The 48,518-nt window shown below is 69.3% G+C and carries 46 protein-coding genes, 1 tRNA gene and 1 riboswitch (1 of these 48 running past the window's edge); of the genes, 30 read left to right on the top strand and 17 right to left on the bottom strand.

The window, feature by feature from the left end; translation table 11 throughout:
* Window positions 1-92: 92 nt before the first annotated feature.
* Window positions 93-980 carry a PD-(D/E)XK nuclease family protein gene (locus tag AB0L64_RS32720; protein WP_363716452.1) on the bottom strand — a complete coding sequence of 296 codons (888 nt, stop codon included), beginning with the start codon at window positions 978-980 and terminating at the stop codon, window positions 93-95.
* Window positions 981-1,109: 129 nt separating this feature from the next.
* Between AB0L64_RS32720 and AB0L64_RS32715 the strand changes: the two genes are divergently transcribed.
* The 5 genes from AB0L64_RS32715 (at window position 1,110) to AB0L64_RS32695 (ending at window position 6,634) form a co-directional block, all read left to right on the top strand.
* Window positions 1,110-1,979 (top strand): intradiol ring-cleavage dioxygenase, encoded by an 870-nt coding sequence (locus AB0L64_RS32715; RefSeq protein ID WP_363716450.1) that lies wholly within the window; start codon window positions 1,110-1,112, stop codon window positions 1,977-1,979.
* Window positions 1,980-2,014: 35 nt separating this feature from the next.
* Complete coding sequence (locus AB0L64_RS32710) at window positions 2,015-3,169, top strand: M50 family metallopeptidase (protein WP_363716448.1); 1,155 nt, start codon at window positions 2,015-2,017, stop codon at window positions 3,167-3,169.
* 63 nt (window positions 3,170-3,232) lie between these two features.
* Window positions 3,233-4,171, top strand: a complete 939-nt coding sequence (locus AB0L64_RS32705; protein ID WP_363716446.1) for a tRNA (adenine-N1)-methyltransferase — start codon at window positions 3,233-3,235, stop codon at window positions 4,169-4,171.
* A 99-nt stretch (window positions 4,172-4,270) separates the two neighbouring features.
* Window positions 4,271-6,016 (top strand): proteasome ATPase, encoded by a 1,746-nt coding sequence (gene arc / locus AB0L64_RS32700; RefSeq protein WP_363716444.1) that lies wholly within the window; start codon window positions 4,271-4,273, stop codon window positions 6,014-6,016.
* 255 nt (window positions 6,017-6,271) lie between these two features.
* Window positions 6,272-6,634, top strand: a complete 363-nt coding sequence (locus AB0L64_RS32695; RefSeq protein WP_363716442.1) for a hypothetical protein — start codon at window positions 6,272-6,274, stop codon at window positions 6,632-6,634.
* Here AB0L64_RS32695 and AB0L64_RS32690 read toward each other — a convergent pair.
* The 4 genes from AB0L64_RS32690 to AB0L64_RS32675 all read right to left on the bottom strand — a co-directional run bounded on the left by AB0L64_RS32690 (window position 6,631) and on the right by AB0L64_RS32675 (window position 9,409).
* Window positions 6,631-7,506, bottom strand: a complete 876-nt coding sequence (locus AB0L64_RS32690; RefSeq protein ID WP_363716439.1) for a hypothetical protein — start codon at window positions 7,504-7,506, stop codon at window positions 6,631-6,633. The genes AB0L64_RS32695 and AB0L64_RS32690 overlap by 4 nt on opposite strands.
* The gene (locus AB0L64_RS32685; RefSeq protein ID WP_363716437.1) at window positions 7,503-8,105 is read right to left on the bottom strand and encodes an RNA polymerase sigma factor; all 603 of its coding nucleotides are present in this window, start codon (window positions 8,103-8,105) and stop codon (window positions 7,503-7,505) included. The genes AB0L64_RS32690 and AB0L64_RS32685 overlap by 4 nt, the downstream gene beginning before the upstream one ends.
* 72 nt (window positions 8,106-8,177) lie before the next feature.
* Window positions 8,178-8,918, bottom strand: a complete 741-nt coding sequence (locus tag AB0L64_RS32680) for a phosphotransferase (protein ID WP_363716435.1) — start codon at window positions 8,916-8,918, stop codon at window positions 8,178-8,180.
* Window positions 8,915-9,409, bottom strand: coding sequence for an NUDIX domain-containing protein (locus tag AB0L64_RS32675; protein ID WP_363716433.1), 495 nt, complete (start codon window positions 9,407-9,409; stop codon window positions 8,915-8,917). Before AB0L64_RS32675 ends, AB0L64_RS32680 begins: the two co-directional genes overlap by 4 nt.
* Window positions 9,410-9,482: 73 nt before the next feature.
* Here AB0L64_RS32675 and dop point away from each other — a divergent pair, with 73 nt between their 5' ends.
* From dop to AB0L64_RS32640, 7 genes are all read left to right on the top strand, one after another.
* Window positions 9,483-11,003: a depupylase/deamidase Dop gene (gene dop / locus AB0L64_RS32670; RefSeq protein ID WP_355692465.1), complete on the top strand. Its 1,521-nt coding sequence runs from the start codon at window positions 9,483-9,485 to the stop codon at window positions 11,001-11,003.
* Between the two features lie 55 nt (window positions 11,004-11,058).
* Entirely contained in the window at window positions 11,059-11,268 is a 210-nt protein-coding gene (locus tag AB0L64_RS32665; RefSeq protein WP_130448384.1) for a ubiquitin-like protein Pup, read from the top strand.
* 8 nt (window positions 11,269-11,276) lie between these two features.
* A complete protein-coding gene (gene prcB, locus AB0L64_RS32660; protein WP_359924981.1) occupies window positions 11,277-12,119 on the top strand; it encodes a proteasome subunit beta in 843 nt (280 codons plus the stop codon).
* A gap of 37 nt (window positions 12,120-12,156) precedes the next feature.
* Complete coding sequence (prcA, locus tag AB0L64_RS32655) at window positions 12,157-12,999, top strand: proteasome subunit alpha (RefSeq protein WP_363716430.1); 843 nt, start codon at window positions 12,157-12,159, stop codon at window positions 12,997-12,999.
* Between the two features lie 35 nt (window positions 13,000-13,034).
* Complete coding sequence (locus tag AB0L64_RS32650) at window positions 13,035-13,631, top strand: NUDIX hydrolase (RefSeq protein ID WP_363716428.1); 597 nt, start codon at window positions 13,035-13,037, stop codon at window positions 13,629-13,631.
* A gap of 19 nt (window positions 13,632-13,650) precedes the next feature.
* On the top strand, window positions 13,651-14,070 hold the full coding sequence (locus AB0L64_RS32645; protein WP_363716426.1) for a nitroreductase family deazaflavin-dependent oxidoreductase: 420 nt from the start codon (window positions 13,651-13,653) through the stop codon (window positions 14,068-14,070).
* 15 nt (window positions 14,071-14,085) lie between these two features.
* Window positions 14,086-14,170, top strand: a riboswitch (ZMP/ZTP riboswitch).
* Window positions 14,171-14,190: 20 nt separating this feature from the next.
* Window positions 14,191-15,090: a bifunctional 5,10-methylenetetrahydrofolate dehydrogenase/5,10-methenyltetrahydrofolate cyclohydrolase gene (locus AB0L64_RS32640; RefSeq protein WP_363716424.1), complete on the top strand. Its 900-nt coding sequence runs from the start codon at window positions 14,191-14,193 to the stop codon at window positions 15,088-15,090.
* On the opposite strand, the gene AB0L64_RS32635 is transcribed toward AB0L64_RS32640, so the two are convergent.
* On the bottom strand, window positions 15,087-15,941 hold the full coding sequence (locus AB0L64_RS32635; protein WP_363716422.1) for a phytanoyl-CoA dioxygenase family protein: 855 nt from the start codon (window positions 15,939-15,941) through the stop codon (window positions 15,087-15,089). The two genes, AB0L64_RS32640 and AB0L64_RS32635, sit on opposite strands and share 4 nt — an antisense overlap.
* 65 nt (window positions 15,942-16,006) lie before the next feature.
* Here AB0L64_RS32635 and AB0L64_RS32630 point away from each other — a divergent pair, with 65 nt between their 5' ends.
* From AB0L64_RS32630 to AB0L64_RS32595, 8 genes are all read left to right on the top strand, one after another.
* The gene (locus AB0L64_RS32630; protein ID WP_363716420.1) at window positions 16,007-16,903 is read left to right on the top strand and encodes a helix-turn-helix domain-containing protein; all 897 of its coding nucleotides are present in this window, start codon (window positions 16,007-16,009) and stop codon (window positions 16,901-16,903) included.
* Window positions 16,904-16,989: 86 nt separating this feature from the next.
* Complete coding sequence (aroH, locus tag AB0L64_RS32625) at window positions 16,990-17,358, top strand: chorismate mutase (RefSeq protein WP_130385491.1); 369 nt, start codon at window positions 16,990-16,992, stop codon at window positions 17,356-17,358.
* Window positions 17,355-18,419, top strand: coding sequence for a prephenate dehydrogenase (locus AB0L64_RS32620; RefSeq protein WP_363716418.1), 1,065 nt, complete (start codon window positions 17,355-17,357; stop codon window positions 18,417-18,419). The genes aroH and AB0L64_RS32620 overlap by 4 nt, the downstream gene beginning before the upstream one ends.
* A gap of 31 nt (window positions 18,420-18,450) precedes the next feature.
* Window positions 18,451-19,131 (top strand): (d)CMP kinase, encoded by a 681-nt coding sequence (cmk, locus tag AB0L64_RS32615; protein ID WP_363716416.1) that lies wholly within the window; start codon window positions 18,451-18,453, stop codon window positions 19,129-19,131.
* Window positions 19,128-19,856, top strand: a complete 729-nt coding sequence (locus tag AB0L64_RS32610; protein ID WP_355692483.1) for a lysophospholipid acyltransferase family protein — start codon at window positions 19,128-19,130, stop codon at window positions 19,854-19,856. Before cmk ends, AB0L64_RS32610 begins: the two co-directional genes overlap by 4 nt.
* Entirely contained in the window at window positions 19,849-21,216 is a 1,368-nt protein-coding gene (gene der, locus AB0L64_RS32605) for a ribosome biogenesis GTPase Der (protein ID WP_359925008.1), read from the top strand. Before AB0L64_RS32610 ends, der begins: the two co-directional genes overlap by 8 nt.
* Before the next feature lie 70 nt (window positions 21,217-21,286).
* A tRNA-Pro gene (locus AB0L64_RS32600) sits at window positions 21,287-21,361 on the top strand.
* Between the two features lie 50 nt (window positions 21,362-21,411).
* The gene (locus tag AB0L64_RS32595) at window positions 21,412-22,308 is read left to right on the top strand and encodes a hypothetical protein (RefSeq protein WP_363716413.1); all 897 of its coding nucleotides are present in this window, start codon (window positions 21,412-21,414) and stop codon (window positions 22,306-22,308) included.
* On the opposite strand, the gene AB0L64_RS32590 is transcribed toward AB0L64_RS32595, so the two are convergent.
* The 3 genes from AB0L64_RS32590 to AB0L64_RS32580 all read right to left on the bottom strand — a co-directional run bounded on the left by AB0L64_RS32590 (window position 22,219) and on the right by AB0L64_RS32580 (window position 25,010).
* The gene (locus tag AB0L64_RS32590; RefSeq protein WP_363716412.1) at window positions 22,219-22,572 is read right to left on the bottom strand and encodes an MMPL family transporter; all 354 of its coding nucleotides are present in this window, start codon (window positions 22,570-22,572) and stop codon (window positions 22,219-22,221) included. The two genes, AB0L64_RS32595 and AB0L64_RS32590, sit on opposite strands and share 90 nt — an antisense overlap.
* A complete protein-coding gene (locus AB0L64_RS32585) occupies window positions 22,479-24,389 on the bottom strand; it encodes an MMPL family transporter (protein WP_363716409.1) in 1,911 nt (636 codons plus the stop codon). Before AB0L64_RS32585 ends, AB0L64_RS32590 begins: the two co-directional genes overlap by 94 nt.
* A gap of 72 nt (window positions 24,390-24,461) precedes the next feature.
* A complete protein-coding gene (locus AB0L64_RS32580) occupies window positions 24,462-25,010 on the bottom strand; it encodes a helix-turn-helix domain-containing protein (protein WP_363716407.1) in 549 nt (182 codons plus the stop codon).
* Between the two features lie 111 nt (window positions 25,011-25,121).
* On the opposite strand from AB0L64_RS32580, the gene AB0L64_RS32575 reads away from it, so the two are divergent.
* On the top strand, window positions 25,122-26,066 hold the full coding sequence (locus AB0L64_RS32575; protein ID WP_363716405.1) for a trypsin-like peptidase domain-containing protein: 945 nt from the start codon (window positions 25,122-25,124) through the stop codon (window positions 26,064-26,066).
* Here AB0L64_RS32575 and AB0L64_RS32570 read toward each other — a convergent pair.
* A complete protein-coding gene (locus AB0L64_RS32570) occupies window positions 26,063-26,434 on the bottom strand; it encodes a hypothetical protein (protein ID WP_363716403.1) in 372 nt (123 codons plus the stop codon). The genes AB0L64_RS32575 and AB0L64_RS32570 overlap by 4 nt on opposite strands.
* 137 nt (window positions 26,435-26,571) lie before the next feature.
* On the opposite strand from AB0L64_RS32570, the gene AB0L64_RS32565 reads away from it, so the two are divergent.
* Window positions 26,572-27,207, top strand: a complete 636-nt coding sequence (locus AB0L64_RS32565) for a tetratricopeptide repeat protein (protein ID WP_363716401.1) — start codon at window positions 26,572-26,574, stop codon at window positions 27,205-27,207.
* A 129-nt stretch (window positions 27,208-27,336) separates the two neighbouring features.
* Here the strand turns inward: AB0L64_RS32565 and AB0L64_RS32560 are convergent, their stop codons facing one another.
* Window positions 27,337-27,930: an MBL fold metallo-hydrolase gene (locus AB0L64_RS32560; protein ID WP_363716466.1), complete on the bottom strand. Its 594-nt coding sequence runs from the start codon at window positions 27,928-27,930 to the stop codon at window positions 27,337-27,339.
* 280 nt (window positions 27,931-28,210) lie between these two features.
* On the opposite strand from AB0L64_RS32560, the gene uvrA reads away from it, so the two are divergent.
* A complete protein-coding gene (gene uvrA, locus AB0L64_RS32555) occupies window positions 28,211-31,219 on the top strand; it encodes an excinuclease ABC subunit UvrA (RefSeq protein ID WP_363716398.1) in 3,009 nt (1,002 codons plus the stop codon).
* A 15-nt stretch (window positions 31,220-31,234) separates the two neighbouring features.
* Here uvrA and AB0L64_RS32550 read toward each other — a convergent pair whose 3' ends face one another.
* Complete coding sequence (locus AB0L64_RS32550) at window positions 31,235-32,131, bottom strand: hypothetical protein (RefSeq protein ID WP_363716396.1); 897 nt, start codon at window positions 32,129-32,131, stop codon at window positions 31,235-31,237.
* A gap of 440 nt (window positions 32,132-32,571) precedes the next feature.
* Between AB0L64_RS32550 and AB0L64_RS32545 the strand changes: the two genes are divergently transcribed.
* Window positions 32,572-33,105: a Rieske (2Fe-2S) protein gene (locus AB0L64_RS32545; RefSeq protein ID WP_363716394.1), complete on the top strand. Its 534-nt coding sequence runs from the start codon at window positions 32,572-32,574 to the stop codon at window positions 33,103-33,105.
* Window positions 33,106-33,171: 66 nt separating this feature from the next.
* On the opposite strand, the gene AB0L64_RS32540 is transcribed toward AB0L64_RS32545, so the two are convergent.
* Together AB0L64_RS32540 and AB0L64_RS32535 are read right to left on the bottom strand one after the other, a co-directional pair.
* Window positions 33,172-34,398 (bottom strand): S8 family peptidase, encoded by a 1,227-nt coding sequence (locus AB0L64_RS32540; RefSeq protein WP_363716392.1) that lies wholly within the window; start codon window positions 34,396-34,398, stop codon window positions 33,172-33,174.
* A gap of 149 nt (window positions 34,399-34,547) precedes the next feature.
* Entirely contained in the window at window positions 34,548-35,003 is a 456-nt protein-coding gene (locus AB0L64_RS32535) for a DUF6194 family protein (RefSeq protein ID WP_363716390.1), read from the bottom strand.
* 82 nt (window positions 35,004-35,085) lie between these two features.
* Between AB0L64_RS32535 and uvrC the strand changes: the two genes are divergently transcribed.
* The 3 genes from uvrC to yvcK are packed head-to-tail and all read left to right on the top strand — an operon-like array spanning window position 35,086 to window position 38,920.
* Window positions 35,086-37,116: an excinuclease ABC subunit UvrC gene (gene uvrC, locus AB0L64_RS32530; RefSeq protein ID WP_363716388.1), complete on the top strand. Its 2,031-nt coding sequence runs from the start codon at window positions 35,086-35,088 to the stop codon at window positions 37,114-37,116.
* Window positions 37,116-37,982: an RNase adapter RapZ gene (gene rapZ / locus AB0L64_RS32525; RefSeq protein ID WP_363716386.1), complete on the top strand. Its 867-nt coding sequence runs from the start codon at window positions 37,116-37,118 to the stop codon at window positions 37,980-37,982. Before uvrC ends, rapZ begins: the two co-directional genes overlap by 1 nt.
* Window positions 37,979-38,920, top strand: coding sequence for a uridine diphosphate-N-acetylglucosamine-binding protein YvcK (gene yvcK, locus AB0L64_RS32520; RefSeq protein WP_363716385.1), 942 nt, complete (start codon window positions 37,979-37,981; stop codon window positions 38,918-38,920). Before rapZ ends, yvcK begins: the two co-directional genes overlap by 4 nt.
* Before the next feature lie 75 nt (window positions 38,921-38,995).
* Here the strand turns inward: yvcK and AB0L64_RS32515 are convergent, their stop codons facing one another.
* From AB0L64_RS32515 to AB0L64_RS32505, 3 genes are all read right to left on the bottom strand, one after another.
* Window positions 38,996-42,400: an NACHT domain-containing protein gene (locus AB0L64_RS32515; protein WP_363716383.1), complete on the bottom strand. Its 3,405-nt coding sequence runs from the start codon at window positions 42,398-42,400 to the stop codon at window positions 38,996-38,998.
* 376 nt (window positions 42,401-42,776) lie between these two features.
* The gene (locus tag AB0L64_RS32510; RefSeq protein WP_363716381.1) at window positions 42,777-44,219 is read right to left on the bottom strand and encodes a hypothetical protein; all 1,443 of its coding nucleotides are present in this window, start codon (window positions 44,217-44,219) and stop codon (window positions 42,777-42,779) included.
* The gene (locus tag AB0L64_RS32505; protein ID WP_359925052.1) at window positions 44,216-44,722 is read right to left on the bottom strand and encodes a SigE family RNA polymerase sigma factor; all 507 of its coding nucleotides are present in this window, start codon (window positions 44,720-44,722) and stop codon (window positions 44,216-44,218) included. The genes AB0L64_RS32510 and AB0L64_RS32505 overlap by 4 nt, the downstream gene beginning before the upstream one ends.
* A 141-nt stretch (window positions 44,723-44,863) precedes the next feature.
* Between AB0L64_RS32505 and whiA the strand changes: the two genes are divergently transcribed.
* From whiA to gap, 3 genes are all read left to right on the top strand, one after another.
* Complete coding sequence (gene whiA, locus AB0L64_RS32500) at window positions 44,864-45,847, top strand: DNA-binding protein WhiA (protein WP_141860534.1); 984 nt, start codon at window positions 44,864-44,866, stop codon at window positions 45,845-45,847.
* Window positions 45,848-46,069: 222 nt separating this feature from the next.
* Window positions 46,070-47,599, top strand: a complete 1,530-nt coding sequence (locus AB0L64_RS32495; RefSeq protein WP_359925055.1) for a M4 family metallopeptidase — start codon at window positions 46,070-46,072, stop codon at window positions 47,597-47,599.
* Between the two features lie 205 nt (window positions 47,600-47,804).
* Window positions 47,805-48,518, top strand: the 5' portion of a protein-coding gene (gene gap, locus AB0L64_RS32490; RefSeq protein WP_363716378.1) for a type I glyceraldehyde-3-phosphate dehydrogenase. It continues 294 nt past the right edge of the window; the window shows 714 of its 1,008 coding nt (coding positions 1-714); the start codon lies at window positions 47,805-47,807; its stop codon lies off the right edge, out of view.

The following is a 48,518-nucleotide window of genomic DNA, read 5'->3' as shown; positions in this document are numbered from 1 at the left end:
CTTGACCTTCGACAAGCCAAGAATCCCTCACCAGACAGGCACTTCCGTGCGTTACGCGCCGTCCTCAACCTCCACGACGTGAAATCTCGAGGCTAGCCGTCGACTGTGATCAGGTCTATGCCTGCCGACTCGGCCGCGACCTCTTCGACGGAGCGGGTCGGCAGCGGCGGCGGTGTGCCGCCCCACGCCGGACACAGCGGCTTGTGGTCGCACCAGTCACACAGCGGGCCGGGGCTGGGTCGCCAGTCGCCGGAGTCGAGGGCACGGGTGATGGCGACCCACAGCGCGGAGACCTTGCGCTCACAGGCCCGCAGATCGGCCTCGTCCGGGACGTAGCGGACGATCTCGCCGTTGCCCAGGTAGACCAGCTGCAGCATCGCCGGCACCACACCGCGCAGCTTCCACAGCACCAGTGCGTAGAACTTCATCTGGAACAGCGCCTTCGCCTCGAAGAACTCCGACGGCGAGCGACCGGTCTTGTAGTCGACCACCCGGATCTCCCCGGTCGGAGCCACGTCGAGGCGGTCCACATACCCCCGCAGCACCAGCCCGGAGTCCAGCGCGGTCTCGACATACAGCTCGCGCTCGGCGGGCTCCAGCGCATTCGGGTCCTCGAGCGTGAAGTACCTCCCGAGGAGGTCGTGCGCCTCGGCCAGCCAGGTGGCCAGCTCCTCGCCGCTCGCATCCTCGGCGAACAGCTCCGCGACCTCCGGCTCGGCCTCCAGCAGGCGCTGCCACTGTGGCTCGAGCATCTGCGCCGCCTGCTCCAGCGTCCGCTCGCCGCGCGGCAGGTCGAACAGCCGCTCCAGCACCGCGTGCACAACCGTCCCGCGGACCGCGGCCGACGACGGCTTCTCCGGCAGCCGGTCGACGACCCGGAACCGGTACTTCAGCGGGCAGCTCATGAAGTCCGCTGCTCGAGAGGGCGACAAGGCGCCCCGCGGGTGCTCATGCGGATCGACAGCAGCTGCAACGCTCATGACTCAAACCCTAGGCACAACCACGGACAGTTCGCTCGCACCCCACTCCGTGCCTGTGGAAAACCGCCTCCCAGCGAACTCCCAGCGAACTCACGGCCGGCCTGCGGCGGGCGTTGCCATGCTCGGAACATGACGCCACCGACGCAGCCTCCTCCGAACCACGACCGCGGTCTCGAGTACGACCTCGCAACCCTGCACCGCCGCCGTTTCCTCGGCCTGTTCACCGCGGCGGGCCTCGCCGCCGTCACCGGCTGCTCGGCCGACGAACAGACGGCCGGCACACAGACCGGCACATCGGCCAGCGCATCGACGAGCACCTCACCGTCCGCCTCGTCGTCCGCCACGTCCGGTACGACGACGAGCGCCGCCGCCGACGTCGACGAGATCCCGCAGGAGACCGGCGGACCGTACCCGGGCGACGGCTCCAACGGCCCCAACGTCCTCACCCAGTCCGGCATCGTGCGCAGCGACATCACCAAGTCGTTCGGCTCCGCGTCCGGCGTGGCCACCGGCGTACCGCTGTCCGTCGAACTCACCGTCGTCGACGCCGATCAGGACAAGGCCCTCGAAGGTGCGGCCGTCTACCTGTGGCACTGCGACGCCCAGGGCCGGTACTCGCTGTACTCCGACGGCGTGACCGAGGAGAACTACCTCCGCGGCGTCCAGTCGGCCGACGCATCGGGCAAGGTCACGTTCACGACGATCTTCCCGGCCGCGTACATGGGCCGCTGGCCGCACATCCACTTCGAGGTCTACGCGAGCGCCGACGAGGCGACCAAGGCCGGCCAGATCACCCGCACCTCACAGCTCGCCCTCCCGAAGGACGTCTGCAGCACGGTCTACGCCACCGACGGGTACGACGGCAGCGCGCAGAACCTCAGCCGGACCTCGCTCGACAGCGACAACGTGTTCGGCGACGACGACGGCGTACATCAGCTCGCGACCGTCACCGGAGACGTCTCCGGCGGGTACGTCGCCACGCTGACGGTGGGTGTGTAGCGCAGCGTTGACACCGGCCAAGTAGCGTTGGGGTGATGCCAGACTCGCGCGAATCCCAGAACCCCGCCCAGCCGGCCGGTCCGCCACCGCCCGGAACGTGGGTACTGGGTCGTGTCCGCGGCATCCGGCTGACCATGCGCTTCACCTGGCTGCCGGTGGCGATGCTGCTCGCGGTCGGCTTCGCCGCGATCATCGGCCAGCAGTTCCCGGAGCTCGGCGGCTGGCGGTACGTGGCCGCGTTCGCGTTCGTCGTCGCGTTCACGGTCTCGATCCTGATCCACGAGCTCGCGCATGCGCTGATGGCGATGAAGTTCGGTATCTCGGTCTCCGAGATCAACCTCGGCTTCTTCGCGGCCGGCACGCATATCGAGGGCGAGCGGAAGTCGCCGCTGGAGGAGTTCGCCGTCTCGGTCGTCGGGCCGATCGCGTCGCTGATCGTCGGCGGGCTGGCCTACCTCGGCTCCCGCGCCGTCGACGAGGGCGTCGGGTACGTCGCGCTGTGGGAGCTCGGCATCGCGAACCTGATCGTCGGCGTCACGAACCTGCTGCCCGGCCTGCCGCTGGACGGCGGCTGGGTGCTGCGGGCGATCGTCTGGAAGCTCACCGGCAACATGCACACCGGCACCATCGCGGCCGCCTGGGCGGGCCGGCTGCTCGCGATGGGCGTGCTCGTGCTCCCGGTCCTGCTGGAGGAGATCTGGGACCGGCAACCGTCGATGATCGACTTCGTCATCGCGCTGCTGGTCGGGTTCTTCCTGTGGTCCGGATCGACCGCCTCCCTGATGCAGGCCCGGCTGCGGCGCAAACTGCCCGCGCTCCAGGTCCGCACGATGGCCCGGCGCGCCATCGCCGTGCACTCCGGCACGCCGGTGTCCGAGGCCGTCCGGATGGCGTCCGAGGCGCACGCCGGAGCGGTCGTGGTGATCGACGGCGACGGCAAGCCGCACGCGCTGGTGTCGGAGACCGCGGTCGCCGCGGTGGCCCCGAACCAGCGTCCCTGGACCACGGTCAGCGAGGTCTCCAGCCGGATCGCCGCGGGCCACATCATCGGCGTCAACGACACCGGCGAGGAGATCCTCGCCACACTGCGTGAGCACCCCGCGTCGGAGTACCTGGTGCTCGACGCCGACGGCGGCGTGTACGGCGTCCTCGCGACGTCGGACGTGGAACGCGCCTTCCGCGGCCGCTGATCACGCCGCCGGCTACACGCTGATTACTCGGTCGGCGTGACCGAAAGTTAAGGTGAGCGCCTTATGGCTGACTTGCGTGACTTTCCCGACCAGGCGTTCTCCGGCGTCCACCACGGACCGCTGCAGGAGGGCGAGTGGATCACCCTGCAGGATTCCAAGGGCCGCCGGCACTCGGTCAAGCTGGAGCGCGGGAAGATCTTCCACACCACCAAGGGCGGGATCGCGCACGACGACCTGATCGACGGCCCGGACGCGGTCACGATCCGGTCCAAGGGCAACGTCGAGTACCTGGCCCTGCGGCCGCTGATGGCCGACTACTCGGTCTCGATGCCGCGCGGCGCCGCGGTGATCTACCCGAAGGACACCGCGCAGATCGTCACAATGGCCGACATCTTCCCGGGCGCGAAGGTGGTCGAGGCGGGCGCCGGTTCCGGCGCGCTGACCACCGCGCTGCTGCGCGCGGTCGGGATCCACGGCCAGGTGATCTCGTTCGAGCGCCGCGAGGACTTCGCCGAGGTCGCGCGCAAGAACGTGACGGGTTTCTTCGGCGGCGAGCACCCGGCCTGGCGGCTCGAGGTGGGCGACCTGGTCGAGAAGCTGAACGAGCAGGACGTGGACCGCGTCGTGCTCGACATGCTCGCGCCCTGGGAGTGCGTCGACGTGGTCGCTGAGGCCCTTTCGCCCGGTGGGGTGTTCTGTGCCTACGTCGCCACCACGACGCAGCTGAGCCGCGTTGTGGAGACGCTGAGGGCACACGGGGAGTTCACCGAGCCGCGCGCGTGGGAGTCGCTCGTGCGAGACTGGCACGTAGAAGGTCTCGCCGTCCGTCCGGGCCACCGGATGCAAGGACACACGGCCTTCCTGGTCACCGCCCGGAGGATGGCGCACGGGGTGCAGGCACCCCGCAAGAAGCGCCGTCCGGCACCGGGCGCGTACGGCGACGACTACTCCGGCCCGCGCCGCCCCGAGCCGTCGCCCGAAACTTCTGACGACATGCCGTAGGCAACCGACTCATCCGCAACCGACACGTGATGGGATTCAGCTTGCCCGGCGAGGTTTTCTGGGTAAGGTCCATAGGGTCGAGCCCCACATGGTGAGGTGATGATCGTGGCTGGAGACGAGAGTCCTACCGCGGCAGAACTGCGTAACCAGGTCCGGTACCTGGAAGCCGAGGTCGCGGCGTTGCGACGTCGGCTGCTCGAGCACCCGGCTGACAGCCGGTCGCTCGAGAGCAGACTGTCCGAAACCCAGGCCTCCTTGGCGAGTGTCACCGCTCAGAACGAGCGGCTGGCGGACACGCTGCGGGAGGCGCGAGAGAAGATCATCGCCCTGAAGGAGGAGGTCGACCGGCTGGCGCAACCGCCGTCCGGATTCGGCACCTTCCTCGGACGGAACGAAGACGACACGCTCGACGTGTTCACCGGCGGCCGGAAACTCCGGGTCGCGGCGAGCCCGTCGGTGGACCTGGACGCGCTCAAGCTCGGCCAGGAACTGATGCTGAACGAGGCACTCAACGTCGTCGAGGCCTGCGACTTCGAGGTCGTCGGCGACGTGGTGATGCTGAAGGAACTGCTCGCCGACGGCGAGCGGGCGCTGGTGATCGCGCAGGCCGACGAGGAGCGCGTGGTGCGGCTCGCGTCGCCGCTGCTCGACACTGCGTTGCGGTCGGGCGACTCGCTGCTGCTGGAGCCCCGCTCCGGCTACGTCTACGAGAAGATCCCGAAGTCCGAGGTCGAGGAGCTGGTGCTCGAAGAGGTCCCGGACATCGACTACACCCAGATCGGTGGCCTGTCCGGCCAGATCGAGCAGATCCGGGACGCCGTCGAGCTGCCGTACCTGCACAAGGACCTGTTCCTCGAGCACGAGCTCAAGCCGCCGAAGGGCGTGCTGCTCTACGGCCCGCCGGGCTGCGGCAAGACGCTGATCGCGAAGGCGGTCGCGAACTCGCTGGCCAAGAAGGTCGCCGAGCGCACCGGGATCGCCGAGCAGAAGTCGTTCTTCCTGAACATCAAGGGTCCGGAGCTGCTGAACAAGTACGTCGGCGAGACCGAGCGGCACATCCGCCTGGTCTTCCAGCGGGCCCGGGAGAAGGCGTCCGAGGGGATGCCGGTGATCGTGTTCTTCGACGAGATGGACTCGCTGTTCCGCACCCGCGGCTCCGGTGTCTCCTCCGACGTCGAGAACACCATCGTCCCGCAGTTGCTGAGCGAGATCGACGGTGTCGAGGGCCTGGAGAACGTCCTCGTGATCGGTGCCTCGAACCGTGAGGACATGATCGACCCGGCGATCCTGCGGCCCGGTCGGCTGGACGTGAAGATCAAGATCGAGCGCCCGGACGCGGAAGCTGCCCGGGACATCTTCTCGAAGTACCTGACCGCCGGGCTCCCGTTGCACGCCGACGACCTGAACGAGTTCGGCGGCGACCGGCAGGGCTGCGTGGACGGGATGATCCAGCGCACCGTCGAGCGGATGTACACCGAGGCCGAGGAGAACCGGTTCCTCGAGGTCACCTACGCCAACGGCGACAAGGAGGTCCTGTACTTCAAGGACTTCAACTCGGGCGCGATGATCCAGAACATCGTCGACCGGGCGAAGAAGATGGCGATCAAGGCCTTCCTCGACGAGAACCAGAAGGGCCTGCGGGTGCAGCACCTGCTGCAGGCGTGTGTGGACGAGTTCAAGGAGAACGAGGACCTCCCGAACACCACGAACCCGGACGACTGGGCCCGGATCTCCGGAAAGAAGGGCGAGCGGATCGTCTACATCCGTACTCTCATCTCCGGCAAGCAGGGCACCGAGCCGGGTCGCTCGATCGACACCGCGACCAACACGGGTCAGTACCTGTAACCCACACCACCCGCAACGCCCGGCTGCCCCGCGCAGCCGGGCGTTGCGCGTTGCCGCCGAGTCGTGGCAAAAGGCTGCCGCACCGATCGCCGAGTCGTGGATTGTGGTCGCCACGGCGAACCAATTTCCACGACTCGGCGATCGTGGCGGGAGCCAATCGCCACGACTCGGCGAGTTGGGGGTAGAGGAAACACCCGGTGGGATCGGGGGGTTTCCCCGATTGGTGGGGTGGTTTCGCGGGCTTAGCTTGCTGGTATGGCGACGGATGAGGTGCGGAAGGACCTGCGGGCCGCGGTCGCGGCGCGGCAGGAGCTGGGCCCGGAGTACGAGGCCGAGATCATCGACAGCTTCCTCGAGAAGCTCGACCAGCGCGACGCCCAGCGCCGTGCGGGGTCCTACGGGCCGTACGCCCAGCCCGGCTTGCCGGAGCCGGCGCGACCGGGCCGTCCGAGCCGGGAGCCGGACCCGGGCGGCCTAGCGCTCGCGATCGTGTCCGTGGTGGCCGCGATCCCGATCACCGCGATCATGGCCGGCATGATCGGCCCGTTCGGGGTCGTGATCGGCTGGCTGGGCCTGCTTGGGATCAACTTCGCCCGGACGATGGCACGCCGCCGCTAGCCGACCGGGATCTGCTTGCCCCGGGCGTCGAAGGCGCGGACCTCCGTCGTGAGCTTCTCGCCGACGGCGAACTTCCCGCGCGCCTGGACCTCGGTGTAGGCGAAGCCGTCCTCGACGACCCCCTTGGTCCACGGGCCGGGCTGTCCGTCCAGCACGTACCGGGCCTCGACTGTGGCGACGGTCGGCAGCGCACGGTAGACGGCCCACGCCTGCAAGGTCGTGCGTGCGTACGTCAAGTTGGCGTTCTCACTGCCGAGGGTCACCAGAGCGCGCCGGTCCGTCGGCTGAGTCTGCCAGTTCTTGTCGGGGACCCGTCCGACCGATCCGACCGATCCGAGCTTCGCGCTCGCCGGTGTGCGTGTCAGGCAGTACCGGTACCCGAGCTTGGCGTCGGAGGGCGCGCCTCCCGTTCCCGGCTTGCGACCGCCGCGGGTCACAGTGGTCTTCGGGGCCGGAGCCTTCTTCGTGTTCAGCGCCACTGCCACCAGCGCAGTGCTGTCCTTGGTGATGCCGCGGACGTGGCGGCTCCAGATGATCTGGGCGGGACCGCCCTCTCCCGGGAACTGGCATTCGGTGACGATCTTGGCCAGGTCGCGCTGCTGCACCGCCCCGAGGTCGACGCCCACCTTCGCCTCGGGGGAGGCCTGCAGCGTCGTACCGGCCACGCTCGCGTCGTCGGACGAGTTGTTGGCGACGGCCAGCGTGCCGGCGACCACGGCCGCGACCGCTCCGACGCCGACGGCAGGGGCGACCCAGCGCCGGGCCGGCCGGTGGGCGGCGGGCCGGGCCTTGTCCAGCACCCGGTTGCGCAGGCGGGCGTGCTCGGCGGCGGTCAGCGGCGGAACGCGCGGCGGTTCGAGATCGGTGTTCATGACAGCTCCTCGGTGAGGTCGACCCGGGTCAGCAGGTCGGGGAAGCGACGACGGGTGCGGTGCAGCCGGGCCTTGACGGTTCCGACCGGTACGCCGAGCGCGTCCGCGGCCTCGGCGGTGGTGAGTCCGGACCAGACGACGAGCTCGAGGGTCTCGCGTTCGTGCCGGGGGAGTTTGGCCACGGCGCGACGGATCACGGACATCCGGCGCTCGTCGTCGAGGCGGCGCGCGACGTCGGCGGCGTGGTCGTCGTCAGGGGGCGGCTCGGGCAGGCGCTCGACGAGCTTGCGCAGCCGGTTCGCCGTACGGAACAGGGAGTTGCACTCGTGCCCGGCCACTCGGAGCAGCCAGCCGCGGGCGGTCGGCGCGGTGAGCGGTCCCGGTGGGTTGCGCTGGAAGCGTCGCCAGGTGTTCAGGAATGTCGCCTGGACCACGTCGTCGGCGGCGCTCCAGGAGGCGGTCCGCCGGAACGCGAAGGCACGGACGTCGTCGGCGTACCGGTCGAACAGTTCGCCGAGCGCGAAGTGGTCGCCGACGCGCAGACGCTGCCACAGCTCCTCGTCCGGTCCTGGATCGAGGCCTCCGGGGCCGGTGGCCATGGACGGCTCCGTATCGTCAGTCAGGGTGATCTTCACACCGGCTAATGACCGGTCGCCGGCCAAATGGTTGCATCACAGCAGCGAGACGATGCCGCGCAGGCCGTTCGCCACGTCGTCGGGCAGGTTCAGGCGCAGTCCGCGGTGGACGCCGTACCACGGCGACAGCCGGGCCCAGTCCTCGGCGCGTTCGACCAGCTCGGGGCCTGGTTGATAGACCTCGGCCGCGCCGGCGGCGACAGCCTTCGGGGCGCCGTTGAGGATCCAGCACAGGTCCAGCGCGGGGTCGCCGATGACCGCGTCCGTCCAGTCGATGATGCCGGTGACCCTGCCGTCGGTGATCAGGATGTGGTCCGGCCCGAAGTCGCAGTGGATCAAGCAGTTGCGGACGGCGGCGACGCGATCGAGCAGCTCGCGGGCGGCGGCCCGGGCCTCTGTCGGCAGCAACGGCACGATCTGCGTCCGGAACTCGTGCAGCTCGACAGCCTTCGCCGCCGACGCGGTCTCGGCGTCCACAGCGCCGTACGCGACGGCTTCTGCCGGGTCAACAGCGTGCAATGCCTTCAGGAATGCTCCCAGCTCGCGCCCGAGTGCTTCGTCGCCGCCTGTGAGCGGCGTGCCGGGGAGCAGGAGGTGCCGTACGCCGTCCACGGTCCGCTCGGGGACAGGCACCGGCAGCGGCAGCTGAGGGGCGAGCCAGGGGAGGAGGCTGACCTCGGCGAGCAACCGGGGCCGGACCTCCGGGCGGCGCGGGGACCGGTGGATCCACGGGCCGTCGATCCAGGCGTGGCTGTCCCAGCCCTCGATGATCGTCACATCAGGTCCCGGACGTAGGAACCGAGCAGCCCGACGGTGTCCGGCATGAACGGCCACTCGTCGAACTTCGCCACCAGCTCCGCGGGGGACATCCAGTCGCCCCACTCGACCTCTTCCGGCTGGTGCCGCACCGGGCCGTCCCAGACACACGTGTACAGGTACGCGTGGTACCGCGTGTTCTCGTCCGCGTAGTCGCCCTCCGGAAGCCGGGTCAGCTCGACGCCGGAGATCCCGAGCTCCTCCTCCAGCTCCCGGACGACGGCGTGGAACGGGTCCTCACCCGCCGCGACGACACCACCCGCGGCGAAGTCGTACCGGCCCGGGTAGACGTCCTTCGTGGTGGTCCGCCGGTGCACGTAGATGTCGCCGGCCGGATTCCGGACGACCACGCCGGTCGCGGAGTGTCGCAGGTTGTCGCGGCGCATGACCGATCGGGGCGCCGATCCGGTGACTTGGTTGTCGTCGTCAAGAATCGCCACCAATTCGTCCATGGGCGCAGTCTCACAGGTAACCCTGTGGACACAGCAACCCATTTCGTCGCCGGTACCGCGTAGGCTCAACTCCATGAGTGTTCGGCGGATCATGGGAACCGAGACCGAGTTCGGGATCTCGGTTCCGGGTCAGCCCGGGGCCAACCCGATGCTGACCTCGAGCCAGGTGGTGAACGGCTACGCCCAGACGCAGCCGCTCGCGCGCAAGACCCGATGGGACTTCGACGAGGAGCACCCGCTGCGGGACGCGCGCGGCTTCGACCTGAGCCGGGAGGTGGCCGACTCCAGCCAGCTGACCGACGAAGAGACCGGCCTGGCGAACGTGATCCTCACCAACGGCGCCCGGTTGTACGTCGACCACGCCCACCCGGAGTACTCCGCACCCGAGACCACGAACCCGCGCGACGCGGTGGTGTGGGACAAGGCCGGGGAGCTGGTGATCATGGAGGGCGCGCGGCAGGCGCGCCTGATCCCCGGGGCGCCGCAGCTGAACCTCTACAAGAACAACACCGACAACAAGGGCGCGTCGTACGGCTCGCACGAGAACTACCTGATGCGCCGCTCGACGCCGTTCGCGTCGATCGTGCGGCACCTGACGCCGTTCTTCGTGAGCCGCCAGGTGGTCACCGGCGCGGGCCGGGTCGGGATCGGCCAGGACGGCGCCGCGCACGGGTTTCAGATCAGCCAGCGGGCGGACTACTTCGAGGTCGAGGTCGGCCTGGAGACGACGCTGAAGCGGCCGATCATCAACACCCGCGACGAGCCGCACGCGAATCCGGACCGTTACCGCCGGCTGCACGTCATCATCGGCGACGCGAACCTGTCCGAGATCTCGACGTACCTGAAGGTCGGCACGACGTCGCTGGTGCTGGCGATGATCGAGGACGGCTGGCTGACCGACGACCTGGGCGTCGACCGCCCGGTGACCGCGCTGCACGAGGTCAGCCACGACCCGACCTGCACACATCTGCTGACGATGAAGGACGGCCGCAAACTCACCGCGGTGCAGCTCCAGACGGAATACCTGGAGCAGGCCCGCAAGTACGTCGAGGACAAGTACGGCGACGACGCGGACCGGCAGACCAAGGACGTGCTGCACCGCTGGGAGCAGGTGCTCGACCAGCTCGCGACCGACCCGATGAAGCTGTCCGACCAGCTCGACTGGGTCGCGAAGTACAAACTGCTCCAGTCCTACCGTGACCGGGACGGCCTGGAGTGGGACGACCCCAAGCTGCACCTGGTCGACCTGCAGTACGCCGACCTCCGCCCGGACAAGGGCCTGTATTACAAGTTGGTGAAGTCCGGGCGGATGCAGCGGCTCGTCACCGACGAGGAGATCCGGATGGCCGTCGCGCACCCGCCGACCGACACCCGGGCGTACTTCCGCGGCCGCTGCATGCAGCAGTACGCGCCGCAGGTCGCGGCCGCCTCCTGGGACTCGGTGATCTTCGATCTGCCGGGCAAGGAGTCGCTCCAGCGGATCCCGACGCTGGACCCGCTGCGGGGCACGAAAGCGCATGTCGGGGCACTTCTTGACCAATGCGACACCGCAAGTGACCTGGTTCGCACCATTACTGGGGGTGCCGCCGGGTAGGGTCGCTCTTGAGGGTCGGTTGGGCGGCCCTCCCAGCGGTTCTAGGAGGTGTGCCATGGCGAAGGACGGCGGTCAGCAGCACAAGCAGCCGAAGCGTTCGTCGACCGAGGAAGAGGTCGAGCAGGTCGAGGCGTCGGAGGACGTCCAGGAGCGCAAAGAGCGACTCGACGAGGACGTCGACTCGATCCTGGACGAGATCGACGAGGTGCTCGAGGAGAACGCCGAGGAGTTCGTCCGCGGTTTCGTGCAAAAGGGTGGGGAGTGAACCGCTCGATGACATCTGATGCCTCCGGCCGGCTGCCGGAAGCCTTCCTGACCCCAGGCGGCTCGTCGTTCATGGACTTCCTGGCCGGGCACGCGCCCGACCTGTTGCCCGGACGACGGTCCCTGGGCCAGGGTGACCTGTCCAGCGAAGTCCCGCACGGCACGACGATCGTGGCGGCCACCTTCCCCGGTGGCGTGATCATGGCCGGCGACCGGCGGGCCACGATGGGCAACATCATCGCCCAGCGTGACATCGAGAAGGTCTTCCCCGCCGACGAGTACTCGGCGGTCGCGTTCGCCGGCTCGGCCGGCTTCGGGATCGAGATGGTCCGGTTGTTCCAGGTCGAGCTGGAGCATTACGAGAAGCTCGAGGGCGCCACGCTCAGCCTCGACGGCAAGGCCAACCGGCTGAGCGCGCTGATCCGCGGCAATCTGCCGATGGCCATGCAGGGCCTCACCGTGGTGCCGCTGTTCGCAGGCTACGACGAGGACATCAAGGGCGGCCGGATCTTCTCCTACGACCCGACCGGCGGTCGGTACGAGGAGACCCACTTCTACAGCGTCGGCTCGGGCTCGCTGTTCGCCCGCGGCGCGCTGAAGAAGCTGTACCGCGAGGACCTGTCCGAGACCGACTGCGCGACGGTGGCGATCCAGTCGCTGATCGACGCGGCCGACGACGACTCCGCGACCGGCGGCCCGGACATGCTCCGGCGGATCTTCCCGGTGGTCGGCGTGGTCACCGCGGACGGGTACCGGCGGCTGCCGGAGGACGAGGTCGCGACGCTCGTCGACGCGGCCTGGAGCCAGCGGCACCAGCGGCCCGACGGCCCGGCCTCGGCGTCCCTGACCTGACCAAGATCTCGATCGACTGACGAGGACGACACCTTCGATGAGCGTTCCCTTCTACGTCTCGCCCGAGCAGCTGATGCGGGACCGGGCGGACTTCGCCCGCAAAGGCATCGCCAAGGGCCGCAGCGCGATCGCGCTGCAATATGCCGACGGCATCCTGTTCGTCGCGGAGAACCGCTCGCCCGCTCTGCACAAGGTCGCGGAGATCTACGACCGGATGGCGTTCGCCGCCGTCGGGCGGTACAACGAGTTCGAGAACCTGCGGATCGCCGGCGTCCGGCTCGCCGACATGCGCGGGTACTCCTACGACCGCCGCGACGTCACCGGCCGGGCGCTGGCCAACGCCTACGCGCAGACCCTCGGCGCGATCTTCTCCTCCGGCGGTGAGAAGCCGCTCGAGGTCGAGATCCTGGTCGCCGAGATCGGCGCGAGCCCGGCCGAGGACCAGATCTACCGGCTGACGTACGACGGCTCGATCGCCGACGTCCGGGGGTACGCCGTGATGGGCGGCCCGGCCGAGCAGGTCGCGGACTACGTCGGCGAGCACTACAGCGAGGGCATCTCGCTGGCCGGCGCGCTCCGGCTCGCCGTGGACGCGCTCGGCCACGACGGCACCGAGGTCCGGGAGCTGACGCCGGACCAGCTCGAGGTCGCGGTCCTGGACCGGACCCGGTCGCAGGTGCGCAAGTTCAAGCGGATGTCCGAGGAGACGCTCGCCGGCATCCTGAGCGAGTCCCGCCCGGCCGAGGCCCCCACGGAGCCGGACGAGGGGGAGTCCGAGGCATCGGGCGAGTCGCCGGCCGACGAGGCTCCGGTGGCCCCGTCCGAGGACGACGCGCCGCTCGCGCCGCCGGAGGATCCCGACACCGATCGTCCGCTGTGACGGACCGGCACGAGAGCTCAGCCGCTACCGAGGAGGTGGCGGCTGAGCAGTTCTCGGGCCAGTCGGATGTCGCCCGGGTCGGGGATCCGGAGCCGTGGGAGCTGCTGGGGGAGGAGCCCGGCTTCCACCGGTTCCTGACGGTGAACCTGCGCCGCTACCGGATGCCGGACGGCCGCGAGGTCGACTGGGACGTGTTCGGCCCGAAGTCCGCGGCCGGGATCACGTCCGGTGTGACGGTGCTGCCGTTGACCCCCGAGGGCCGGATCGTGACGGTGCGGATGTTCCGGGCCGGTCCGGACCGGGTCGTCACCAACCTGCCGGGCGGCTACGTCGAGCCGGGCGAAGACCCCGCGCTCGCCGGCGCCCGGGAGCTCGAGGAGGAGACCGGCTACCTCTGCGAGTCGCTCGACATCGTCGGCTGGCAGTGGTCGTCGGCGTCCTCGACGTACCGCAAGTACGTCGGGATCGCGCGCGGCTGCCGCCCGGACGGGAAGCAGCAGCTGGACGAGACCGAGGACTGTGTCCCGGTCGAGCTGACCGTGGACGCGTTCCGCGCCGAGCTGCGCACTCCCGGTGCGATGACCGGAATCGACGCGGCCTATCTGGCGTTGGACCACGCAGGATTGCTTTGACACACTGCGGAGGATCGATATGAGCGACTGGAACGCGAACATCATCGAGGAGTTCCGGGCGAACGAAGGCAAGGTCGGAGGCCAGTTCGAGGGTGCACCGATGGTGTTGCTGCACCACTACGGCCGCAAGAGCGGGCAGGAGTACGTCGCTCCGACGATGTATCTCGCCGACGAGACCGACCCGGACGTGATCTACGTCTTCGCCAGCAAGGGCGGCGCGCCCACCAACCCGGAGTGGTACCGCAACCTCGTCGCCGCCGGTAAGGGCACCGTCGAGATCGGCACCGAGAAGCACGACGTCACGGTCACCGACGTGACCGGCGCCGAGCGCGACCGCATCTACGCCGAGCAGGCGCGCCGCTACCCGGGCTTCGCCGACTACGAACGCCGGACCGCCGGTGTCCGGACCATCCCCGTCCTCGCGCTGAAGCGCGCGTAAGGGGCCGGTATCCTGGCGGCGGACCGCGACTGGCGCTGAGGTGGACGACCACCGGGGAACGGTCTGCCATCCGGCTTCGCCGCGCGCCTGGGCACCTTCTGCGACACAGGAGTGCTCCAGATGACCGCTGATCTCATGATCGGGACCGATCTCGCGGCCGAGATGGTCGCCAAGGCTGCCGAGCGCGCCCGCGCCCTGCAGGAGCGGTACGGCGTCCAGCCGTGCCTGGCGACCGTTCTGGTGGGTGACGACCCGGCGTCGGCGACGTACGTGCGGATGAAGCAGAACCGGTCGAAGAAGGCCGGGATCGCGTCGCGCAGCGTCGTACTGCCGGCCACGACGACCACCGGCGAACTCGTCGCGGAGATCACCAAGCTGTCCGGCGACCCGGCGGTGCACGGGATCCTGCTGCAGCACCCGGTGCCGGCGCAGATCGACGAGCGGGCCGCGTTCGAGGCGATCGACCCGGCGAAGGACGTCGACGGCGTGACCATGCGCTCGTTCGCGGCGATGGCGTTCAATGACACCAACGACACCAACGACACCAACGACACCAACGACACCAACGACCCGGGGTTCCGGTCCGCGACGCCCGGCGGGATCATGCGACTGCTCGCGGCCTACGACGTACCGCTCGAAGGGGCGCACGCGGTGGTGATCGGCCGCAGCCCGATCCTCGGCAAGCCGGCCGGCATGTTGCTGCTGGCATCGAATGCGACCGTCACGTACGCGCACTCCCGGACGCGGGACCTGCCGGAGCTGGTCCGGACCGCGGACGTCGTGATCGCCGCCGTCGGCAAGGCGAACTTCGTCCGCGGCGACTGGCTGAAGCCCGGCGCCGTGGTGGTCGACGCCGGCTACAACGAGGGCAACGTCGGTGACGTGCACTTCGCGGAGGCGGCCGAGGTCGCCCGGCTGATCACGCCGGTCCCGGGCGGCGTCGGGCCGATGACGATCGCCCTGCTGCTGGAGCAAACCGTCGACGCCGCCGAGGCCCAGCTGAGCCAGGGCATGTCCTAGCGGTCGCAGCCGCCGTCCTTGTCCGGGCGTGAGTGCGGCCGGGCGACGTCGTCGATGCCTTTGTAGGCGTACGGATCGGTCCCGGCGACCATGACGATGTCGCGGTAGTCGTGCTTGGCGACGTGAACGCCGTCGGGCACGGAGTGCCAGGGGAGCAGCGACTCGGCGCTCATGTAGTGGTTGGCGAGCGCGCGGCGGAGTCCGCGCCGGCCGGTGTTCGGCAGTGATCGGTGCAAGAGGTATCCGTTGAAGATCACCGCCGAGCCGGCCGGCACCTCGACCGGTACGGCGTCGTCGTCGGAGTACGGGAAGTCGAATGCCTCCACCGTGCAGTCGAAGCGGAGATCGTCCTGCTCCCGATCGGGATAGATGACCCCACGGCGGTGCGAGCCCGGCAAGACCCACAGGCAGCCGTTCTCCACGGTGGCGTCGTCGAGTGCGATCCAGGCCGCGGTCAGCGAGCGGTCCCTGGTCGGGATGAAGAACTCGTCCTGGTGCCACGCCTGGCCCGGCCTGCCCTCCGCCTTGATGAACAGCATGGACTGCATCGCCTTGACGTTGGGCCCGATCACCGCGGTCAACGTCTCGACAACACGCGGCGCGTGCAGGGCGGCGAGCGCGACGCCGGACGCCTTGTGCGGGTGGTGGATGCAGAGGAACTGCCGCAGGACGTCCGCGGAGGACTCGATGGTCGGAGCGCCCTCGACGGTGCCGAGGTCGCCGCGGCACAGCTGCTCAGCCGCGGTGTTCAGTGCGGCGACCTGTTCGGGTGGGAGGGCCTGATCGAGGACGACGAAGCCGTCCCGCCGGTAGGACTCGACCAGCTCGCCGGTGATCTCGGTGAAGTGCATTCAGCCACTGTCGCGGACCACACGGAGCCGGCCAATGTCGCAGACGAGCGTTCTACTATCTGTTCATGATCTTGCGATCGCCGGTGATCAGCGTGAACTCGCCGATCCAGATCGCGGACTACGCTCCCGGAGCGACGTACGGGCCGCGTCGCCTGCCGAACTTCGAACTGCTCTGGATCCTCCACGGTTCCGCGCTCTGGCGGACCGAGGTGTACGACGACGCGGGTGTCCGGCAGGCAACGGTCGAGCGCGAGCTCCGGCCCGGATCGCTCGCGCTCGCCAAGCGCGGGAATCGGGACGCCTATATCTGGGACTGTGATCGCGGATCACGGCATGCCTACGTGCACTTCCAGATCGAGGACTTCGGCGACCTCGGCGATCCGGCTGGTTGGCCCTGGGTGCGGTCGATGTCCGATCCGGGTCTGCTCGAGGAGTTGTGCAGCTATTTGCTGGACGTTCCGACGCCGGCCCGGGGTCACAGCGACCGGCTGGTCGCGACGATGCTCGAGGTCTTCGTCAGCGCTCCGGCCGGCCCGCCACATGCTGACCTGCCGGCCGCCGTCCGGCGCCTGGTCGATCACGTGGCAACCGTGTGGGCCAAGGGTGGTCCCCGGATCGTCGGCGTCGCGGAGCTGGCAGGCGCGGCGAACCTGTCCGCCGGGCATCTGCACCGGCTGTTCCGGCAGGAGTACGGGTGCGGACCGGCGTACGCGCTGGACCTGATCCGGCTGGCCCGGGCCGCGACCGCGCTGCTGCGCACCAACGCCACGATCGCGGAGATCGCGGCCGACTGCGGCTACAGCAATCCGTACCACTTCTCGCGCCGGTTCTCGCTGGCGTACGGCGACCCGCCGGGAACGTTCCGTCGCCGCCGGCAGCTGTCCGATCCACTGGCGCCGGTGCGCGAGGCCGGACTGCTGCCGATGGCCCGCCGGCTCCTCGACGCCGCCCGGAACGGCTGACCCGGCGTGCACGATCCGAGACGGCTGTCCAGTCCTTGACTACCGTGGCCTAGGGTTGGGTGAGACGAAGGAGAAGGAGGCAGCACGTGGCGGTACGGGCGATCCGGGGTGCCACCCAGCTGGACGTGGACGAGCGCGAGCACCTGCTCGAGCGGTCCGCGGAGCTGGTGAAGGCGGTCCTGGAGGCGAACGATCTGGAGAACGAGGATCTGATCAGCATCCTGTTCACCGTCACGTCGGACCTGCGCTCGGAGTTCCCCGCCGTCGCGGGGCGGCAGATCGGGCTCACCGACGTACCGCTGATGTGCATGCAGGAGATCCCGGTGCCGCACGCGCTGCCGCGGGTCGTCCGGCTGATGGTGCACACCGAGACGCCCCGGTCCCGGGACAAGATCCAGCACGTCTACCTGCACGGCGCGGTCGCGCTCCGTCCGGACCTGACCGGCGCCCAATGACCGAGCTTCGCGGCCCGGTCCGCATCGTCGGCACCGGGCTGATCGGCACGTCGATCGGCCTCGCCCTGGCACGGCTCGGCGTGGTCGTCGAGCTCGTCGACGGGAACCCGGACAACGCGCTGATGGCCGAGCGGATCGGCGCCGGCGCGCGGACGGTCGACATCGAGCCGCAGCTGGTCGTGGTCGCCGTACCGCCGGACCATGTCGGTGCCGTCGTCGCCGAGCAGCTGCAGCAGACCCGGGCGATCGTCACGGACGCGGCCAGTGTGAAGTCGAAGCCGCTGACCGACGCGCGCGGCCTGACCGATGACGTCAGCCGGTACGTCGGCAGCCACCCGATGGCGGGCTCCGAGCGCAACGGCCCACTGGCGGCCCGCGCGGACCTGTTCGACGGCGCCACCTGGGCGGTCACCCCGCACGCGACGAGCGCCCCGGAGGCGGTCGATCTGGTCCGGCGGCTCGCCGAGGCCTGCGGCGCGCGGACGGTCGAGCTGTCCGTCGAGGACCACGACCTGGGCGTCGCCCGGGTCTCGCACCTTCCGCATCTGATGTCGGCGCTGGCCGCGGGCACCCTCGCGGACGCGCCTTCCTCGCACCTCGAGCTGTCCGGTCAGGGCGTCCGCGACGTGACCCGGATCGCGGCCGGCGACCCGCGGCTGTGGACCCAGATCGTGTCCGCGAACTCGACCGCGCTGACCGGCCTGCTGGAGCAGATCCGCGGCGAGCTCGACCGGCTGCTCGTTGCCCTCGGCAAGGAGGAGGCGGCCGACGAGCTGACCGCGATCCTCGGCCAGGGCGTGTCCGGCGCCGTGCGGGTGCCGGGCAAGCACGGTACGCCGCATATCGACCTGGTCACGGTGCTCGTCACGATCCCGGACCGCCCGGGTCAGCTGGCCCGGCTGTTCGCCGACGCCGCCGAGTCCGGCGCCAACGTCGAGGACCTGCGCATCGACCACAGCCCCGGCCGCCCGGCCGGTGAGGTCGAGCTCGCCGTCAAGCCCGGCTCGGTCGACCAGCTGGTCGACGTCCTCACCGAGCGCGGGTGGGTAGTCCACCGCTAGCTTGTCCCCGCGCGAAGGTAATCTTCGGGGCATGATCATCGCTGTGGACGGGCCGAGCGGCTCCGGTAAGTCGAGCACCGCGCGCGGAGTGGCCACCCGGCTCGGGCTGCGCTACCTGGACACCGGGGCGACGTACCGCGCGGTGACCTGGTCGGCCGTCGACCGCGGTCTGGACCTGGACGACACGGCGGCGGTCGCGCAGCGCGCGCGGGAGCTGTTGCTGGAGTTCAGCACCGACCCGGGCCACCAGTTCGTGATCGCCGACGGGACCGACATCACCGCCGCGATCCGGGAGCCCCGGATCAGCGAGGTGGTGTCGAAGATCGCCACCAACCTGGACGTCCGCCACGAGCTGGTCCGGCGGCAGCGAGCCGTCATCGACGCCGCGCAGGACGGCGGCGGGATCGTGGTCGAGGGCCGCGACATCGCCACCGTGGTCGCCCCGGACGCCGAGCTCAAGGTCCACCTGACCGCCGACCAGGACGCCCGGCTGTCCCGGCGCGGCGCCGAGCTGGGGTCCGGTGCGGTCAGTGCGGAGCAGTTGCGGGACCAGATCGTCCGCCGCGACGCCGACGACGCGACGGTCTCGCAGTTCCTGGTCGCCTCCGACGGAGCCGTCACCGTCGATTCCACCCATCTGACCCTTGAGGAGGTCATCGACGTGATCAGCCGGCTCGCCAAGGAGACCGTTCCTCAAGGCCGGGAGCTATGACTGCTGAAGTCACCGGGCACAAGGATCTGCCTCGCACCGACGACCTGCCCGCGCTGCCGTACCGGTTCGCGCTCCCGCTCCGGAAGGTCGCCGCGCCGTACTTCCGCCGCAAGTACAACCTGACCATCCACCACGAGGACCGGTTCCCGCTGACCGGGCCACTGCTGATGGCCCCGAACCATCTGAGCCTGCTGGACGCACCGCTGCTCGGCGCGCTCGCGCCGCGGATGCTGCACCAGCTCGGCAAGATCGAGGTGTTCGGCGGGCTGCAGGGCAGGTTCCTGCACCTGATCGGGCAGATCCCGGTCGACCGCTCGTCCTACGACACGCTCGCGGTCCGCAAGTCGATCCAGGTGCTGCGCGACGGGCGGGTGCTGAACATCTACCCGGAGGGCACCCGCGGGCCCGGCGACTTCAGCCGGATCAAGGTCGGCCTGGCGTACCTGGCGATGGTCACCGGCGCGCCGATCCTGCCGGTCGCGCTGATGGGGACGCGGCTGCCGGGCGGCGACGTGGAGGGCTATCCGCCGGCCGGAAGCCGGATCGACGTGGTGTACGGCGAGCCTTTCGCCGTCGAGCGCGTACCCTTTCCCAGGAGACATTCCGACGTACAGGCGGTCACCGGCCACATCGGGGACGTGCTGCGCGCCCATGTGAAGGCGGCCGTCGAAGAAACCGGCCACCCGCTCCCGGGCTGGCGAGACCCGAAGGACCCTGATGACTGACCTGCCCACCGAAGTACCGACGCACGACCGGGAGGACACCGGGCCGCTGCCCGTCCTTGCGATCGTCGGGCGGCCGAACGTGGGCAAGTCCACGCTGGTCAACCGCATCATCGGCCGCCGCGAGGCGGTCGTCGAGGACACCCCGGGCGTCACCCGGGACCGCGTGTCGTACGACGCCAACTGGGCCGGCCGTGAGTTCACGGTCGTCGACACCGGCGGCTGGGACCCGGACGCGGTCGGCATGGCCGCGCTGGTCGCGGCCCAGGCCGAGGTCGCGATCAACGCCGCCGACGCGGTGCTGTTCGTGGTCGACGCCGTGGTCGGCATCACCGACGCGGACGAGGCCGTGGTCCGGGTGCTGCGCAAGTCCGGCAAGCCGGTGGTCCTGGCCGCGAACAAGGTCGACGACCAGCGGATCGAGTCCGAGGCGATGAACCTGTGGGCGCTCGGCATCGGTGAGCCGTTCCCGATCTCGGCCATGCACGGCCGGGGGACCGGCGACATGCTCGACGCCGTCCTGGCCGCCCTGCCCGAGGCGCCGGCGGAGCGTGACGACGAGGTCGGCGGCCCGCGCCGGGTCGCGATCGTCGGCAAACCGAACGTGGGCAAGTCGTCACTGCTGAACAAGGTCGCCAAGGAGGACCGGGTCGTCGTCAGCGACGTCGCCGGGACGACGGTCGACCCGGTCGACGAGCTGATCACGCTCGGCGGCCAGGAGTGGCGGTTCATCGACACCGCCGGCATCCGGCGCAAGGTGAAGAACGCCCAGGGCCACGAGTACTACGCCTCGCTGCGGACCAACGCGGCGATCGAGCGTGCCGAGGTCGTGGTGGTCGTGATCGACGCCTCGGAGTCGATCTCCGAGCAGGACCTGCGGATCATGAACGCGGTCGAGGAGGCCGGCAAGGCGCTCGTGATCGCGTACAACAAGTGGGACCTGGTCGACGAGGAGCGCCGCTACTACCTGGAGCGCGAGATCGACCGCGACCTGGTCCAGTTCCGCTGGGCGCCGCGGGTCAACATCAGCGCGCTCACCGGCCGGCACATGGAGAAGATGGTGCCCGCGATCGAGGCGGCGCTGGAGGGCTGGCAGACCCGCGTCCCGACCGGCCAGCTGAACGCCTTCCTCGGCCGCCTGGTCGCCGCGCACCCGCACCCGGTCCGCTCCGGCAAGCAGCCGAAGATCCTGTTCGGCACCCAGGCCACCACGATGCCCCCGACCTTCGCGATCTTCACCTCCGGCCAGATCGAACCCTCCTACCAGCGCTTCATCGAACGCCGCCTCCGCGAGGACTTCGGCTTCGTCGGCAGCCCCGTCCACGTCCAGATCCGAGCCCGCCAAAAGAACAAGAAACGCTGACCGGACCCGGTAAGAACCACCCCTCGGGATGCTGTAAGGTTTACCCCGTTCAGCCCTTCGGGGCGGACGCCGGGCTGTAGCGTAGTTTGGTTAACGCGCCGGTCTGGGGGACCGGAGAGCCCGAGTTCAAATCTCGGCAGCCCGACCTCAAGCGGGGCACCGATTCTGTCGGTGCCCCGCTTTACGTTTGCCGGCATGGCAACTACCGAGAACCGACGTACCTGGACCGACGCGCAACTGTCCGAGGCCGTAGCGAGCAGCCCGTCGTGGCGAGCGGTCGCCCGTGCCCTGGGGTTGAAGAACACTTCCACGGGAGCGATCAGGCGCCACGCAGCGCGGCTCGAGCTGGACACGTCGCACTTCACGGGACAGCGTCGCTGGACTGATCTGCGGCTCCGCGAGGCCGTGGCGGGCGCGAGCTGCTGGGCCGACGTGATCGCCGATCTCGGGATTGTCGACAACGGAGCCGAGAGGGTTCGGATCAAGGGTCATGCGGTCCGGCTCGGCTTGGACTGCACTCATCTGAAGTCGCCACTGGCCCAGCCGGCACCGATCGAGGTTTTCGACGAGCCGGTCCGGCCCGAGATGCTTCGCTACTCGGCAGCTGCGTTGGCGATGGCCTGGTTCACCCTGCGGGGATGTGCCGTTGCACTGCCGGTCGAGCCTCAGGAATATGACCTGCTCGTCACGACGCCCCACGGCATCCAGCGCGTGCAGGTGAAGTCCTGCGCAGCCCCGACCAAGCGCGGTTACTGGCATGTCGGTATCGGGAGGCGTCCGTACGTGCTCGACAAGACGGCAGGCAAGGTGCCCTACGACCCGGACTCGATCGACCTGTTTTTCATCGTTCTCGGTGACGGCAGCATCTACGTCATACCGAGTGCTGTGCTCGCGGGCCGCACGACCATCTCGGCCGCGAACTACACGCCGTACCGGGTTGGTGATGCGTCGAGCCTGTTGCGTGGTGAGGCGCCAGTCGGTGCTGACGCCCCGCGGCAGGTGTCAGCGTACGTTAGTGAGCTCCTTGGGCTCCGGGGTTTCGAGCCGAAGGGTTTCGCCTTCGATGTCTACTCGGGGGGTGAGGCGGTCTAGCCAGCGGGGGAACCACCAGGCGCGGTCGCCGAGGAGGCTGAGGATGGCGGGCACGAGGGTCATGCGGACCACGAAGGCGTCGATCAGGACGCCGATGGTGAGGCCGAAGCCGATGGCCTTGATGATCGGGTCCTCGACCAGGATGAAGCCGGCGAAGACCGACGCCATGATCAGGGCGGCGGCGGTGACGACGCGGGCGCCGTGGCCGAGGCCCTGGACGGTGGCGTCGTTCGCGTGCCGGCCGTGCACGAACTCCTCGCGCACCCGGGACACGATGAACACCTCGTAGTCATCGCCAGGCCGAACAGGATGCCCATCATGATGATCGGCAGGAAGCTCACCAGCGGACCGGGGGAGTCGACCCCGACCCAGCTCGCCAGGTGCCCCTCCTGGAACACCGCGACCGTGATCCCGAACGTCGCCCCGATCGTCAGCACGAACCCGAGCGTCGCCTTCAACGGCACCAGCACCGACCGGAACGCGAGCAGCAACAGCAGGAACGAAAGCCCGATCACCACGAACAGGTACGTCGGTAGCGCATCGGACAGCTTGTTCGACACGTCGACCCCGACCGCCGTGTTCCCGGTCACCGAGATACTCGCGTCACCTGTGGCGAGCGGCTTCACCGCGGACCGCAGGTTCTTCACCAGGTCGGCGGTCTCCTCACTCGCCGGCCCACTCCGCGGGATCACCTGCAGCAACCGCGTCGTACCGTCTTGACTCGCCGCCGCGGGCTGGGCCGCCACCACTTCGGGGAGCCCCTGCGTCTTGCTGAGCACCTGCTGTACGAGCGTGTTCGACGTCGCCGCGTCGTTGCTCTTCACAACAACCACCAGCGGCCCGTTGGCGCCCGGCCCGAACGCCGCGGCGGTCAGGTCGTACGCAACCCGCTGATTGCTCCCGGCCGCCGCCGAGGCGCCGTCGGGCAGCGCGAGCTGCATGTCCTTCGCCGGAATCGCCAGCAACCCCAAGCCGATGATGCCGACAGCAACGATCGGCACCCGCAACCGCGTCACCAGCCGCCCCCACCGGAAACCGAAGCCCTCGACCGGCGCGACAGCCGCCGGCGCCTTCCGGAGCTTGCGCGGCAGCACCCTGTTTCCCACGAAGCCGAGCAGCGCCGGCAGCAACGTCAACGCCACCAGTACGGCGGTCAGCACAGTCGCCGCCGCGGCCAGGCCCATCGCGGTCAGGAACGGTACGCCGACGACCGACAGGCCAGCGAGCGCGATGACCACAGTCGCGCCCGCGAACAGCACCGCCGACCCGGCCGTCGCGGTCGCCCGCGCCGCCGACTCCTCCGGATCCATGCCTTCGCCGAGCTGTGACCGGTGCCGCGAGCTGATGAACAACGCATAGTCGATACCCACCGCGAGGCCGAGCATCAGCGCCAGGATCGGCGCCGTCGAGGACACATCGGTGAACGCGGTCACGATGAACAACCCCGCCATCCCGGCCAGCACGCCGAGCAACGCCGTCACCAGCGTCATCCCGGCCGCGACCAGCGACCCGAACGTCACGACCAGTACGACGGCCGCGACCGCCACGCCGATCACCTCGGTCGCACCGATCTCCGGGACCCCGGCCTTGATCTGCCCGCCGGGCACGACCTGGAGATCACCCGAGCTCAACGCGCTCAGCCCGTCGTACCCGTCGCTGCTCTCGTGCGACAGTTCGTCGGCCGGCTTGTCGAACTGGACGCTGATCAGCCCCGTCGTACCGTCCGGGCTGATCGCCTTGCTCGTGAACGGGTCGATCGCCGCGATCACCTCGGGCACCTTCGCGACCTTGGCGACGGTGGCGCCGACGGCTGCCTTCACGGTCGGGTCGGCGAGCGTCTTGCCGTCGGGCGCCTTCACGACGACCGTCGCGGACGCGCCGCTGGCGGCCGGCAGTTCCTGCTTCAGCGCGTCGAGCGCGCGCTGCGACTCGGTGCCCGGGATCGAGAACGTGTTCGCGGTCTTGCCGCCGAGCGTGAGCGCGCCGACGCCCAGCAGGACGAGGAACAGCGCCCAGACGGCGGCGACGAGGCGGCGACGCTGGTACGAGAACCGGCCGAGCCGGTACAGGAAGTTGGCCATCGGGTTCCGTTTCCGTGTCGTTCAGGGCAGGGTCGACCACCCGCGCGGCGGCGGGTCGTCCGGGTACAGCGGTCAGGCGCGGCGGAGGAGTCTTCGCAGCGCGATGTCGCAGAGTCGTCGGAGGTCGTCGTCGGTGCGCTCGTCGGAGTGCCGGCACTCGCCGAGCAGCCCGTTGATCGCGAACTTGGCCAGGTCCAGCTCGAGCGGGTCGTCGGATCCGGCCATGTACTCCGTCATGCGCAGGCCGTCGGCCACCAGCGGGGCGACCTCGGGCATCTGCTCGATCACCGGGATGACGTCCTGGAGCACGTCCACGACGCCGCGGTGCTCGACGGCGAGGTCGATGAAGCGCTGGATCGTGAGGTCCTGTGCCTCCGCGCGGGGCAACTCGGCCGCGGCCGCGACCAGCTCGGCCAGGTCCGCGGCGGCCGGTTCGAGCACGGCGGCCAGCACGGCAGGCTTGCCGCTGAAGTGGTACAGCACGGTCGCCTTCGAGCAGCCCGCCGCGGTCGCGATGTCCTGCAGCGACGTCGCGTTGTAGCCGCCGGCCTGGAACAGAGCCATCGCCTGGCGCACGATCTCGCGCCTGGTCCGCTCCCGGGCGGGGGTGGTGACTGCCATGTCACGCATCCTGACTGACCGATCGGCCAGTTTTCAACCGATCGGTCAGTTTTGTGGTCGGGTTCACGTTCTTGCTTTCGGTGTAATGATGTAATTCTGGAGGTGAGGGCGATGGCTGACGAGATGGCCGGGGACGACGTCCTGGATGCCTACTCCCGAGTGGTCTCGGGCGTGGCGGCCCACCTGATCCCGCGGGTCGCGAGCCTGCGGATCCACAGCCGGCGCGGCGACTCGTCAGGCTCGGCCGTGGTGCTGACCGGCGACGGGCACCTGCTCACGAACGCGCATGTGGTCGGCGACGGGTCCGAGGCGTCAGCCGAATTCGCGGACGGCACGACGGCGCAGGCGCGCGTGGTCGGGGTGGACCAGCTGTCCGATCTCGCCGTACTGCGGGCCGACCGGGAGATCCCGGATCCGCCCGAGTACGGCGACGCGGACCTGTTGAAGGTCGGCAACCTGGTGGTTGCCGTCGGCAATCCGCTCGGGCTGGCCGGCAGTGTGACCGCCGGCGTGGTGAGCGCCCTCGGCCGGTCGCTGCCGGTCCGCAGCGGCTCGGCGCACCGGATCATCGAGGACGTGATCCAGACGGACGCGGCGCTGAATCCGGGCAACTCCGGCGGAGCGCTTGCCGACGGCAACGGGCGGGTGATCGGCATCAACACCGCGGTCGCCGGGATCGGGCTGGGGCTCGCGGTCCCGGTCAATCCGACCACCCGGCGGATCATCTACGCGCTGCTCCACGACGGCCGGGTACGGCGCGCGTACCTCGGGCTCGTGACGACGCCCGCGCCACTGCACCCGGCACTCGCGCAGCGCTTCGATCAGCGGGCGGCGCTCCGGATCGTCGAGGTCATCCCCGCCAGCCCGGCGGCGGCAGCGGGGCTGCGCCAGGGGGATCTCGTGCTGGCGGTGAACGGCGTACCGCTCCGTGACGCGCAGTCGCTGCAGCGGCAGCTGTTCGAGGACGCGATCGCGCGCCGGACCGAGATCACCGCGATCCGCAACAACGCGCTCGTCGACGTGATCGCGTACCCGGCCGAACTCACCGACCGCTAGCCCGGCGGCGGCAGGAACTCCGCCGGATCGACGGCCTGCCCGCGCTTCGGTCCGCCGCGGATCGTGTACGAGTCGAGGAGCAGCTCGGCGGCCTCGCGCAGATCGATCCGGTCGAGGTAGCCCCAGCAGGTGACCCGGTACTGGAAGGTGTGGACGACCGGGAACACGTCCCGGCGCTCGGCCAGCGCGGCCTGGGTGGTCATGTCGCCGGTCCACACCTGCAGCAGTTCGCGGCCGGCGTCGTCCCAGCGGAGCCGGGCGAACTGGTGGCGGCCGGCGAACCACGCCGGCGACCCCTCGTGCGCCTCACTGAGCCGCGCGTCAGGCAGCCGCTCGGCCAGCGCACAAACGTCCTGCCAGGTCGTCATGAACGCGATGCTAACGCCGCCGCCAGGCTCTGGCGGATCTTGAGCAGAACGTGAGGTGACGGATGAGCTCGCGGAACCTCAAGCTCTGGTAGAGGTCGAGCACCGCGTCGAGCTCGTATCACCCTAGGATCGGGCGGGTGGACGAGCTGATGCGACAGGTCGACGGACTGTACGAGCGGGCGATCTTCGGCGGTGAGTACGACGACCTGCCCGAGGCGGATCGTGCACTCGACGTGGTGGAGGCGGCGCTGCTCCTGCAGCGGGGCCGGATCCTGCACTGCCGCTTCCTGGAGACGGGCGTCGAGCCCCCGGAGGAGCTCGGGTACTTCGAACGCGCGGCCGAGCTGTACCGCGGCGCCGGCGACGAGCGCGGCGAGGCCCTGGCGCGGTTCTGGACCGGCTGCTTCCACCAGGTCGTCCGCGACGACAACGCGACCGCCGTACCGTTCCTGACCGCGTCCGTCGAGCTGTCCCGCAAGACCGGGGACGACCTCACCCTCTCCTACGCCCTCCGCCACCTCGGCGTCGCCGCGCACATGTCCGGCAACTTCCCCGAGGCCCGCGAGCAGCTGGAGGAGTCCACCGCCCTCCGACGCACCCTCGGCTTCACCGCAGGCGTCGCCGCCAACCTGGTCGGCCTCGTCTACCTGGCCGTTGCCCAGAACCGCCCGGACGACGCCCGCGCCCTGGCCGACGAGGCCGCATCCCTGGCCGCGTCGGCCGGCGCCGCGAAGATCACCGAGCAGATCGATGCGGCCCGCTCGCAGCTCTGACAAGACCTGGCCAAACCTGTGCGGTCCGGTTCGGCGGGCTGAGACCGGCAACGGTACGTGGGGACCTGGCAGGGCATGTCTCCGGTTGCCGTTGCTGGTCTCAGGTCCAGGCCTGGTTCTCGAACGCGACTACCAGCCGCGGGCGCGCCATTCGGCGACATGGGGGCGTTCGGCGCCGAGGCTGGTGTCGGAGCCGTGGCCGGGGTAGACCCAGGTTTCGCCGGGGAGCTGGTTGAAGAGCTTGGTCTCGACGTCGTTGATGAGCGACGTGAAGCGCTCGGCGTCGCCCTGGGTGTTGCCGACGCCGCCGGGGAACAGCGAGTCGCCGGTGAACAGGTGCGGCGCGCCGTCCGGGTCGTCGTACAGCAGTGCGATCGAGCCGGGGGTGTGGCCGACCAGGTGGATGACGCGCAGGCTGCAGCTGCCGACCGCGATGTGGTCGCCGTCGTCGACGAGCTGGTCGGTCGGGACCGGGATGCCCTCGGCGTCGTGGCGGCCGGCGACCGTGGTGGCGCCGGTGCGGGCGACGACCTCGGCGAGCGCCTCCCAGTGGTCCTGGTGGCGGTGCGTGGTGATCACCCGCGCCAGGCCGCCGTCGCCGATCAGGCGGAGCAGCGTGTCCGCCTCGTTCGCGGCGTCGATCAGCACCTGCTCGTCGGTCTGCCGGCAGCGCAGCAGGTAGGCGTTGTTGTCCATCGGCCCGACCGCGACCTTGGTGATCATCAGCTTGGCCAGCTCGTGGGTCTGCGCCGGCCCGCCGACCTTCACGTTCCCGTGGTACTCCGGCATCTCTCGCCTCTCCCTGCTCTCGGTGACATCCAGATGTCACCGCCGATCCTTGCACCTCCGGCCCGGTTGCATCGAGCACGGTCCGCGATCGAATATACTTTCGAAACGGTCGCCTGATCCGGCGGCGGAAGTTTTTGTCGGTGGGCCTCGTTAGCATGACCGGGCAAGTCGGAGAACCACCTGGAACCCCTCGAGAACGGCTGAGAGTGAGCTTGTGTCTGACCGTCTGATCGTGCGCGGAGCGCGTGAGCACAACCTGAAGGACGTCTCGGTCGACCTGCCGCGGGACGCCATGATCGTCTTCACCGGCCTGTCCGGGTCCGGGAAGTCCAGCCTGGCCTTCGACACGATCTTCGCCGAGGGTCAGCGGCGCTACGTCGAGTCCCTCTCGGCGTATGCGCGGCAGTTCCTCGGCCAGATGGACAAGCCGGACGTCGACTTCATCGAAGGGCTGTCGCCGGCCGTCTCGATCGACCAGAAGTCCACCTCGCGGAACCCGCGCTCCACGGTCGGCACGATCACCGAGGTGTACGACTACCTCCGGCTGCTGTTCGCGCGCGCCGGGCGGCCGCATTGTCCGGAGTGCGGCGAGCCGATCGCGCGGCAGACGCCGCAGCAGATCGTCGACCGGGTGCTCGAGTTGGAGGAGGGCACCCGGTTCCAGGTGCTCGCGCCGGTCGTCCGCAGCCGCAAGGGGGAGTACGTCGACCTCTTCCGGCAGCTGACCGGTCAGGGCTTCTCGCGGGCCCGGGTCGACGGCGAGACCATCCAGCTCACCGACCCGCCGAAGCTGGAGAAGCAGAAGAAGCACAGCATCGACGTGGTCGTCGACCGGCTCGCGGTGAAGGAGTCGGCCAAGCAGCGCCTGACCGACTCGGTCGAGACCGCGCTCGGCCTGGCCAGCGGTCTGGTGGTGCTGGACTTCGTCGACCTCCCGGACGACGACCCGCACCGCGAGCGCCGGTTCTCCGAGAAGCTCGCCTGCCCGAACGATCATCCGCTCGCGATCGACGAGCTCGAGCCGCGGTCGTTCTCGTTCAACTCGCCGTACGGCGCGTGCCCGGTCTGCACCGGTCTGGGGACCCGGATGGAGGTCGACCCGGAGCTGCTGGTGCCGGATCCGTCCAAGTCGCTCGACGAGGGCGCGATCCAGCCGTGGGCGGGGCAGAACGTCTCGCAGTACTTCGAGCGGCTGCTGGACGCGCTGGCGAAGGACCTGAAGTTCAAGACCAGCACGCCGTTCGGCGAGCTGCCGGCGAAGGCCAAGAAGGCGCTGCTCACCGGCCACGACAAGCAGGTCCACGTCTCGTACCAGAACCGCTACGGCCGCGAGCGGTCGTACTACACGAGCTTCGAAGGCGTCATCCCGTACGTCGAGCGCCGGCACGCGGAGGCGTCCAGCGACACCGGGCGGGAGCGCTTCGAGGAGTATATGCGCGAGGTGCCGTGCCTGGCCTGCAACGGTGCGCGGCTGAAGCCGATCTCGCTCGCCGTCACGCTCGGCGGGAAGAACATCGCCGAGATCAGCGCGATGTCGATCGACGAGGTGCACGGCTTCCTGTCGCAGATGGAGCTGTCGCCGCGGGAGAAGCAGATCGCGGAGCGCGTGGTCAAGGAGATCGGCGAGCGGCTGCGGTTCCTGCTCGACGTCGGCCTGGACTACCTCGCGCTCAGCCGCCCGGCGGGTTCGCTGTCCGGCGGTGAGGCGCAGCGGATCCGGCTGGCCACCCAGATCGGCTCCGGCCTGGTCGGCGTGCTGTATGTGCTGGACGAGCCGTCGATCGGCCTGCACCAGCGGGACAACCGGCGGCTGATCGACACACTGGTCCGGCTCAAGGAGCTCGGCAACACGCTGATCGTCGTCGAGCACGACGAGGACACCATCGACCATGCGGACTGGGTCGTCGACATCGGCCCCGGCGCCGGCGAGCACGGCGGCCAGGTGGTAGTGTCCGGCACCGTCGAGGACCTGCGCAACCACCCGGACTCGATCACCGGCGCGTATGTCTCCGGCCGGCGGGAGATCCCGATCCCGGAGGTCCGGCGGCCGCTGACCGAGGGCCGCGAGCTGACCGTGTATGGCGCCCGGCAGAACAACCTGAAGGACCTCGACGTGACCATCCCGCTCGGGGTGTTCGTCGCGGTCACCGGCGTGTCCGGCTCGGGCAAGTCGACGCTGGTCAACGACATCCTCTACACGTCGCTCGCCCGGCAGATCTACGGCGCCCGCGCGGTGCCCGGCCGGCACACGAAGATCTCCGGGATGGAGCTGGTCGACAAGGTCATCCACGTCGACCAGTCGCCGATCGGCCGGACGCCGCGGTCCAACCCGGCGACGTACACCGGGGTCTGGGACCACGTCCGCAAGCTGTTCGCGGAGACGCCGGAGGCAAAGGTCCGCGGGTACCAGCAGGGCCGGTTCTCGTTCAACGTCAAGGGCGGCCGCTGCGAGGCGTGCTCGGGTGACGGCACCCTGAAGATCGAGATGAACTTCCTGCCGGACGTGTATGTCCCGTGCGAGGTCTGCCACGGCGCGCGGTACAACCGCGAGACGCTCGAGGTGCACTACAAGGGCAAGACGGTCGCCGACGTGCTGGACATGCCGATCGAGGAGGCGTCGGAGTTCTTCGCGGCGATCCCGGCGATCTCGCGGCACCTGAAGACGCTCGTCGAGGTCGGCCTGGGGTACGTTCGACTCGGTCAGCCGGCGCCGACGCTGTCCGGCGGTGAGGCGCAGCGGGTCAAGCTGGCGTCCGAGCTGCAGCGGCGGTCGACGGGCCGGACGGTGTATGTGCTCGACGAGCCGACGACGGGTCTGCACTTCGAGGACATCCGCAAGCTGCTCGGCGTCCTCAGTGGGCTGGTCGACAAGGGCAACTCGGTGCTGGTCATCGAGCACAACCTCGACGTCATCAAGACTGCCGACTGGCTCATCGACCTCGGCCCCGACGGCGGCCGCCGCGGCGGCACGCTGGTCGCGGAGGGCACCCCGGAGCAGGTCGCGGCCAACCCCGCGTCGTACACCGGGCAGTTCCTCGCCGAGATCCTCGAAGGCCGGGCGGCCAAGCCGAGCGCGAAGAAGGCCGCGGCGAAGTCGGTGCCGGCGAAGAAGGCGGTCGCGAAGAAGGCTGCCCCGGCGAAGAAGGCGGTTGCCAAGAAGACAGCAGCCAAGAAGGCTCCGGCGAAGAAGACGGCGACGACCCGGAAGCGTGTGGCCGGCTGATCAGCCGGCCACTGGTCAGCGGCGGAAGAGCTGCTGCCAGAGGTGACGGAGCCAGGTGCGTCGTGGGGACGGGAGTAATGCCGCCGGCAGCATGACTGTCGGCGGTGTTGCCAGGGTCACCGGGACCTGGACCATGCGGTCGCCCTGGAGCCAGTACAGGTCGGGACTGCACTGATCCGGTGCGTCGCGGTAGGTGTCGGCGACGTACTGGGCCAGCCGGTCGGCGGCCTCCTGCCCGGCGTCGGCGGCGCAGAACGCGACGGTGCTCAACCGCGGTACGCCGACCAGCACGCCGAGCCCGATCGCGGCCGCGGGCAGCAGGTTCTCGCGGTCGACGATCGCCATCGACACCAGCGGGTCGTCGTCGCGGGTGAGCACCGAGAAGCCGTCGTGCTCGACCGGCCGCAGATCCGCGATGTGTTCGAGCGTCAGCTGCACCGGCGACGGGACGTCCGGGTCGCCGAGACCGAGCATCGACCGCCGGACGACGGTCAACCGCCGGTAGTCCGCGCCGGTGCCGATGAACACCACGACCTCGAAGTGGTCGCCGAACGGGATCAGCGCGTCCGCCACCGGACCGGACGTCCGCGCGGACCAGCCGCGCTGCAGGAGCATCGCGCGCTGCCGTACCGCGACGTCGCCGAAGCGGTGCTCCTCGGTGGCCAGCTCACCCTCCGCGACGACCGCCCGCAGCCACGCCTCGATCTGCTCCGCCCAGAGTTGCTGCGGCAGCTGACGGCACCGGTCGATGATCTCGCCGAGCCCGACGACCGCCGACATCTGCAGCGCGCCGCGTCCCCACCCGACCTCGACCGTCCGGTCCGCGGTGTCGACGACACACCCCGGCAGCCACAGCGGCGCGAGGTCCGCGATCGCCTTCAGCACCGTCGAGTCGTTCGTCGTCCCAGTCATCTCCAGGTCTCTCCCACCCCTAAAGTGTGCCGGGCAGCGATCAGGTGCGCGCCAAGCGCCCCCGCGTTCCGCGTAAGCCGGAGTGCCCTGAGTGACCGAATCTGACTGACAGGCGAACCTGCTGCGCCGGATGGCTCCGGACAAGAAATCACCCGAGGAACCTCAGCAGCCCCACCACCCCCCACGCAACCCCACGCCCACCCAGGCCGAGCCGAACGCAGCAGGGCAGCAGCCGCCTGGACGCCGACGCCCGCCGCGCCGTCCTGGACCTCGCGGCCCGCGTCGTCGGCATCTCGACCGCAGTTGTCAGCTGATTCACAGCAAACCCTCAAACTGCGGTTCAATCCGCACCGGGTTGAACCGATCGGGTGACCCGGTCGTTTGAGTCGGTATATAGCGTTCAACCACTTCGACCAGCAGGCTCCTGGAGGCCCAGATCTATGAGCGATGACACGATGGCACCGGCGACATCCGCGGACGGCGAACTGCGTGACCGCAGGACGGTGCTGCGGTGCGCGGCGATGGCCGCCCTGGTAGGCGCCGGCGCGCCGATCCTCGCGGCCTGCGGTGGCAGCGACGACGCCTCCGGCGGCGGTACGACGCCGTCCGCGAGCGGCTCGAGCTCCGCGCCGAACACCAGTGCCTCGCCGAGCGGCAGCGCGTCCTCCAGCGCGCCGGCCAGTGGTGGTGCGGTGCTCGGCCCGGCGTCCGACGTACCGGTCGGCGGTGGCGCGGTGTTCAAGGACGCGAAGGTCGTGGTGACGCAGCCGACCGCGGGGCAGTACAAGGGGTTCTCCGCGGTGTGCACGCACCAGGGCAACCCGATCGGCTCGGTGGAGAACGGCCAGATCGTCTGCCCGTTCCACAACAGCCACTTCAGCATCACCGACGGCAGCCCGGTCAGCGGCCCGGCCCAGACGGCGCTCCCCGCCGTCAACGTGAAGGTCGAAGGCAGCAACATCGTCCAGGCCTGATCGAGAACGTGCGAAGGCCCGGCCACCGTGGTGAGGAATCCGGTGGCCGGGCCTTCGGTCAGGTGATCAGGACTGGTCAGCAGCCCCGACGTACAGCAGCTTGTTCGGCGAGCCCTCGCCCGGGTCACCGACCTTGTCGGCCGTCGATCCGTCGACGAGCGCCTTGGCGACGTCGGCCGGCGTGGCGTCCGGGTGGTCGGCCAGGTAGAGCGCGACCCCACCCGCGACGTGCGGCGTGGCCATCGACGTACCGCTCATCTTCGCGGTCGAGTCCGGGTCGGTGATGCCGACCGAGGTGATGTCGACACCCGGCGCGAACAGGTCGACGCACTTGCCGAAGTTCGAGAACTCCGCGCGCTTGTCCTGGTCGTCGGTCGCGCCGACGGTGATCGCCGAAGGCTCGCGGGCCGGCGAGCCCTGGCAGGCGTCCGCGCTCTCGTTGCCCGCAGCAACGGCGTAGGTGACGCCGGAGTCGACGGAGGCCTTGACCGCCGCGTCGAGCGCGTCGTCGGCGCCGCCGCCGAGGCTCATGTTCGCGACCGCCGGCTTCTTGGCGTTCTTGGTCACCCAGTCGATCCCGGCCACCACGGACTCGGTCGAGCCGGAGCCCTGGCAGTCGAGCACCCGGACGCCGACCACCTTCGCGCCCTTGGCCAGGCCGTACGTCGTACCCGCGATGGTGCCGGCCACATGGCTGCCGTGACCCATGCAGTCGACGCCGTTCTGGCCGTCGCCGACCGTGTCGGTGCCGACCGAGGCACGGTCGCCGAAGTCCTTGTGGGCGGCGTAGATGCCGGTGTCGATCACGTAGACGTTCACGTTCTCGGCGGTGGTGGACGCCTCGTACTTCTTGTCCAGCGGCAGGTCACGCTGGTCGGCGCGGTCCAGGCCCCACGGCGGATCGTCCTGGCTGACGGTGATCTTCTGGTTCTGCTGGACGAACGCGACCCGCCGGTCACCGGCGAGCTTCTTCGCCTGCTCCTCGGTCATGCCGGCCGAGAAGCCCTTGAGCGACGAGTCGAACTGCTTGTGCACCTTGACGTCGTAGCTCGCGGCCAGGCTCTGCGTCGCGGCCCGGGTCTGGGCCCGTGAGTTCTGGCCGGCCAGGACGACGATGTAGCTGCCGGGGATGGCGTTCGCGCTGCCGGCGCCGAGGATGCTCACCGGAGCGGTTTGCGACGCGTCACTACCGGCCGCTGTGGCGGCGATCCCGGTGACGGCGAGCGCGGATGCGGCGACGGCACCGAGTAGGGCGCGCGGCCTCCGAAGGCGGTGTCCATTCTTGGGGGACATGGGCGGAACTCCCTCGAGTCAGCGCAAGGCCTTGTTGCCTCACGCAAAGGACCTGCACATCTACCCTGGTTCACACGCTAGGGAGCGCGCCCATCCCAGCCGGGGGTCAACTCAGGCTTATGAGCCAACCCGCAATACGACCGCAATCTTCAGCCGGTTTGCCGGGCCCGGTGGTTGGAGTACTTGCGCGCCGCGAACCGGTAGGCCTCGTCGATCAACGGCAGCAGCTGGTCCAGACCAGTCGGGTCGACGATCGCCACCCAGTACTGACCGGCATAGAACGGATGGGGCATCAGGACGTCGCGGGCGGCGTAGTCGTGGCCCGAGTCGAGCACCCAGTCCGCGTCGCGCTCGGTGGGGACCGGGCCGAAGAGGGCCGTGTACGTCGTCTTCGTGAGGCCGAGGTTGAGTCGCCAGGATCCCTGCCGGTCGAGCTGGGACACTGTCTCGTAGTGGTCGCCCGTAACGACAGTGGCGAACGGCTGCTGCCGCTCCGGTGGCAGGTCGCCCGCTGGGTCGTAGAGGTAGAACAGGTCGTCCTGGGCCTCGAGCACCCGGACACCGTCGTATGCGCGGATCGTCCGATCGAGTTCGTCGAGCATCATGCCTTCAAGTCTGTCATTGAACGTGCAGTAGAGACTTTGCGCGGATTCCGGATTTGTCGGGCGGGCGAACTAGGGTGGTTGGGTGGCTGATCCGTCCTCCTACCGTCCCGCTCCGGGATCGATCCCCGACTCGCCTGGCGTCTACCGCTTCAGCGACTCCGCCGGGCGGGTGATCTACGTCGGCAAGGCGAAGAACCTGCGGGCCCGGTTGTCGTCGTACTTCCAGGATCTGGTGAACCTGCATCCGCGCACCCAGGCGATGGTGACGACGGCCTCGAAGGTCGAGTGGACGGTGGTCGCCAGCGAGGTCGAGTCGCTGCAGCTGGAGTATTCCTGGATCAAGGAGTACGACCCGCGCTTCAACGTGAAGTACCGCGACGACAAGTCGTACCCGTGGCTCGCGATCACCCTCAACGAGGAGTATCCGCGGGTGATGGTCGGCCGCGGCCAGAAGAAGAAGGGCGTGCGGTACTTCGGTCCGTACAGTCACGCGTGGGCGATCCGGGAGACCGTCGACCTGCTGCTCCGGGTGTTCCCGATGCGCTCGTGCAGCAAGGGCGTGTTCAACCGGCACCGCCAGATCGGCCGGCCCTGCCTGCTCGGGTACATCGGCAAGTGCGCCGCCCCCTGCACCGGTCAGGTGACCCAGGAGGAGCACCGGCAGATCGTCGACGACTTCGCCGCGTTCCTCTCCGGCCAGACCTCGACGTACGTGCGCCGGCTGCAGAAGGAGATGCAGGCCGCGGCCGCCGAGCTGGAGTACGAGCGGGCCGCGAAGATCCGCGACGACCTGGCCGCGCTGGAGAAGGCCCTGGCGAAGAACGCGGTGGTCCTCGGCGACGGCACCGACACCGACGTGATCGCGCTCAGCGAGGACCCGCTCGAGGTCGCGGTGCAGATCTTCTACGTCCGCGGCGGGCGGATCCGCGGTGAGCGCGGCTGGATCGCCGACAAGGCGGACGGTACGGCGACCACCGCCGACCTGGTCTCGCAGTTCATCCAGCAGACGTACGCCGGCGACTCGGGCGACACGATCCCGCGGGAGATCCTGGTCCCGACGATGCCCGACGACGCGGACGCGCTGACCGCCTGGCTGGAGGAGCTGCGCGGCGCGCGGGTGTCGATCCGGGTCCCGCAGCGCGGCGACAAGAAGGCGCTGATGGAGACCGTCGAGCGCAACGCGCTGCAGACGCTGACGATGCACAAGACCAAGCGCGCCAGCGACCTGACCACGCGCAATCAGGCGCTGGAGGAGATCCAGGCCGCGCTCGACCTGCCCGAGGCGCCGCTGCGGCTGGAGTGCTACGACGTCTCGAACCTGCAGGGCACCGAGGTGGTCGCCTCGATGGTGGTCTTCGAGGACGGCTTGCCGCGCAAGAGCGAGTACCGGCGGTTCGTGATCAAGGGCGTCGAGGGGCAGAACGACGTGGCCTCGATCGCCGAGGTCCTGACCCGTCGCTTCAAGCGCCTCCTGGACGAGCGCGCGACCATGACCGAGGACGAGGACCCGAACGCGGCGCTCATCGACCCGGAGACCGGGCGGGCCAAGAAGTTCGCCTACGCGCCGGGCCTGGTGGTCGTCGACGGCGGTCCGCCGCAGGTGGCGGCGGCCCGTCAGGCGATGGACGAGATCGGCGTCGGCGACATCCCGGTCGTCGGCCTGGCCAAGCGCCTGGAGGAGGTGTGGGTGCCCGACGAGGAGGACCCGGTCATCTTCTCCCGGACGTCGGAGGGCCTGTACCTGCTGCAGCGCCTCCGCGACGAAGCGCACCGGTTCGCGATCACGCACCACCGCAACCGGCGGTCGAAGTCGATGGTCGAGAGCACCCTCGACGAGGTTCCGGGACTGGGCGAGGTGCGGCGGAAGACGCTGCTGCGGCACTTCGGGTCGCTCAAGAAGCTGCGTGCCGCCACCGTCGACGAGGTCGCGGACCTGCCCGGTTTCGGGCCGCGGCTGGCGGAGTCCGTCGTACTGGCGGTTAACGCTGCTGCAACGAAGGCGGAAACCGGCCGGGCCCCGTCGGTCAACACGGCGACAGGCGAGATACTGGGCGACGACGTCCCGGCGCCGGCCGGGGCGCCCGACGGGGATCCAGGGAGAACTGAGAACTGATGGACGACACGAGCGGCAACCTGATCATCGTGTCCGGGATGTCGGGCGCGGGACGGAGTTCGGTCGCCGACGTACTGGAGGACCTCGGCTGGTTCGTGGTGGACAACCTGCCGCCGATGTTCCTGACCACCATCGTCGAGCAGGTCGTCGGGACCGGCGCGGCACCGCGGCTCGCGGTCGTCGTCGACGTCCGGACCGGCCTGTTCTTCGACGAACTGAGCTCGGCGATCCACGACCTGCGGCTCAAGGGGTACCGGCCGCTGACGTTGTTCCTGGAGGCGTCCGACGACGTGATCGTGCGCCGGCAGGAGAGCGTCCGCCGGCCGCACCCGCTGCAGGGTGAGGGCCGGCTGCTGGACGGGATCCAGCGCGAACGGGAACTGCTCGGCGACATCCGGGCCGGCGCCGACCTGGTGATCGACACCTCGAGCCTGAACATCCACCAGCTCGCCGCGAAGATCGTGAACGCCTTCGGCGACGAGGAGAACGCCGAGCTCCGGGCGACCGTGGTGTCGTTCGGGTTCAAGTACGGCATCCCGGTGGACGCCGACGTGGTCGCCGACATGCGCTTCATTCCGAACCCGTACTGGCAGCCCGACCTGCGCCCGATGACGGGGCAGGACCAGCCTGTGTCAGACTTCGTGCTCGGCCATCCGCTGGCCCAGCAGTTCCTGCAGAACTACGTGGACGTGCTGGACACCCTGCGGACCGGCTACCTGAACGAGGGCAAGCGCTTCGTCACCGTCGCGATCGGCTGCACCGGGGGTAAGCACCGTAGTGTCGCGATGGCCGAGGAGATCGCCCGGAGGCTGCGCGAGAGAGGGTCACCGACGTTGGTCGTGCACCGGGATCTGGGGCGTGAGTGACGAGATCGGCCAAGGTTGTCGCACTGGGCGGGGGACACGGCTTGGCGGCGTCCCTGTCCGCACTTCGCCATGTCACCGACCAGCTGACCGCGGTCGTCACCGTCGCGGACAACGGCGGGTCGTCGGGCCGGTTGCGCCAGGAGCTGGGGGTGCTGCCGCCGGGTGACCTGCGGATGGCCCTGGCCGCGCTGTGCCGCGACGACGAATGGGGCCGCACGTGGGCCGACGTACTGCAGCATCGCTTCCGCAGCAACGGTGAGCTGCACGACCACGCGGTCGGCAACCTGCTGATCGTCGCGCTGTGGGAGCTGCTCGGCGACGCGGTCGACGGACTCGACTGGGTCGCTCGGCTGCTCGGTGCGCAGGGCCGGGTGCTGCCGATGTCCGCCGTACCGCTGGACATCAAGGCCCGCGTGCTCGGGCTGGACCCGGCGCAACCGGAGGGGATCACGGAGATCCGCGGCCAGGCCGAGGTGGCCTCGACCGAGGGACACGTGGTCGACGTGGCCCTCGACCCGGCCGACCCGCCCGCGTGCCCGGAGGCGCTGGTCGCGGTCGCGGAAGCCGACTGGGTCGTGGTCGGGCCGGGATCCTGGTTCACCTCCGTCATCCCGAACCTGCTGGTCCCCGAGCTGTGCCGCGGTCTGGAGCAGACCAGCGCCCGCCGGCTGCTCACCCTGAACCTGGGGGAGCAGAAGGGGGAGACGGACGGGTTCTCGCCGGAGACGCACTTGGAGGTGCTGGCCGGGCACGCGCCGGATCTGCGGATCGACGTCGTGCTCGCCGACACCGGTCACGTGCCCGACCCCGAGTCGCTGCGCCGTACGGCGCAGTCCCTCGGGGCCGAGCTGGTGATCGCGGACATCGCCGACGAGGACCGTGACCTGCACCACGCGCCGGACAAACTCGCGAAGGTGTACCGGGAGATCTTCGGCTAGGCCGGACCGCGGGAGCCGCGCCTCGAGGACGGAGCTCGCCGCGAAGTACGGCGACCGCATCGCCAAGCGCGACGCCTACGCGCGCATGAGGAGCAGGACCTCTGAGGGCCGGCTGGGATCGTCGAGACGGGCGTCGAGGCAGGTGAGACTGCTGTGCAGTCCGCGAAGGCTTTGTGCGATCGCGGCGTCGGTGAATCTGTCCGCGACGCAGGCCGCTGCGAGCAGGCCGAGCCGAATCGCCGGGCTGCTGGTGTACGGCGCATCGGGGTGGTGGACTGTCGTCGCGATCATGGACGCGGACACGACCACGATCCGCCGGGCCAGGATCCGCCGGCATCGCTCGTCGCGGTCCGCGTCGGCTCCCGCGAAAGTCGACCCACCGCTCCAGGTTGCATTGAGCAACAACGGCTCGAGCCGGCGCAGGACACCTTCGACCTCATCGGGAATGGCCGGCGTCAGTTCGCTCGACGCCGTGAACAGGTCGACAAGGAACCGCTCGAACTGCACCCAGCCCTGGCTGTGGCGGTATTTCGTCTTGTGCGGCTCCCAGAGCGACAGCAGCAAGCTGAGCGCCACGACGGTGAGCTCGAACTGGTCGCGATGAATGCGCGAAGGGGCCCATTGCAGCACGGTTCGCCCCGCCGGCGCGGTGGTGGGCAGCGTCGCCGGATCTTGCAGTTCCTGGACAAGCATCGACACGTCGTCGGAGATCAACGAGTGCGTCAAGATGATGTCGAGCGCCTGACTGATCGCTTCGTCGACGGCGCGCCCCCGACGGAGGGTACGCCGGAACTCGCGCACCAGCACGGGCGGGACGGGGAAGTCCGTGACCGCCGCCAAACCACCAGCCAGATCCCTGAGGCGGTCGAGCCGCCGGTGCAGGTCGCGATCCTGCGACAAGTCTCCGCCACGACTCCGCGCCAGCGCCCGATCCACGTGGATCGCGTCCTTGACCAGCGCCGGCGTCATGCTGTGGTTCAACAGCTCGAGCCGGTCGAGAGTCGCCGTGAAATCTCGGGTCCGTGCCCGGTCCAGATCCCGCTCGAGAGCAAGGCTCAGAACATAAGGAAGCGCACCGACGACGGAGCGCAGATCGCGTCGGATGGTCTCCGCGAGCAGGCCGTCGCTCGCGACGTACGGATGCGAGACCCCTGGTGGCACGAACAGCCGTGGTCCGGCGTATCGCTTCCGGGTGCGGACCGCGGGCAGCGGACCCGCTCCCGGCGGCGTGACCGCGAGCGGGTCCTCGGCGTACCACACGGTCCGGCGGTTCAGGTCGACGATGACGCCGGTGATCGGATCGGCGAGCTCGCGGCGTACCGGCAGCCGGTAGGCGGTGCCGTCGTCGAACAGACCGTTGACCCACCTGACGATCTTCTCGACCTCGGTGGCCGAAACCCCGACCGCCTCCGCGTTGTCGTCCTTCGCGGGCTTGCGAACCGAACCGCCCGGATCGCCGGACAAGTCGACGTACAGGCGATACAGCGACTGCGGGAAGGGCTGCGCGCACGCCACAGCGCCATTGCTGAGGGTCACGGTGTGGCGAAGGCTGCGCGACGCGCGAACCGCGGCCATCAGCCGGCGATGCGCGTCGCGGGCCAGGACGTCGGATGCCGGCGGATCCGAGTACAGCATCGCGTCGAGGCGTTCGACGAGATCCACGTCGACCTCGCGGGCTTCGTCGGCACAGTCGAAGCCCAGCGCCAGTGCGCCGACGGTGCCTGACTTCAGGCACGCATCGATGACGGGCGACGCGTCCGCGTTCGCCGCCCACAGGAGGATCGTCTCGCGCCACCAGGCGTTGTCGACCTTCGTCGCCAGAGCGTTCACCTCGGGATGATCATGGATCTCCGCGGCCGCGAGGTACTCCTGCAGCGTCTGATGCGCGAACGCGTACAGACCGACCTCGCGTTCGACGAACAGACCACTCGTGGTGAGCTCGGCCAGAAACACATCGGCCGTCGCGGCCCGCGGGATCCTCGTCAGCGTCGGCCCGACGATGTCACTCGCGGACTCCCGCGTCACGTCGCGAACCTCGCGGGTCATCATCGCCAGCGCCAGCTTGCGCACCACCTTGGCCCGCTGTTCGGCCTTCAGACCTGATCCCGCGGACAGGTGCTTGGCCGCCTGCCGCCGGTGCAGCAGCAGATCGCACATCTCGCCGTACAACGCCGACCGGCTGCCGGGCAGCGCGCCGCGGTACTTGTGGACGTTGGCGATCATCGTCAGCAGCATCGGGTTGGCCGCCAGGTCGTACAGCGCCGGCTGCAGGCGCATCCGGCGGAGGAGATCGGCGGCATGGTCCTTCGCGATCGCCCGGGTTCGCTCGCCGGTCTCGCCGGTGCTGCGGCACTCGATGGCGTAGTACCACCTGTGCACGAACCTGAAGATCTGGTCACTGGTGAACCGCCGAACCTGCAGTACGTCGGCACCCCGGACCGGATTCGATTCATAGCCGTGCGGCCGCGACGTCAGGATGAAATGGTTCGCCGGATAGCGCGCGACCTGGTCCTGTACCCACGTGGATGTCAACTGCCGCTGTTCCTCGACCGCGACCTCGTCCAAACCGTCCAGCATGACGACACAACGGCCTTTCCTCAGGCCGCGCTCGAACCAGTCCGCCGTGACCGTACCTTTCAGCCAGGTAACGCTCGCGACCAGTTCGGGAATCGACACCCCGGGATCGCGGATGATCTCCTGGACATGGTCGCGCAGGTAAAGGATCACCGGCACACCGCGTTTGTGCCCGCGCCGCTCTCCCAATGTGATCGCCGTCCGGCGCAGGAGGGTCGTCTTACCCGAACCCGGGCCACCGATCACCGCGAAGACCCGCGGCTGACGGCTGTCCAGGAACGAGTCCAGCGACCGGCGCTCGCCGGCCGGAGTCTCGGCTCCGACGAACGGCGCGTGCGTCGCCGTCTGCAACGGCGACGGCGCCAGGCTGACGTCGACATAAACATGCCGGAGCTGCAGCGAGAACTCTCCCTGGGTGGCCATGCCGAGCAATTCGACATCACGCACGCTGGCGAGCAGCTGGTTCAGATAGCGCGCGCGGTAGCTCTTCAGGAACGCACTCACCCGCCGGTCGACGGCCGCGGCGCTCCGGGGAATCCACAAATCCCCGACTTCGCTGCTCACCCGGAAGACGAATCGTACGACCGCGACCAGGAACCAATAGCCCATCAGAACGACGATGCTGACCACCGGATTCTGCTGAACCTTCGACCACAACCAGCCGCTGACAGCCACCGGTGGCCCGAAAGCCACCAGGATCGGAACGATCCTCGCCACGATCCCGGCGTCCGCGAAGTCCCCCGGCCGCTCGGCATTGTTCACCATTCGGCGCCCCCAACACGAGCTCCCCACCCCTGCAATTGCAGAGAGTACTGCATAAAACCGCTTAAGTGACACCTTTAACCACAAGAGAACTTCTCCGCCATTACTGAACGCTGGCGGCTCGATATTGGCAGAACGCCGCACATGCCCAGGTTTTGCTGTGTTTCGAGCAGCACCTGGTTGCCTTCCACAAGCATCAGCGAATGCCGACCGAAGCCTCTTTCAGAGAATTCGCTTGAGATTGAAGTTGCCCGCAGCAAATAGACCTGGCCCGCGGTACGGGCGGTGACGTGTCCGGCTCGGCGGATCACGTCACCACACGTTCAGCGGTTCAATGACATCTTTCTCCAGGATCACTGAAGACGCGCGTTTTTCCACCCTGGCAGGGATTTCCGCGCTGCTAGGCGCACGACGTACGACTGGAACGACGAGTTGTGGCGAATGTCGCCGCCGCTTGCCGGTGGCAAGCGATTCTCTGCACCAACCGCTGTCTGTCGAAGAGCCTGATCGACGACGAGCTCTAGTCGAAGTCGGCGTCCACGGTCTTCTTCTGGTCGTAGACCTTCTGGCCGTGGGCGTCGTACCCACGGACTCGGACGCTCTGCAGGTCCGAGTTCCCGCCGGTGAGGCCCCAGATGTAGAAGCCGTTCGAGATCAGCGCGCGGGTCGGGCCTTGTCCCGGCAGGTCGACGATGATCTGCGCGACGCCGTTGGGCACCATGGCGGATGTGCCGTCGTCCTTGAAGGTCCCGTTGGCCTGCACCGCGCTCCGGGCGTAGTCGTACGGGCCCTTGGCCGTTGCCGCCAGCATGTGGCACCACGCGAGGACCCGCTTGTCCGGAGAGACAAGGACGGCGGTGAGCTTGTTGCCGGTACCGGTCTTGAGCGCGACCTGCCAGTCCTTCGTGACAGGGCCGGCCGCCTTGATCCGCGGGTCGGCCGGATTGCCCGCGCTGTCCTTGAAGTAGATGTCGTCCACGCCACGGCAGCGGGTGGTGATCTGCTTGTCGGTCAGCGCACTCACCGGCGGTGCGGGAGCAAGGGGCTTCCCGGTCTCCGGATCCTTCGTGAGCACGACCTGGGGCGTGATCGGGTCGGCGGTCTTGACGGTCACCGAAGGGTCGACGGTCGGCAGCGATGGGGGAGTGACCGGCGTCGGGACGTGTTCGTAGATTTTCGTGCCGCCGGCGTCGTAGCCGCGGATCCGGTCCACCGTGATCAGCTTGGCGTTCTCACCGGGGTGTCCGAGGGTGAGGAAGCCATCAGTTCCCAGTAGGGCCTCACGAGGACTGCTTTCACCGGCGAGGTCGACGAGCACCCGGGTGGCACCACGGACCGGAACGCGGAGGCCGTCCTGCGGCTGTGTCTGATGCCGGATCTGGCCCGCGGCCGAGATCGCGGCCGTGTGGGTGCGCCCGAAGGAGTCCGGCTTCTCCGGGCCGTCCATGGTGCAGGTCGAGACGACCGACTGGTCCGGTGAGAGGAACAGGGCGTTCAGCACCGACCGATCGCCGCTCTTCACCACGATCTTCCAGCGGGCATCGACCGGCCCGGCCTTGTCCAGCGTCTTGCCGGGGTGGGCCTGGCTGAAGTGCTCGTACGTATGGTCGTACCTCGTGCAGCGGCTGAGGACCTCGGCGTCGGACAACGGGCTCACCGGCGGAGCCGGCACGACCGTCTTGCCGGTCTCGTCGTCGATGATCCGGCCGGTCTTCACGTCGATGGTGATGGTCTGGCCGTTCGGCGTACCTGCTGGTTCTGCGCTCTCGGGGCGCGTGGTGGACCACGCGGCGATCCCGCCGACGATCGCGGCGGTGGTGAGCACCGCCGTGGAGACGGTGGCGATCCGGCTCTTCCGGACCGAGCGCCGGCCGCGGACCAGGATCTCGTCGACGTCGGTGTGCAACGGCTGGTCGGTGTCGTCGGCGGCTGCTGCGAGCAGTCGTTCGAGGTCGGTGCTCATGGGGCGCTCCTTTCGGTCTGGTCGAGTAGGTCGCGCAGGCGGGCGAGGCCACGGGAGGACTGGCTCTTCACTCCGCCGACGCCGATGCCGAGGACTTCGGCGGTCTGTTCGAGGCTGAGGTCGGCGTAGTGCCGCAGTACGACGCACGCCCGCTGACTCGCCGGCAAGGAGGCGAGGGCCTGGACGACGAGCAGGCGGTCGTCGACCGACGTCGCGTGATCGGGCAGTGGTGCGGACGGCTCCTCGGTGTCGGCGAGGCGTTCGCGCCGCCAGGGCTTCCTGGCCTGGTCGAACACGGCCGTCACCAGGCATTGGTGCGCATAGCTGTTGAGCCCCTGGGTCCGGTCGATCCGGGTCCAGCGGCGGTAGATCTTGACCAGCGCGTCCTGAGCCGCGTCCTCGGCCCGATGCCAGTCACCGCACATCAGGTACGCCGTACGTCGTAACCGGCGCAGCATGATGGCGGCGAACTCGGTGAACTCGGCTTCGTCACGTGCGTGCATACCCCTCCGTTCCACAGTGTTGCCCAGGGAACGCAGCCAATACTGCCGAAGGTTGCAGACTCCGTAACGGCCGGCCGGTCGCGGCGTTGGAAGGGGTGTGACCCACCGAGGGTCTTTGACACGGGTGGGAGGATGCCTTCTATGGCGATGACTGCACAGGTGAAGTCCGAGCTGACCAGCATCCAGGTCACGAAACCCTGTTGCCGCAAGGCCGAGGTGTCGTCCATATTGCGGTTCGCGGGCGGTCTGCACCTGGTGTCGGGTCGGATCGTCGTGGAGGCGGAGCTGGACAGCGGCGCCGCGGCGCGGCGGCTGCGCAAGGACATCGCCGAGATCTTCGGCCACCCGTCCGACGTGGTGGTGATCTCGCCGTCCGGCATCCGCAAGCAGACGAAGTACGTCGTGCGCGTGGTCCGGGACGGTGACGCGCTTGCTCGGCAGACCGGTCTGGTCGACAACCGCGGCCGTCCGGTCCGCGGTCTCCCGCCGGCGGTCGTGTCCGGGGCTTCCTGTGACGCGGTGGCGGCCTGGCGGGGTGCGTTCCTGGCGCACGGTTCGCTGACCGAGCCCGGCCGGTCGTCCTCGCTCGAGGTGACGTGCCCGGGGCCGGAGGCGGCCCTCGCGCTGGTCGGAGCGGCGCGGCGGCTCGGCATCGGTTCGAAGGCCCGCGAGGTGCGCAACGTCGATCGCGTGGTGATCCGCGACGGCGACGCGATCGGCGCCCTGCTGACCCGGCTCGGTGCGCACGAGTCGGTGCTGGCCTGGGAGGAGCGCCGGATGCGCCGCGAGGTCCGCGCGACCGCGAACCGGCTGGCCAACTTCGACGACGCGAACCTGCGCCGTTCGGCCCGCGCGGCAGTGGCGGCGGGTGCTCGCGTCGAGCGGGCGCTGGAGATCCTCGGCGACGACGTGCCGGACCACCTGCAGGTGGCGGGCAAGCTGCGGCTGGAGCACAAGCAGGCCAGCCTCGAGGAGCTCGGCCAGCTGCACGAGCCGGCCCTCACCAAGGACGCCGTGGCCGGCCGGATCCGCCGGTTGCTCGCGATGGCCGACAAGCGCGCCAGCGACCTCGGCATCCCGAACACCGAGGCCAACCTCACCCCGGAGATGCTCGACCCGGCCTGACCGGCAGCGACTTCCCGCACGAACCAGCGGCCCCGGAACTCGTTTCCGGGGCCGCTGCCCTGGCGCGGGGTGACCGGCCCGGCGTCGAAGGATTACCCGGGACTTCCGGGGTTTTCGACGCCGATCGGTTCCTTTTGGCGGACGGCTCGCACAGGGTGTGCGTGCCCATTCGCGCACGACCTTGTCCCGGTGCGTGCGCGTCTTCCGCCCAAGGGAGTTCCCATGAAGCGCATCCATCGCGCCGGTCTCGCCGCGACGGCGATCGCCGGCCTGGCCGTCGCCTCCATCACCGCCACCGTCCAGGCCGCCCAGCCCGGCAGCGGCCCCGCCGCGTCGCCAGTGGCGGCCGCCCGCGCCAACGCCGCGCAGCTCGGCCTCGGCGACGGCGGCGACCTGGTCGTCCGCGATGTCGTCACGGACGCGGACGGCAGCAGCCACGTCCGGTTCGACCGCACGTACCAAGGTCTGCCGGTCGTCGGCGGCGATGTCGTCGTCCACCAGGACAAGGCGGGCAAGGCCCGTTCGTCCACCGGTGGGATCGGCAAGCTCAGCCTGTCGACGAAGCCGGCCGTGTCCGCCGCGACCGCGTTCGCAGCCGCCAAGACCAAGGGCAGCAAGCAGCAGCTCGTCGTCTTCGTGACGAACGCCGGCCAGTCCAAGCTCGCCTACAAGGTCGTCAGCGAGGGCCGCAAGGCCAACGGTGAGCCGACCGGCACCGAGACGTACGTCGACGCGCAGACCGGCAAGGTCCTCGACAGCTGGGCGACCGTCAACGACGACCTCGGCAGCGGCACCGGCCTGTACGTCGGCACCGTCGGACTCGACACCACCAAGTCCGGCACCAGCTGGACGATGGTCGACCCGGTCCGCGGCGGCAACTCGACGTACAACGCCGGCACCCTCTACTCCGACGCGGACAACGTGTGGGGGACCGGCAGCAACTCCAACGCCCAGACTGCCGGCGTCGACGCGCACTACGGCATCGCGGAGACCTGGGACTACTACAAGAACGTGCACGGCCGCAACGGCATCGCCAACGACGGTCAGGGCGCGAAGTCGTACGTCCACGACGGTGCGTACGTGAACGCGTCCTGGAGCGACTCCTGCTTCTGCATGCGGTACGGCGACGGCGACGCGAGCCAGGGGATCGGCCCGCTGGTCGAGCTGGACATCGCCGGCCACGAGATGAGCCACGGTGTCACCAGCCGCTCGGCCGGGCTGCGCTACAGCGGCGAGTCCGGTGGTCTGAACGAGTCCACCTCGGACATCTTCGGTACGGCGGTCGAGTGGTACGCCGCCAACAGCCAGGACACCCCGGACTACGTCATGGGTGAGGAGATCTTCACCGACTACAACCCGGCGGTGAACTACATCCGGCGGATGGACAAGCCGTCGATGGACGGGGCCAGCGCGGACGCGTGGTCGAAGAGCGTCGGCCGGCTGAACGTGCACTACTCGTCCGGTGTCGGCAACCACTTCTTCTACCTGCTGTCCGAGGGCAGCGGCGCGAAGACGATCAACGGCGTCGCGTACAACAGCCCGACCGCGGGCGGCGTCACGGTCACCGGGATCGGCATCACCAAGGCCGAGAAGATCTGGTACCGCGCGCTGACGACGTACATGACGTCGCGGACCGACTACCACGGCGCCCGGACGGCGACGCTGAACGCCGCCACGGACCTGTACGGCGCGAGCAGCCCGGAGCGGGCCGCGGTCGACAAGGCGTGGGCCGCGGTGAACGTTCTGCCGTAACCGGATGAACATCTGATCGAGCGGCGGTTTCCGGAGAGACTTTCCGGAAATCGCCGTTCGTCGTACCAGCCAGTGGTCTGGTCTGAAGCAGTGAAAAACTACCGGTGGTCTCATCTGGACGCTACCAGTTGATCGAGTGGGCTGTTGGGCTAGTGTTCGGGCTGTAGCGGCAGTGCCAAAGCTAGTTCTGAGGAGACGCAGACCCGTGACCGTACGCGTAGGTATCAACGGCTTCGGCCGCATCGGCCGTAACTTCTTCCGCGCCGTGCAGGCGTCCGGTGCCGACATCGAGGTCGTCGCCGTCAACGACCTGACCGACAACCAGACCCTCGCTCACCTGCTGAAGTACGACTCGATCCTGGGCCGCTTCCCGGGTGAGGTCTCCGCCACCGACGACGACATCACCGTCGGCGGCAAGAGCTTCAAGGCGTTCGCCGAGCGCGACCCGGCCAACCTGAAGTGGTCGGACGTCGGCGCCGACGTGGTGATCGAGTCCACCGGCTTCTTCACCGACGCCACCAAGGCCAAGACGCACGCCGACAACGGCGCCAAGAAGGTCATCATCTCCGCCCCGGCGAAGAACGAGGACCTCACCGTGGTGATGGGAGTGAACCACGACCTGTACGACGCCGAGAAGCACACCGTGATCTCGAACGCGTCCTGCACCACGAACTGCATCGCCCCGCTGGCCAAGGTTCTGAACGACGCGTTCACGATCGAGAAGGGTCTGATGACCACGATCCACGCGTACACCCAGGACCAGAACCTGCAGGACGGCCCGCACAAGGACCTGCGACGCGCCCGCGCCGCCGCGCTGAACATCGTCCCGACCTCGACCGGCGCCGCGAAGGCGATCGGCCTGGTGCTGCCGGAGCTCAAGGGCAAGCTGGACGGCTACGCGCTGCGGGTGCCGGTCCCG

The organism is Kribbella sp. NPDC051936 (assembly GCF_040680955.1).
In the GTDB taxonomy this organism is placed as follows: Bacteria; Actinomycetota; Actinomycetes; order Propionibacteriales; family Kribbellaceae; genus Kribbella.
The sequence above is the reverse complement of the archived record's forward strand: the minus strand, read 5'-3'. Positions and strand labels throughout refer to the sequence as shown.

Bases quoted from the DNA above. Each gene is read 5' to 3' on its own strand.
- AB0L64_RS32540 (WP_363716392.1), bottom strand. From the start codon at position 34,398: ATGTCCCCCAAGAATGGACACCGCCTTCGGAGGCCGCGCGCCCTACTC.
- AB0L64_RS32640 (WP_363716424.1), top strand. From the start codon at position 14,191: ATGACCGCTGATCTCATGATCGGGACCGATCTCGCGGCCGAGATGGTC.
- AB0L64_RS32665 (WP_130448384.1), top strand. From the start codon at position 11,059: ATGGCGAAGGACGGCGGTCAGCAGCACAAGCAGCCGAAGCGTTCGTCG.
- AB0L64_RS32560 (WP_363716466.1), bottom strand. From the start codon at position 27,930: ATGATCACCAAGGTCGCGGTCGGGCCGATGGACAACAACGCCTACCTG.
- whiA (WP_141860534.1), top strand. From the start codon at position 44,864: ATGGCGATGACTGCACAGGTGAAGTCCGAGCTGACCAGCATCCAGGTC.
- prcB (WP_359924981.1), top strand. From the start codon at position 11,277: ATGACATCTGATGCCTCCGGCCGGCTGCCGGAAGCCTTCCTGACCCCA.
- AB0L64_RS32705 (WP_363716446.1), top strand. From the start codon at position 3,233: ATGGCTGACTTGCGTGACTTTCCCGACCAGGCGTTCTCCGGCGTCCAC.
- AB0L64_RS32635 (WP_363716422.1), bottom strand. From the start codon at position 15,941: ATGCACTTCACCGAGATCACCGGCGAGCTGGTCGAGTCCTACCGGCGG.
- AB0L64_RS32710 (WP_363716448.1), top strand. From the start codon at position 2,015: ATGCCAGACTCGCGCGAATCCCAGAACCCCGCCCAGCCGGCCGGTCCG.
- der (WP_359925008.1), top strand. From the start codon at position 19,849: ATGACTGACCTGCCCACCGAAGTACCGACGCACGACCGGGAGGACACC.
- AB0L64_RS32685 (WP_363716437.1), bottom strand. From the start codon at position 8,105: ATGGCCACCGGCCCCGGAGGCCTCGATCCAGGACCGGACGAGGAGCTG.
- rapZ (WP_363716386.1), top strand. From the start codon at position 37,116: ATGGACGACACGAGCGGCAACCTGATCATCGTGTCCGGGATGTCGGGC.
- AB0L64_RS32720 (WP_363716452.1), bottom strand. From the start codon at position 980: ATGAGCGTTGCAGCTGCTGTCGATCCGCATGAGCACCCGCGGGGCGCC.
- AB0L64_RS32675 (WP_363716433.1), bottom strand. From the start codon at position 9,409: ATGGACGAATTGGTGGCGATTCTTGACGACGACAACCAAGTCACCGGA.
- AB0L64_RS32620 (WP_363716418.1), top strand. From the start codon at position 17,355: ATGACCGAGCTTCGCGGCCCGGTCCGCATCGTCGGCACCGGGCTGATC.
- AB0L64_RS32630 (WP_363716420.1), top strand. From the start codon at position 16,007: ATGATCTTGCGATCGCCGGTGATCAGCGTGAACTCGCCGATCCAGATC.
- AB0L64_RS32570 (WP_363716403.1), bottom strand. From the start codon at position 26,434: ATGACGACCTGGCAGGACGTTTGTGCGCTGGCCGAGCGGCTGCCTGAC.
- AB0L64_RS32510 (WP_363716381.1), bottom strand. From the start codon at position 44,219: ATGAGCACCGACCTCGAACGACTGCTCGCAGCAGCCGCCGACGACACC.
- AB0L64_RS32595 (WP_363716413.1), top strand. From the start codon at position 21,412: ATGGCAACTACCGAGAACCGACGTACCTGGACCGACGCGCAACTGTCC.
- AB0L64_RS32690 (WP_363716439.1), bottom strand. From the start codon at position 7,506: ATGAACACCGATCTCGAACCGCCGCGCGTTCCGCCGCTGACCGCCGCC.
- AB0L64_RS32550 (WP_363716396.1), bottom strand. From the start codon at position 32,131: ATGACTGGGACGACGAACGACTCGACGGTGCTGAAGGCGATCGCGGAC.
- AB0L64_RS32545 (WP_363716394.1), top strand. From the start codon at position 32,572: ATGAGCGATGACACGATGGCACCGGCGACATCCGCGGACGGCGAACTG.
- AB0L64_RS32645 (WP_363716426.1), top strand. From the start codon at position 13,651: ATGAGCGACTGGAACGCGAACATCATCGAGGAGTTCCGGGCGAACGAA.
- cmk (WP_363716416.1), top strand. From the start codon at position 18,451: ATGATCATCGCTGTGGACGGGCCGAGCGGCTCCGGTAAGTCGAGCACC.
- arc (WP_363716444.1), top strand. From the start codon at position 4,271: ATGATCGTGGCTGGAGACGAGAGTCCTACCGCGGCAGAACTGCGTAAC.
- AB0L64_RS32695 (WP_363716442.1), top strand. From the start codon at position 6,272: ATGGCGACGGATGAGGTGCGGAAGGACCTGCGGGCCGCGGTCGCGGCG.
- prcA (WP_363716430.1), top strand. From the start codon at position 12,157: ATGAGCGTTCCCTTCTACGTCTCGCCCGAGCAGCTGATGCGGGACCGG.
- AB0L64_RS32495 (WP_359925055.1), top strand. From the start codon at position 46,070: ATGAAGCGCATCCATCGCGCCGGTCTCGCCGCGACGGCGATCGCCGGC.
- AB0L64_RS32535 (WP_363716390.1), bottom strand. From the start codon at position 35,003: ATGATGCTCGACGAACTCGATCGGACGATCCGCGCATACGACGGTGTC.
- dop (WP_355692465.1), top strand. From the start codon at position 9,483: ATGAGTGTTCGGCGGATCATGGGAACCGAGACCGAGTTCGGGATCTCG.
- AB0L64_RS32585 (WP_363716409.1), bottom strand. From the start codon at position 24,389: ATGGCCAACTTCCTGTACCGGCTCGGCCGGTTCTCGTACCAGCGTCGC.
- AB0L64_RS32505 (WP_359925052.1), bottom strand. From the start codon at position 44,722: ATGCACGCACGTGACGAAGCCGAGTTCACCGAGTTCGCCGCCATCATG.
- AB0L64_RS32575 (WP_363716405.1), top strand. From the start codon at position 25,122: ATGGCTGACGAGATGGCCGGGGACGACGTCCTGGATGCCTACTCCCGA.
- AB0L64_RS32580 (WP_363716407.1), bottom strand. From the start codon at position 25,010: ATGGCAGTCACCACCCCCGCCCGGGAGCGGACCAGGCGCGAGATCGTG.
- AB0L64_RS32610 (WP_355692483.1), top strand. From the start codon at position 19,128: ATGACTGCTGAAGTCACCGGGCACAAGGATCTGCCTCGCACCGACGAC.
- AB0L64_RS32715 (WP_363716450.1), top strand. From the start codon at position 1,110: ATGACGCCACCGACGCAGCCTCCTCCGAACCACGACCGCGGTCTCGAG.